Below are 57,090 nucleotides of genomic sequence, written 5' to 3' on the forward strand. Positions count from 1 at the left end.
AATAAAAAGGGGAGCCATCGAGGCTCCCCTTCAGGGCGTGTTGCTTTGTTCTTCTTCTGCTGACGGGCTTGTTGTTATTGTTCGTAACCCGGCCGGACCAACGTCCGTATAGCTGTCCACCAGGGACATAAAGAACAAACGGATTATTTTGGTCGCTGATGTTGCCACTGCCCTCGCGGGCTCAACCGGTTCTGGAGCTGCCTCAAGGCAGTTTTGTTGTTCTCGGTCCGGTCGACAGGAAACCTGTCGGGCAATTCCTCTCCAAAAGAATCAGTTTGCTACGCCTCCACATGCTTGTTTTTATTGTGTCGGAGCCGCTACGTGTTGTTCTTGTTATGGGATGTGCTTTCTTGTTTTTGTTATACGAACAACATAAGCATTAGCCATGCCAACTCATGAGTTTCGTTATTTTTCAATCGGTTAGCGATCTCAACTACGCCTCCACAGGAATGCTCGACGGCAGATTCGTTACCGTGCTCCCCAGTGAACGTTACGCTATACGAAAGGAGTAACACCTTTGGGTAGCTGTCTCTGCTTGCCCGGCCCAACGCCCCTGGCAGCGGTCACTGTCAGGGGATCGGTCGCTCGATGGACATAGCAGGTTCGTCGGCTGGTTAGCGCCTGGGGCGTATCAGGCGTCTGCTGTCAGTACAGCAGTTTCCTTGCGTCTGGCCAGATAGTCGCAGACCGCGATAGCCAGCAGTGGAACGACACCAACGTTGAGGGCAGCGTGCCAGGTTCCCAAAAGACCCACAAAAAGCATCCCCACGACTACGATCGCGGCGAGGCAATGAGCAAGGAAACGGCACAGTTCAAGTGCAACTACTTGTTGCTCGGCATTGTTATTCATGACGTTTGACTCCCCGTTTTTGTTGTAATAAGCAGCCTCCGATTTCATATTAGCCAGCTGCTGATGCAGCGCAACTTCAACCGACGTGCGGCACGTCTACGACGCGCATTCCAGCCTATAAAAAGCGTCCGAACGAAATCGAATCATTACCTTCGAGCGATAGCTCGGCATTAGCGTTATATATACAGAAGTCGCTTTCCTGACCGGCTGTCCAATATGCGGTCGCCAACCGACATCAAACGAAACGGCAGTTCAACAAGGAAAGTTTTTTTCAAAAGCCTGAAGAACAGCCGCTGCCGAGCGGCTTGGCACGTGTCCGAGCGCCGGCGGCTCGACCATGGCACTCAATCCCAGTCTGCGCAGAGCGCACATTCAAGCGTCCGCCGAGCCTTGCCGGGCGTGCGCGAGAAACGCGGAGCTGGCGCGACCCGCATCGATGCCGTCGAATTCCTGATAAACGCCTCGCTGGCGCAGATGCGGATATCCAGCGTCAGTGTCTTGCGACCACGATCGATTACCGGATTCGGCCAGCCGTTGCCATCCTCGCGCTCGATACGCAGCACTTCGGCGCCCATGTCCGCCAGCAGCATCGCGCAATGCGGGCCTGGCCCGATCCCGGCAAATTCCAGCACGCGCAGGACTGGCGGGCACGTTGTAATCTTCATTGGGCAGCATGGGCGCCTCCTTAGGCTCTGTACGAAAAGTGCCTGCGCTCGGTGATGCTTCGTTAAAAACGGGTTCGGAATGCTCATTTACAGCACGTAAACTCCGCTTCCTCACCCGTTTTTGCCTCGCCTGACCTTCGCTCGACGACTTTTCGTACAGAACCTAGATCAGTTCGACAGCCATGGCCGTGGCTTCGCCGCCGCCGATGCAGATCGCTGCCACACCGCGGCGCAAACCACGCGCCCGCAATGCCGAAAGCAGGGTCACCAGAATCCGCGCGCCGGACGCACCCACCGGATGGCCGAGCGCGCAGGCACCGCCGTTGACGTTGACCTTGGCGTGGTCCAAACCCAGCTCGCGCATGGCGGCCATGGCGACCACGGCGAAGGCTTCGTTGATCTCGAACAGTTCCACGTCTTCAGTGGACCAGCCGGTGCGTTCCATCAGTTTGCGGATTGCCCCGATCGGCGCGGTGGTGAACAGATTCGGCGCATCGGCGTAGGCCGCGTGGCCGTGGATCACCGCCTGTGGCTGCAGGCCCCAACGCTCGGCTTCGGAGCGACGCATCAGCAGCAGCGCGGCGGCACCGTCGGAAATCGAGCTGGAATTGGCTGCGGTCACCGTACCACCCTCGCGGAACGCCGGCTTCAGGCCGGGAATCTTCTCCGGCATCGCCTTGGGCGGCTGCTCGTCGTCGCGGATCTGCCGCTGCTGTTTGCCCTGGGTGACCTCCAGCGTGACGATCTCTTCGGCGAAACGCCCCTCGCTGATGGCTGCCTGAGCGCGACGCAGGGACTCTAACGCATAGGAATCCTGGGCTTCACGGCTGAAGCCGAAGGCGTCGGCGCATTCCTCGGCGAAGGTGCCCATCAGTCGGCCCCTGTCGAACGAGTCCTCCAGGCCGTCAAGAAACATGTGGTCGAGTACCCGGCCATGACCCATGCGGTAGCCGCCGCGGGCGCGGTCGAGCAGGTAAGGCGCGTTGGACATGCTTTCCATGCCGCCGGCGACGACAATATCGGCGCTGCCGGCGAGCAGCTGGTCGTGGGCCATGATCACCGTCTGCATGCCCGAACCGCACATCTTGTTGACCGTGGTACAGGTGGTCGCGCGGGTCAGTCCGGCGCTCAACGCCGCCTGGCGTGCGGGCGCCTGGCCCTGGCCGGCCGGCAACACGCAGCCCATCAGCACGTCCTGCACGTTCTCGACCGGCAGGCCGCTGCGTTCCACGGTGGCGCGGATGGCGGCAGCACCGAGCTGCCAGGCGGTCATGCCCTGCAGGTCGCCCTGAAAGCCGCCCATGGGCGTGCGCGCGCTGCTGACGATTACGATCGGATCATCTTTCATCTTCTGCTTCCTTCACTTGGCGGCCATGCGCAAGGCACCGTCGAGACGGATCACCTCGCCGTTGAGCATGCTGTTCTCGAAGATGTGCCGCACCAGCGCGGCGTACTCGGCCGGCTGGCCCAGGCGTGGCGGGAATGGCACGCCGGCGGCCAGCGAGTCGCGGATTTCCTGGCTCATGCCGGCCATCATCGGCGTCTCGAATACGCCGGGGGCGATGGTCATCACGCGGATGCCGAAGCGCGCCAGCTCCCTGGCAGCCGGCAATGTCATGCTGACCACTCCGCCCTTGGACGCGGCATAGGCGGTCTGGCCGATCTGCCCGTCGAAGGCGGCGATGGAGGCGGTATTGATGATCGCGCCGCGCTCGCCGCTCTCGTCCGGCGGGTTCTCGGCCATCGCCTCGGCGGCCAGCCGCAGCATGTTGAAGCTGCCGATCAGGTTGATGCCAACGATGCGACTGAAGCGGTCCAGGCTGTGCGGGCCGTTGCGCCCCAGTACCTTTTCGCCGCCGGCGACGCCGGCACAATTCACCAGTCCGTGCAGCGCGCCGAAGCGCTCCCGCGCGGCGCTGACGGCGCGGCGGGCGGCCTGTTCGTCACGGATGTCGGCGACCGCACTGAACGCATTGGCACCCAGCGCCTGGGCAGTGGCCTGCGCCGCCGTTTCGTCGAGATCGACCAGAAGCACCTTGCCACCTGACTCCACCAGCGCCTGCGCCGCCGCAGCCCCGAGGCCGGACGCGCCGCCAGTGACGAGGAATACCTTGTCGAGAATCTGCATGGCGCTCTCCCGTGTTTGTTGTTATTCGGTGCGATGCCGAGGCCATCTTTGGACAGCGACACGGGTGCGGCAATGGTCGATCTGCTCAACCTGCCTGACCGTTTTGGCCAATGGCAAAAGGCGACTACGTCGATGGGCGAAGGATGTACGGGCAGTTGCTGGGCTGAAGCCCACCCTACAGGTGAGGGGGCGATACTCCGTAGGGTGGGCTTTAGCCCAGCAACGCGCGATCAGTCGCGAGCCGGAGCGACCATCAGATTGCGGTAGTGCCCGGGATTGATACCAGACCACTTGCGGAACGCCTTGTAGAACGAACTGACATCGGCAAAACCCAGCTGCCCGGCGATCTCGCCGTAGCTGATGGCGGCATCGGCGAGCCATTCGGTGGCCATCTCCTGACGCAATCCGTCCTTGATAGCCTGGTAGGGCTGCCCCGCTTCCGCCAGGCGACGGCGCAGGGTCGACGCCGACATGCAGAGCTCCTGCGCCAGCGTCTCGCTGTCCGGCCAGCGTTCGGCGGGCAGGCTGCGCAGGCGCTGCTTGATGCGGCTGGCCAGGCTGGAGTGGTCGCGATAGCGCACCAGGATGTTGGCCGGCGCCCCGGCGAGAAAGCTGCGCAGCTCCGCTTCGCTGCGGCGGATCGGCAGGCCGAGCACTTCGGCGGCGAAAATGATCCGGGTCGAGGGCCGGTCGAAACGCAGGTTGTCGGAAAACATGACGCGGTAATCGTCGGTGTAGTCCGGCTCGGCACAGCGCAGTTCGACCGCCAGCAAGGGGATGCGTCGCCCCACCAGCCAACAGGCCAGGCCGTGCAGGAGCATCCAGAAGGTGAAGTAGCAGAACGCTCGCGCCGGCTCGGCATTGCGCTCGCGCAGCACGACCTCGGCCAGGCTCTGGCTGCGGATCAGCTTGCCGCGCAGGTTCTCCAGCCCCAGCCCGAGAAAGCTCAATGCATGAGTCAGCGCCTTTTCCAGCGTTGGCTGCTGGACGCAGCTACGGCTGAGAAAGACGAAGCTGCCCGAGCGTAGCCGCCGCGGGTCCATGCCGAAGAACTCGTCGTCGAAGCGTCGCGCCAGGCGCAGCCAGAGTTGCGAGTACTCGCACACGTCCATGCGCCCGTCGGGATCTCGCAGGCAGGTCGGGTCGAGTCCTATTTCGTCCAGTAACTGCTCGGCCGACAGCCCGGACTGCACGAAGCCGAGCAGCGCCTCGGCCACCAACCGGGCGCTGATGCTGTCCCGGCTGGCACTGGCCGGGACGATGGTGTCTTCCGGTTTCGTTTGCCATTCGATGGCCATGCGTCCTGGATCCTGCCCGGTCTCGATGCCGGTCATGATCGGCCAGCCACGCCGTGCTGTCAGCACTTGCGTCACATCCAGCCGAGCGTGAGTCCCATCACCATCAGGTAACGTCCGGTCTTGGCCAGGATGACGATCGGCAGGAAGCTCCACAGGGGTTCGCGCATCACGCCAGCTACCAGAGTCAGCGGGTCACCGATGATCGGCACCCAGCTGAGTAGCAAGGTCCAGCGACCGTAACGGTGATAGCAGTGTTGCGCCCGGGCCAGTTGCCGCTCGTTGACCGGAAACCAGCGCCTGTGACGGAGCTGCTCGACGTAACGGCCCAACAGCCAGTTCACCAGCGAGCCCAGTACATTGCCCAGGCTGGCCACGGCCACCAGTCCCCAGACCCCGTAGCGCTCCGAAAGCAGAAGGCCGGCGAGCACCGTTTCGGACTGCAGGGGCAACAGCGTGGCAGCCCCAAAGGCTGCGAGAAAAAGACCGAGATAGCCGGAAAACGCGAACATCGACCGCCCCGCGAGCAGCATCCTCAATGGTGCGGCAGTATGCTTGAAACGGTCGGATCGCGTCTTCGCTTACATCTCGTGAATGCGCCCCACCTGCCGGGCCAGACGCATCGTCTCGTGCTCCTCGAGGCGTAGCAGGTCTTCAGCCAGGCTACGCGCGCCGTCGATCTCGGCACGACGTGCCAGGGAGCGGTAAAGGTCGATGACCTGGTTGTGGATGGTGAAGATATCCAGCGAAATATCCTCCACCGTCATGGTGTCGTAGGCCTTGCACGCCTGATTGCGCAGCACGGGGTTGCGCGTCAGATAGTCGTAGATCCAGGTGTGCAGCGCCTTGGGATCGGCATGTTTCTCGATCTTGTCGATGGTTTCGGCCAACGCGCGCTCATGATCCGCGAGGTACACCAGCAGCCATTTGGCGCGTGTTTCCTCGTGCTTGTTGGAACAGCGTGCCATGCAACGAGCCAGCATGGCGTGGGTGTCGCGTGTCCAGTCGATCAGGTCTTCGAATCGCTCGATCTTCATCGCCAAATCTCCCTCATGTCAGTGCAAAAGCAGCGTGTTGCCTGCCGCCAGCGACACGAGCCTGCATGCTCGTTACACAATCCGCCATGACCGTGATTAGGGTCTGCCCCAGTTTCATCACACGCCGTACGAGGCGGGAACGGACCCAACAAAGACTAGCTCAGCGAATCACCCCGCGATTCATTAGCGACGATAACCTTGCGACAGATCATTACCGATGATGACCGAACAGGGTATCGCCCTGGAGGCATGCCCTACCGGTCGGCGCGCTCCAGATGGAGTTCGGCGGGTTGAGCCCGATGATTACCCGGTCATGGCCGATCACGAAGAAATGCCAACGGCCCGCTGGGCCGCCACTAGAGCTACGGCCTATCGAACCATTCCGCGGTGATGGACTCGCCGACACTCAAGGACAACGCGTTCGCCGTCAGCTCCGAGGCCGTCGGCACGATCAGCATCGACAATCCCATTGAAGGCAGATTTCGCACGGCAAGATACCGCCACCGGGCCCTCGCACTCTCGGCGCATCCTCGTGCGCCCAGCCATGGCGCTCGCCAGCGGCTTCTGCGATAGTTGCCCGGACCTGCCGCTCGCCCACAAGGCGTGCGGCTACCGTGACGCCTTGCCAGTTTCGCTGCATTTACCCTTCCGCAGCCAGCCGCGTCCCTTCGCGCCATCCGCGCGTTCCCGATGGCCTCATCCCGCCATCGCTTTTGCCGACGCTGTCCAGCAGTGCGGCATTCGCCGACGCAAATCATAAAAGACCGATCCGAACAAGGACGCCCCATGAAACTGACCCGCTGCCTCACCGCGCTGGCCGCCGCTGCCGCCCTGTCTGCCACTTTCACCGCCTCCGCCCGCGAATATTCGGTATCCACCGTGCTCTCCGACGCCTTCCCCTGGGGCCAGGCCGCACAGAAGTGGGCCGACCTGGTGGAGGAGCGCTCCAAGGGTGAGATCACCCTGCGCATCTACCCCAACTCGCAGCTGGTCGCAGGCGACCAGACCAAGGAGTTCTCCGCCATGCGCTCCGGCCTGATCGACATGGCCGTGGGCTCGACCATCAACTGGTCGCCGCAGGTACCGGAGCTGAACCTGTTCTCGCTGCCGTTCCTGATGCAGGACAGCCAGGACCTGGACGCCATCACCGGCGGCGAGGCAGGCAAGATGGCCTTCGCCGCCATCGAGAAGCGCGGCATCGTGCCGCTGGCCTGGGGCGAGAACGGCTTCCGTGAACTGTCCAACTCGGTCAAGCCGGTGACGACGCCACAGGACCTGGCCGGCCTGAAGATCCGCGTGGTCGGCTCGCCGCTGTTCCAGGACACTTTCACCGCCCTCGGCGCCAACCCAACCCAGATGAGCTGGGCCGACGCCAAGCCGGCGCTGACCACCGGCGCGGTGGACGGCCAGGAGAACCCACTGTCGGTATTCGACGTGGCGCGCATCGACCAGGTCGGGCAGAAGCACCTGACCCTCTGGCACTACATGGCCGACCCGCTGGTCTTCGCGGTCAACCAGCGCGTCTGGAAGCAGCTGCCCGAGGCCGACCGCGAACTGCTGCGCCAGGCCGCCATCGACGCTGGCAAGTGGGAGATCGAGCTGTCACGTAGCAGCGAAGCCAAGCGCCTGGATGACATCCGCGCCCGTGGCGTGGATGTCATCGAGCTGACGCCCGAGCAGCGCCAGGCCTTCGTCGAGGTCACCCGCAGCGTGCATGAGAAGTGGGCGCCGAAGATCGGCACCGAACTGATGGAAGCCGCCCGCGCGGCCACCGCCAAGTAAAACCGTTCTGCCCGGCAGCGCGATGCCGCCGGGATTCGAGGAAACCCATGAACAATCGACAGGACGCGCGCTTCGAGCGCGTGCTGGCCACCCTGGCCCTGGGGATCATCAGCCTGATCAGCCTGGCCAACGTGGTGGTGCGCTATTTCACCGATGCCTCCTTCGCCTTCACCGAGGAGTTTTCAGTCTTTCTGCTGGTCATCCTGACATTCGCCGGCGCCTCGGTGGCCATGCGCAGCAACCGGCACATCCGCATCGGCTTCGTCGAGCGCCTGTTCCCGCGCCTGCGGGTGCCGTTGATCCTGCTGCAGTGGCTGGCCAGCGTGCTGGTGCTGGGGCTGGTGGTTTGGTTCGGCGGCCAGTTCGCCCTGGAGGAATACCAGTGGGAATCGCAGTCCCCCGGCCTCGGCCTGCCCAACTGGTGGTACGTGGTCTGGCTGCCGCTGCTGGCGCTGTGCATGCTGCTGCGACTGACCCAGATGACCCTCGACCGTCTGCGCGGGAGACTCGGCGATGAGCCCTGATATCTGGATGATCGCCAGCTTCCTGCTGCTGTTGCTGCTCGGCGTGCCGGTGGCCTTCTCCCTGGCGCTGTCCGGGGCGGTCGGCATTCTCTCCGGGCTGTCGCCGGACATGCTCGCGACCCTGGGCACCAATACCTACAACGGCGTGGCCAAGTACCCGCTGATCGCCATTCCGCTGTTCATCCTCACCGGTCTCGTATTCGAGAAGTCCGGCGTGGCGCTGCGCCTGGTGCGCTTCGCCCAGGCACTGATCGGCCCGCGCCACGGCGGCCTGGCGATGGTCGCCATCCTGGTCTGCCTGATCATGGGCGGGATGAGCGGCTCGGGTCCGGCGGATGCTGCGGCAGTGGCCATGGTGATGCTGCCGAGTATGACCCGCGCCGGTTACCCGAAGCCGTTCTCGGCGACCCTGATCGCCGCCTCGGCGTCCACCGCGATCCTGATCCCGCCATCCATCGCGCTGATCCTCTACTCCATCGTGGTGCCCGGCGTCGACCTGCGCGCGCTGTTCGCCGCCGGGCTGTTCCCGGGGATCATCGCCGGCTTGGTGCTGCTGCTGCCGGCCTGGCTGCTGGCCAAGCGCTATGGCTGGGAGAACCCCGAAGGCGCCGAGCGCCCGCCGCTGGGCGAGAGCTTCCGCCAGGCCCTGCCGGCACTGTTCGCCCCGGTGTTGATTCTCGGCGGCCTGCGCAGCGGCCTGTTCACCCCCACCGAAGCGGCAGTGGCCGGCGTCGCCTATGGCGTGCTGGTCGGCCTGTTCGTCACCCGCGAACTGGACTGGCGCAACCTGTGGAAGCTGCTCGGCGAGGCGGCGGTGATGTCCGGGGTGGTCATGCTGATCATCGCCCTGGCAGGCATCTTCGCCTGGGCCGGCACCATGCTCGGCACCTTCCGCCACCTGGCCGAATGGCTGATCTCGCTGTCGGACAACGGCGCGGTACTGCTGGTACTGGTGATGATCGCCGTGCTCCTGGCCGGCATGCTGCTGGATGCCATCTCGATCTACCTGATCCTGATGCCAATCCTGATCCCGCTGATGCAGCACTTCGGCTGGAACCCGGTGTGGTTCGGCATCCTGCTGGCGATGAACATCGCCATCGGCCAGTTCACTCCGCCAGTGGCGATCAACCTCATGGTCACCGCGGAAGTTGCGAAGATTCGCCTGGAGCAGACGGTGGGCTGGGCGTTGTTGTTCGTCCTGGTCATGGGCAGCGCCCTGTTGCTGGTGGCGATCTTTCCCGAGATCGCGCTGTGGCTACCAAGGGTGCTCGGTTACGCGGTGTAACCGCTAACCAGCGGCTGGTGCGAACGCTCTGTCGTTCACACCAGCCAAACCTTCGCCAGAGCCCTAGCCGAACACCGTCACCGTCTGCCGGCTCAGCGCAACCAGCTCGCCGGAGGGCGTCCATAAAGCGGCAGCGCAATGTCCGTAGCCGTCGCGGGCATGCTCGATCACGGCGCGGTACATGCACCAGTCATGGGTATCCAGGCTGGGCAACGGCTGGATGAATTCGATGGTCCAGGTCAGCGAGCTGCCGGGGGCGAAGCTCTTCAGGTGCGGCAACACGGCAGGCGGCCAGGCATCGACCAGCGCCAGCAGGTGAGCCTCACTCATTGGCTCGCGGGGCACATCACCGCGCTGGCGCACCCAGCCGCCCATTTCGCGCGACGCATTGCCGGTGAACGGCAGCCCGCCAATGCCCCAGCGCATGGCCAGGTAGCGGGTGAACTCCGGCGTTACGCCTGCTACGTAAGGCAGTTCCTGGCAGGCTTCGACCGGTGGCATGGCCGGAGCCGGCTCGGCCGCGACGTCCACGACGGAACTGCGCGGTGCGCCGAAGCTGCCCTGGACGATGGTGACCACTTGCCCGTCCTGCATCACCCGGCCGAGCATCTGACTCACCGCCTTGCCTTCGCGCAGCACCTCGGCCTCGAAGCTTGCCGGGGTGTCGAGCGCCAGCGGCCCGACGAAGGTGATCGCCAGCGAGCGCAACGGCCTGCCATCGGGCACCTTGGCCCGCATGCTCTCGTAGGCCAACGCCGCGACCAGGCCACCGAAACCCGCCCGCCCCTGGCCCCAGCTGGCCGGCACCACCACATCGCCGGGATTGTCACGCACCGCTTGCAGCAGCTCGCAAAGCTCCATATCCACCTCGTTATCGTTCGTTATGCGAGCGATGTTAATAGCGCCTTGACCAGCGTGCGACCCTGTTCAACAGGACCGGCCGGATGAAATGCCCGATCATCCATACCGGCAATGAAGCGCTCAGCAACGCTCCGTCGGTGCAGGACGCCAGGGCAACGCGCGACGAAGCCGATACAAGGCACGCGACAATTCATCCACCGTCCCGGGCTGCTGCGCATAGCGCTGCGCCTCATAGAGCCTGGCGAATGCGAGGATGGCCGGCGCTTGCCCGGGCAGCAGCGCCGCAGCGCGCCCGGCGAAACTGCGTACCCCCTCGCCGGTGTGACGCCGGACACCATGACGCGCCAGCAGCCGTTCGAAGCGTCCGAACAGGCGCTGGCGAGCATCCGTTTCACGGCGCCAGGGCTTGAACAACAGCAGCGCCAGCAAAGCGGTCAACAGCCCCAGCGCCGCCACCAGCCCCAGGCCGAGCGCCTGGGCATCGAGCTTACCGAACCAGCGCTGCAGCATTTGCGATTGCTGTTCGTCCCGATAATTGAGCACCCAGCGCTGCCAGCCATAGTTGAGGCTGTCCCAGCGCAAACGCAGCGTGTTCATCCAGCCGATATCGCGGTAGCGCAGCAGCGACATCGGCTCATCGGCAAGAAAGCTCTGCTCGCGGGCCAGCGCCTGCTCCAGTCCCTGCTGGACCCGCTCGGGCGCAACCTGGAATGTCGGATCGACACTGACCCAGCCGCGTTCGGCGACCCAGTACTCCACCCAGGCATGGGCATCGAACTGATGCACCGAGAGGTAGTTGCCCGCCGGGTTGACCTCACCGCCCTGATACCCCGCCACTACCCGGGCCGGAATACCCGCTGCGCGCAGCACGAATGCCATGGCGCCGGCGTAGTGCGCGCAGAAACCGCTGCGCGTCTCGAACAGGAAGTCATCGACGATATCGCTCCCCACCGGCGGCGGCTCCAGGGTGTAGTGATAGGGCTGGCGGTTGAAGTGCTTCAACAGCGCATCCACCATCGCCTGCGGTTCCTGCGCAGAGCGCCGCAGCTCGGTCGCCCAGGCGCGGCTGCGCGGATTGCCCTGCTCCGGTAGCTGCAATGCACGGCCCAGACTCGCCGGTGCGCTGGTCGCTTCACGCCGCGCGTCCAGCCAGGAGGTCACTTGATACATCAGCGGCTGGTTCACCGGCTGTACGCGCTGCAGATGGAAATCCGCCATCAGTTGCGCCTCGCCGGGCTCGACCTGCGGCACATCCAGCGCGAACAGCCAGGGCTGGCCGCTGGGCTGCATGACGATGCTGTAGCTGAGCGGCTCACCCACCGCCTGCCACTCCGGCGCCTGGGGCAGCTGCGAGGCGTAGGACTGCGACCAGCGGCGACCGTCGAAGCGCTCGAAGGTCACCGCGCGCCAGTAAAGCTGGTCGCGAGGCGGAATGTCGCCATCGAAGGTGACGCGAAAGGCCAGCTCCGCCGATCGGCCCAGGCGGGCGATGTCGCCGGGCGCCATGTGATCGGCCAGGCCAATCGTGCCCCGGTCGCCGGCCTGCGGCAACGACCACAGCGGCGGCAGGCGGGGGAAGAACAGGAACAGCACCAACATCAGCGGAATCGCCTGCAGCAGCAGCGAACCGGCCAGGCGTACCGTAGGCCATGGTCGGGTGACCAGGCTGCTCTGCTGCAGGCCGATCATCGCTGCCAGCAAGGCCGTGACGGGCAGCAGGCTGTACAGCCCGGCCACCAGGCTGTCCTCGAACAGGTAGCTGGTCACCACCGCGAAGAAGCCGAGGAAGATCAGCACCAGCGCATCGCGACGGGTACTCATCTCCACGAGTTTGAGAATGAACGCAGCGATCAGCAGCACCACGCCGGCTTCCAGGCCGACCAGGCTGCCTCGCGAGAAATACACGCCGAAGCCGGCGCCGATCATCAGCAGCGCCTTGAGCCAGCTGCGCGGATAGCGCGCGCGCATGCGGAAGATCTGGATTCGCCAGCTGGCACAGCCCAGCCACAGGCCGATAATCCATAGCGGCAGATGGGTGAGGTGCGGCAGGATCACCAGTATCTGAGCCACCAGCAGCCAGATCAGACTGTTGCGCGGGATGCCCGGCTTCGCGCTCACTTCGCGCCCTCCTCGCTCAGGCCATGCAGCGCCAGTGCACGCAGGCAGGCATCCCGATGAGCCTGGCCACCATCGGGGCCGACCAGCTCGCCAGACAGGCTCAGTGCGAACGGTTGCTGCTTGTCGCTGAGGTCGAGGACCCAGTGGCAGAGTATCGACAGGCGCTGCTCGGTATCGCCCTCCAGCGTATCGAAGTCCAGTAATGGATCGTTACCGAGCAGGCTGGCGAAGTCCTTCACCAGCAGGCCCTGGCCGCGGGAATACGCCTTCCAGTGCAGGCGTCGGCGCGGATCGCCCGGTTGCCAGGTCCGCAGCCCCTGGTAGTCGTCGACGCCGGAGCCGCGCACCAGCATGCCTTCATCCTCGGCTTCCGGCGCGCTGCAGCCCGGCGGGCGTTCGGCGCTCGAAGGCTGCGGATAGACCAGTGCCGCCAGCTCCAGATCGATCCAGCTCCAGGCCACCAGCAACCCTAGCGGGAAACGACTCTCGACCCTGACGCGGCCAGGCCGTAGCCAGCCACGGCGTTGCGTCGGCAGGCTCAATTCGACTTCGACGGCGCCGCCCGCAGGCACATCGACCAGCCGCAAGCCACTGGCTGGCCAGCCGAGCGCCACCGCCTGATAGGCGCGACCGGGACTTTCCAGACGTACCCGCAGCAGCGCCTGCTCGCCGACGAATGCAGCGGTGGTTCCGCCCGCTTGCAAGACCAAGCCGGCGAGATTGCGCCACGTATGCAGGATGGTGACGAGATACAGCGACCCGAGCAGGAAAGTCAGCCCGTAGGCCAGACTGTTCTGGTAGTTGATCGCGGTAAGCAGCATCAGAAACAGCGCCACCAGAAACGCCAGCCCGACCGCGGTGGGCATGATGAAGATGCGCCGCTGGTTCAGGCGCACGCTGGATGCGGGAGGGATGCGCCGCAGCAGCCAGCGATCGCGAAAGCGCGGCAGCAACCTCACGGCAGGCGCCCGCTGCAGTGGGCGGACAGCTGCCTCACAGCGCAGGCACTTCGCGCAGCAACCACTGCACCAGCGCGCCACCACCGTGACCGGTGGCGTCCGCACGCTCGCGCAGGCGATGACCAACCACGGTTGGCAACACGGCTTGCACGTCTTCCGGAATCACATAGTCGCGACCGTCGAGAAAGGCCCAGGCACGGGCGGCTGCAAGCAGGGCCAGGCTACCGCGCGGCGACAGCCCCCAGGCGAACTGCGGCTGGGTGCGCGTGGCTTCCACCAGGCGCAGGACGTAGTCGACCAGCGCATCGCTGACCCGCACGTGGCCAACGGCGTCCTGAATGGCACGTAGCTCGTCGTGCTCAAGCAGCGGTTCGAGCCGGGTCAGCAGATCACGTCGCGACTCGCCCAACAGCAGCGACTTTTCCGCCGCCCTGGCCGGGTAGCCAAGGGAAACACGCATCAGGAAGCGGTCGAGCTGCGATTCCGGCAGAGCGAAGGTACCGCCCGAACTTACCGGATTCTGCGTGGCGATGACGAAGAATGGGATGGGCAGCGGGCGCGTCGCGCCTTCGATGGTGACCTGCCCTTCTTCCATCGCTTCGAGCAGCGCGCTCTGGCTTTTCGGCGTGGCGCGGTTGATCTCATCGGCCAGCACCAGCTCAGCGAAGATCGGTCCCGGGTGGAACACGAACTGCCCGCTGTCCTTGTCGAATACCGAGGTGCCGAGAATGTCGCCAGGCAACAGGTCGGAGGTGAACTGGATGCGCTGGAACTCCAGTCCCAGCACCTTGGCCAGGGCATGGCTCAGGGTGGTCTTGCCCATGCCGGGCAGGTCCTCGATCAACAGGTGACCGCGGGCCAGCAGGCATGCCAGGGCCAGCCGGACCTGAGCTTCCTTGCCGAGCAGTACGTCGTTGACTGCTCGCAGGCAGGCGTCCAATCGGGTGCGCATAGGCTCTCCTTCGTTCGTCGTCCTGATGCTACTGGTCAGTTGCGGCCAGGCAAAGCGAAGGAAATGCCCGGTGACGAGTTTGTGATCCCGGCACTGTTGCAGCGCTCGCGCCGCTGCGCCTGTTTCCAGACGACGGAAGACAGCTGCAGACATTTTTCATGAGATGGCGGACCGCAGGAAAGCGGCCAGCGAGCCACGGGGCTCGAGGACAATTGCCGGCCTGGGCGATAGCGAACGGGCCGGCAACTGGAGACGCAGGCTCAGCGACCGGCGCGGGACTCACGAAGATAGAAGCGCGCCTTCTGCGCCTTCTGCGTACAGCCACGGAAGGCTTCGAACTGTTGCTGGGTCTTGGCGCCGGTCAGCAAGGCCATGGCCTTGGAATAGCTCACGGTACCGGCAAAGCCTTCGGCTTCCGCCAGGCTCTGCTCCTTCCACGCCGCATCGAGTTCCGCAGCGCAGCTGTCACGGTAAGCGGTCTTGCCCGCACAGCCGGCCAGCAGCAGAACCAGCAGAGGCAGAGTTAGCCAGGTTTTCATCGCATCATCCCTCGTGTGCCATTAGGAGTTGCAGCGCGGTTAGCGCCTACGGTTACGCAGATACTCGACCACAGACGACTGGTCGCCAGCGAACTCGATCCGGGCAGCCTTGCTCTCGCGCTGATAGGCGTACATCGGATCGTAATACTCGCCCAGCAATGCTTCGATCCAGGCGCGATGCAGGTCCACCGAACCGCTACGCGCCTGCTCTGCCAGCGCTTGATCCATCAGCAGGGCCAGGCGCTGGTAGCGCTCGCCACCGAGCCGCTTGTTGATATTGACCAGACTTTGCTGCAGACGCTCGGCGAATGCAGCGAAACCGTTCTCACCCTGCTCGGAAATGAATTCGGCACACAGGTCGATCACATAATCCTTGAGAATTCGCTCGACGCGCCCTTCGAGGCTGTCTTCCAGCCAGATCAGCGGAAACTCCTGCATTCCGTGGAACAGGGGCAAGGGAATCGAACAGCGACCCACGAGACGCGCCTCGTCCTCGACGACGAAGGTTTCGACCCCGCCTGCACGCATCTTCAGCAGGCGAATCGCCAGTGCATTCTCGAAATCGATCTGCGAGGGTTGCGGCGTTGCGCGCTTGCCGAAGCTGGAACCACGGTGATTCGCCAAGCCTTCCAGGTCCAGGCTGTTGTCCAGCTGCGCCAGTACCTCGGTCTTGCCGGTACCGGTCATGCCGCCCACCAGGATGAACCCGCACTGCTCGACGGCCTGGTCGATGGTGTCCAGCAGGAAGTGGCGCATCGCCTTGTAGCCACCGACGACTCGCGGGTAGTCGATGCCCATTTCGTCCTTCAGCCACTGCTGGACGATGTTCGAGCGCAAGCCACCACGAAAGCAGTACAGATAGCCGTCCGGATGGGCTCGGGCGAAGTCGGCCCAGGCCTGCAAGCGCTCGCCCTTTACCTTGCCGGAAACCAGCCGGTGGCCCAGTTCGATGGCGGATTGCTGGCCGTGCTGCTTGTAGCAGGTACCCACCTTCTGCCGCTCGACATCGTTCATCAGCGGCAGATTGACCACGCCGGGGAAGGCGCCCTTGCCGAATTCAACCGGTGCGCGAGCATCCATCATCGGGACATCGTTGAGAAACAGCTCGCGATAGTTCTCGGTATCGCCACGCATCAACGCACCTCGACCGCATGGCGGCGCGCGTCGACCAACTGGCCGATCGGCTGCAGCTCCAGGCCGAGCTCGGCACAGAGCGCAAGGAATTCCGTCTCGCCTTCGGGCGCCACAGCCACCAGCAAGCCGCCACTGGTCTGCGGATCGCACAGCAGCTGCTTGTGCGCCTCGTCGAGTGCACCAATACGTTCGCCATAACTGTCGAAGTTGCGCTGGGTGCCGCCCGGCACGCAGCCCTGCTCCAGATAGTATTCGACGCCTGGCAGGCGCGGCACGCGTGCGTAGTCGATCTCGGCGGTCAGGCCGCTGCCGTCGGCCATCTCCACCAGATGGCCAAGCAGACCGAAGCCGGTGACGTCGGTCATGGCGCGCACGCCTTCGAGCTTGCCGAAGCGACTGCCGGGCGTATTCAGGGTGCACATCCAGTCGCGGGCCAGGCCGACATCTTCGGCGCGCAGCTTGGCTTTTTTCTCGGCGGTGGTGAGGATGCCGATGCCCAGCGGCTTGGTCAGGTACAGCCGGCAGCCGGCGGTTGCCGTGTCGTTGCGTTTCATCTGGCGCTTGTTCACCAGGCCGGTGACGGCGAGGCCGAAGATCGGCTCGGGAGCATCGATAGAATGACCACCAGCCAAGGGAATGCCCGCGGCGTCGCATACCGCACGGCCACCGGCGATCACTTCGCGGGCAACTTCCGGCGGCAGCACGTTGACCGGCCAGCCGAGAATCGCGATGGCCATGAGCGGATCCCCGCCCATGGCATATATGTCGCTGATCGCATTGGTCGCGGCGATTCGACCGAAATCGAAGGGATCATCGACGATGGGCATGAAGAAATCGGTGGTCGACACCACACCGCGCTCCTCATCGATGCCATACACCGCTGCGTCGTCGCGCGAGGCGTTGCCCACCCACAGGCGCGGATCGAGATTCTGTGCACCACTGCCGGCAAGAATCACGTCCAGCACCTTGGGCGATATCTTGCAGCCGCAGCCGGCGCCGTGACTGTACTGGGTGAGGCGGATCGGTTCGCTCATCGGGCTCTCTCGTGGCACATGCAAACGGGCGGCGATTGTAGCAAAGGCGACGCTGGATTAGCCGGAAGCGGCGTCCCGATTGACTACACGCGGCGAGCATCGCTGCAAGCGCTTGCAGCCACGCCTGCCAGGCATGAAGCTATAGCAGTAGCACAGGGAGAACTGCATGAGTAAGACAGTTGCACTGGTACTGGGATCCGGCGGTGCACGGGGTTACGCCCACATTGGCGTGATCGAGGAATTGGAAGCGCGTGGCTATGAGATCGCCTGCATTGCCGGCTGCTCCATGGGGGCAGTGGTCGGTGGCATCTACGCAGCAGGCAAGCTTGACGAATACCGCAACTGGATCGAGAGCCTGGATTATCTGGACTTGCTGCGTCTGGTCGACCCGAGCTTCAGCCTCGGCGCGATTCGAGGCGAGAAGGTCTTTGGCCGCATCCGCGAGATGGTCGGCGATATCCGTATCGAGGACTTGCCCATCCCCTACACCGCCGTCGCCACCGACCTGACCAACCAGCAGGAAATCTGGTTCCAGGAAGGCAACCTGGAGCTCGCCATGCGCGCCTCTGCCGCCATCCCCAGCCTGTTCACCCCGGTCATGCAGGGCAACCGCATGCTGGTCGACGGTGGCCTGCTCAATCCTCTGCCGATCGTTCCGGTGGTGTCGGCGCACTGCGACCTGATCATTGCGGTCAACCTCAACGCCAACAACCACAAGCAGTATCCGCTACCGGAGATCGAACGCCCCGGTCGCTTCGACACCCTCATGAGTTCGATAAGCTCGCACATCCCCTTCTGGCGCAAGGAGGGTGAGCTGACCGAGCAGATCGAAGAGATCCGTGACGGCGAGCTGACTCGCGGCGATCAGCCGCCAGCAGCGCCAACCGGCCAGAGCGCGCCGAAATCGGCGGAAGGCTCGAAAGTGATCGACGTCGCCGGCCCCGCATCGCTGCTGGAACTGATCAACCAGAGCTTCGACGTCATGCAGTCGTCACTGGCGCAATACAAGATCGCCGGCTACCCGCCGAACGTGCTGGTCGACATTCCCAAGCGTGCCTGTCGCTTCTACGAGTTCTACAAGGCACCGGAACTGATCGAACTGGGCCGCATCGTCGCCCACGACGCGCTGGTGCGCCACGAGCAGGAGCAATGAAACGCCGACACTGCGCTACGGCTTGACCGACTCCTGCTTGTCGCTCAGAGGTATGGCGGGCTTGTGCGGGATATCCGGCACTTCCTTGATCAACCAGTCGCCCAGCAGGCTGTAGGCCACGGCAAGCAGGGTCGGTCCTAGGAACAGGCCCATGAAGCCGAAGGCAAGGATGCCGCCGAATACGCCCAGCAGCACCACCACCAGCGGCAGGTTGCCTCCTCGGCTGATCAGGTAGGGCTTGAGCACGTTGTCCACACCACTGATGACGAACATGCCCCAGATGCCGAGGAAAACCGCCATGCCATAGTCGCCCTGCCAGGCCAGCCAGGCCACGGCAGGTCCCCAGATCAGCGGCGGAACCATGATGAAGCTGCAGGCGAAGGTCAGCAGACCGAGCACCAGCGCACCCGGTATTCCAGCGATGAGGAAGCCGACGTAAGCCAGGATCGCCTGCGCTGCGGCAGTACCGATGACCCCGTTGACCACCCGTTGCACCGTGCCGGCGACCAGCTCCAGGTAGTGGTCGGCGCGGTGACCGATCAGTCGGTGCAGCAGGCTGTGAACGAAGGCGGCCAGATGAGGGCCGTCACGATAGAAGAAGAACACCAGCACCAGGCTCAGCGCCAGCTCGAGCATGCCGCCGCCGATGCGCGCACTGCGCACGAGCAGCCAGTTGGCGACCTGACCGATGTAGGGTCGGATGCTGGCGATCAGGGCCGTGCCCTGCTCGTCCACCGTGCTCCAGAAGTTCAGCAGTGTGTCGCCTATCAGCGGCACCTCACCCAACCAGCCGGGTGCGGGCGGCAGCCCTTCGACCTGCAGGTTGTGCAACAGGGCATTGGCATCGCGGATCTGGTCGGCAATGTTGAACCCCAGCCATACCAGCGGCACGGCCACCAGTACCATCCAGCTGAAGGTCAGCAGACCTGCCGCCAGAGTCGCGTTGCCGCCCAGCCAGCGCGTCAGGAAGCGCATCACCGGCCAACTGGCGAATGCCAGCACGGCGGCCCAGAACAATGCGGAAGCGAACGGTGCCAGCACCCACAGGCAGGCGGCCAGCAGGCCAAGGAGCAGAATCTGCACCAACAGGCGGTCATTGTTGAGCATGCACGAGTCCTACTGAGAAGGGCCTGCGCATCCTGTCACCAGAGTGCGCGCAGAAGTCGCCTATTGCAGCCGCAATGCAGGATCAGCGCAATAGCCTGATGAGCAGGCCAGGTTCCTGCGACTCATCCACTTCAAGGCGTCCGCCACGAATGCGTTCGGCAACCAGCGCCTCGCGCCAGGCTACCGCACCGCGCCCGGCGAGGCTGACCCGGGCGGTACTGTCCAGGCGCAGTACATTGGCCAGAACACCGCCCCACTCCGCCGTAGGCTCGTCGGCCAGACGAGGCAGCCGCAGCTCACCGGTACTGCGCAATTGGCGCAGCAGGGTCGCCGCCGTCGGCAGCACCTCGGTCAGCGGCTGGTCCGGCTGGAGCTGCTCGACATGCAGATAGGGCCGACCACTGCCGCGCGTTATCCCGTACAGCGCCATCAGGCTGCCATCGACCCCAGGCAAACGCGCCAGCAGGTAGGCCTGCTGGCCCTCAGGGCCGTAGAGCTTCGACTGGCCGAAGATCGAGTTGGCCCAGAGGCTGCTGGAGCCGCACTCTCGCCCCTCGCACCAGTACAACAGCTCGGCGCCCTGGCGCAGCAAGTCGGTACGGGCTTGGGAAAACGCTTCAATGCCGGTGTGCGAAGCCGGCAACTGATAGGTGATTGTGGTCAATTGGCCGGAGGCGGTCACTTGAGCGGCCATGCGCAACTTGCCGCTGATCCGCCGGACGGAATCCTGCGGGTAGACGCGCTCGTGCACCCGGCTTTGCCGGTAGTCGATGATCTGAGCCTGAGCAAAACGGGGAAGCGTAACCAGATCGGCGCTGCCGGGAAGGTCGGCGGCCGTCGCGGCACCGGCCAGAAGAACCGATGCTGCTATCCATGCACTTCGCATAACACTCCTCAATGGATCACCAGCAACCGTAGCCAAAGATTGGCACACCAATGGATTGTCCAGTTCCGGGAGCATCAGTACGGATGCAGACCTGACTCGGGCTCGTACCCTGCAGCGGTCGATGGCTGCCATGGCTCTCCGGAAATACCGCCTGCCAGCCTCACCAGTTGCCAAACGCAAGTCAAGCAAGGCTTTGCCAGAGAGTATTGCAGAGCCGGCAGGTCTATTCTCGAAAGAAGGCGTTGAATACCGCGGCGACCGCTTCGGCACCCGCCTCGTCATCCAGATGCAGGTGATGTCCACCGGGCAGGCGCTGCACCTTGAACGGCAGCCCTTCGGCAAGTTCACGTAGCGCCGGCTGGGTCATCAGTCCCTGTTCCGCCAGTACCAGGCTGGTCGGGCAAGCGACCCGCTCGACGAATGCCAGTGCATGGGCCCGCGTCAGCCGCATCGCCGAAGGCAGCATCAGGCGAGCATCGGTGCGCCAGGTATAACCGCCTGGCACGGGCATCAGGCCGCGTTGTGCCAACCGCTCGGCTGCCTCGTGACTGACCGCGCCAACGCCTTTCATGCGTGCCGCGACAGCCTGATCGAAGGTGGCGTAGACCGGCTTGCGCTTGTCGTCGACCGCCAGCAGCGCCTCGAGCGCAGCGCCCAGCTTCTGTGGTGCGTTGTCCGCTTCGCCGGTGTAGGGAATCACGCCATCGATCAGCGCCAGCCGCTCGATACGCGCGGGCAGCGCACCGGCAAGCAGCACCGCGACGATCGCGCCCATGGAATGCCCGAGAAGTGAAAAACGTTGCCAGCCGAACTGCTCGGCGACCTGCAGCACGTCGTGGGCATAATCCCAGATGTTGTAGGCAGCCCCTACCGGGCGATGGTCGGAATGGCCGTGGCCAGGCAGGTCCAGCGCGACGATGCGCAGCCCCTGCAGGCGCGGTGCAAGCAGGCTGAAGGTCGCGGCGTTGTCCAGCCAGCCATGCAGCGCGATCACCGGCGTGCCGTCTTCAGGACCATAGAGATGGGCCGCCACCTCGAGGTGCGGCAGGCGCAGCCGAACCTCTTCGAACCAGGCGCTCATGCGGCCCCCTTGGAAAGCTCGGCATGGCCACTCCAGCGCCCGAGCAGCTCGCTGAGCAACTTCGCCGTCTGCTGTGGCCGCTCGAACGGAAACATGTGGCCGCCGGGGAGCGTGTGCGCCTCACCGCGCGCCATCAAGCGCAGCAGGTAGCCGTGATGAGGCAGCACCACCCGACTATCGCGCCCGCGCACCATCGCCAGCGGGATCTTCAGCGCGGGCGGCCAGCCCGGCGTGAGATGCGGCACGCTGCGATAGATGCGGATTTCGGTCTGCGGGTCGAAGCGCAGGCGCATGCCCTGCCCTGCTGGCTCCAGACCATGCTCGATGTAGGCTTCCAGGCACTCCGGATCGAAGCTGCTGAAAAGCGCCTTGCCAGCAAAATAGGCGCGCGCTTCCTCGGCACTGGAAAATTGCTCGCGGCGACCGAGCGTGCGGCCGGCCGGGGTCAGCCTGTCGATGAAGCCCAGGCGCTTGGCCGCCCAGATGACGGTCTGGTCGAACCAGGTCGGAATCGGCGAATCCAGCATGACGACCCCGTGATACAGCTCGGGTCGCAGTAGCGCGGCTCGATAATGCAGCATGCCGCCGAAGGAATGTCCCACGCCCCAGACCGGCTCGCGCAGGCGATCGAGCTGCTCGAACAGCTCATCGAGCAGGTTGCTCCAGTTGTCGTCCACCGGGAAACGAGGGTCGTGCCCATGGCGATCCATGTGCGTGACCTGATATTCGGGCGCGAGGGCATCGAACAGCTTGCGGTAGGTCGCCGCGGGGAAGCCGTTGGCGTGAGCGAAGAAGATACGTTGCGACATGAGGGCGTTGCCGGACAGACTGGACGCCCATTGTCTGGCAGGCCTCGGCAGGCGGCAATCGCCATAGCCCTGCCGAATGGATGGCATTCAGGCCAATCAGCAGGCCGCAATGTCGGCCTGCATCGACATCAGCCCGCCGAAGCACCCTTGTCCAGCGGTACGATCGCGACCGTAAGCCGGGAGATGCAGCTGGGTTTGCCGTCCTCGCCGCTCAGGCGAATATCCCAGACGTGGGTCGAGCGCCCGAGATGCACCGGCCGGCAGACAGCGGTCACTCGCCCGGAGCGCAAGCCGCGCAGGTGGTTGGCATTCACTTCGAGACCGACGCAGTAGAACCTGCTGGTGTCGATGCAGTGATAGCTGGCTATTGATCCAAGGGTTTCAGCCAGTACCACAGAGGCGCCACCATGCAGCAACCCGTAGGGCTGATGAGTGCGTGCATCGACCGGCATGCTGGCGGTAATCGAGGATTCATCGAAGGTTTCGAAGCGGATATCCAGCAGTTCGCTGATGGTGTTCCTGCGCGTGCTGTGAAGTTCTTCCAGGTCGGGCTGACGGTGCCAGATGCTCAAGGCGCATGCTCCATTCGGTTATTGTTGTTCAGCTCGCCGCAACCCGGAACGGTCGGGCGAGCCATGCCAACCCTAACCAACGTGGCGCAAGGACACCAGCCGCATCAGCCCCCCGGCAATCGCTTCGCCTTCGAGCTCGGCCAGCGATGCCGTCGCCATTGGCAGCGGGTCACCATGATGGCCATTGAGCAGCCAGCCGGCCAGATTGCCGACGAATGGTTGGTGGGTGACCAGTAGCAAATCGCTCTCGCTGCGCTGATCCAGCCCACGCAACGCCTCGTTCAGGTCCGCTTCCGGGGTGAGCCAGGAAACGGTTTCACAGGGACCGGTAAAGCCCAGGGCCTTGCGCACCTCGTCGGCCGTCTGCTGCGCACGATGGAATGGACTTACCAGGATCGCCTGCAGCGGCTGGCCACGCAGGAAGGTCGAGCTGCGCCGGACATCGCGCCGACCACCCTCCGTCAAGTTGCGCTCCGCATCGGTGCGCGCCCGTGGCTCGGCATGGCCATGACGCAACAGCCACAACTTCATGGCGTTGACCCCTCTTGTGGCGCCTTCGGCTCCTTCGGTGCGGATGCCTGGGCCGGAACGCTCAGTTCCACGTCAGCTGCCCGCGGACTCGGCCAGTCGGACAATGGCCAGGGCTTCTGCTCGGTATTGAAAGTGGCGAAGCGACCGATCTGAGCCAGATACTGGCTGAGGCTGTCGCCGAAGCCCTGCAAGCCGGGATCCGGGCGCCCTCTGAACAGGCGCAGCAGCAACTGCAATACCACGACGACCAGCAGGACCAGTTCGGCCAACTGCCAGACGAAAAAGAAAATCAGCATCCAGACTGCTCGCAGGATCAGTGATTCCCGCTCCGTGGTCTGCTTGGATTGATTCATGGAGCCTCCCTGAGCCTAGGCTCAGAATCCGTCGGTTGAAATGAAATCCACGTCGGTCTTGGGCTCGCCGCGCATCAGCATGTCGATGATCTGATCGAGCGTACGCCCCTCGAACAGAATGGCATGCAGCCCGGCGACCAGTGGCATGTAGACCTGCAGTTCCTCGGCCTTGCACTTGAGCACCTTGATGGTGTTGACCCCTTCGGCGACCTCGCCCAGGCGCGAAACCGCCTGATCCAGGCTGAGGCCCTCGCCCAGCGCATAACCCACCTGGAAATTGCGACTCTTGGGCGACGTACAGGTCACTATCAGGTCACCGACACCCGCCAGGCCGAGAAAGGTCATGGGGTTGGCCCCCAGCTTCACGGCAAAACGCGTCATTTCCGCCAGTGCCCGGGTGATCAGCATGCTGCGGGTGTTCTCGCCCATGCCCAAGGCTGCGGCCATCCCCGCCATGATGGCATAGACATTCTTCAGCGCCCCGCCCAGCTCGACGCCGAAACGGTCGGAACTGGCATATACCCGAAAGGTGCGACCATGCAGCACCTGCTGCACGGCGCGGCACAGCGCCTCGTCCTGGCTCGCCACGACCGTCGCAGTCAACGCGTGCTCGGCCACCTCCCGCGCCAGATTGGGCCCGGACAGCACACCGATACGCGCTTGCGGTGCAATCTGCTCGAGAATCTGACTCATCAGCATGAATCCGTCGGCCTCGATGCCCTTGGTTGTGCTGACCAACATCTTGCCGCTCAGCTGCGCGGCAAACGGCTGCAGCACCTGGCGCAGCGCGCTGGACGGCAAGGCGACGAAAACCAGCTCGCTGGAAGCCAGCGTCCGCACCAGGTCAGTTGTCGGCTCCACCTGCGCAAGAATATCGATACCCTTCAGATAGCGCGGATTCTGCCGCAGAGTACGGATGCTCTCGGCCTGCTCGGCATCACGCATCCAGAGCAGGACGTGATGACCGTTCTCGGCCAGCAGATTGGCTATCGCGGTACCGAAACTACCGCCGCCAAGAACGGCGATGGGTTGCTGTCGTGTCATGTGGATTCCGTTATGAGCCATATGAAATGGCATTGCCGGGCATTATACGTTTCATGTTCACAGCGACCAGCGCAAAGCAACTCCCGGTGAAATCATCCAGTTACAGTTGGCTGACAGGTCCTCGCAGCATGCTGAAACTGCAGGCTGCGCAACGCATGCAACCGTCACTGCAACGATTGTCTATAGAAGACAAGCTGTCGCAAGGTCCTCGTTCATCGTTCAGGAGTGTTAAAGTAGCCGCCCGATTCTGTCTTTGCGTGCTTCAGCCGCAGGTACGGGTTGAATGGCGTCGCCGTTGACAGGCTGTGACTTTAGCCACAACGCGACAGTCTATGACTAGTCTTGATGATCAGGCCTCGAATTCAGGGCCCGGTATGTAAGCAGCAAAGCCCTTGCACGGGGCCCATTGAGGAATACGCATGACCAAACAACACGCCTTTACTCGGGAAGACCTGCTTCGTTGCAGCCGCGGCGAACTCTTCGGTCCCGGTAATGCGCAACTGCCCGCACCGAACATGCTGATGGTCGACCGCATCGTTCACATCAGCGAAGTGGGCGGCAAGTATGGCAAGGGCGAGCTGGTAGCCGAACTGGATATCAACCCTGACCTCTGGTTCTTCGCCTGCCATTTCGAAGGCGATCCGGTCATGCCCGGCTGCCTGGGCCTCGATGCCATGTGGCAGCTGGTCGGCTTCTATCTCGGCTGGCAGGGCAACCCTGGCCGCGGCCGCGCCCTCGGCTCGGGCGAAGTGAAGTTCTTCGGCCAGGTTCTGCCGACGGCCAAGAAGGTCACCTACAACATCCACATCAAGCGCACCATCAACCGCTCGCTGATTCTCGGCATCGCCGACGGCACCGTCAGTGTTGATGGCCGCGAGATCTACAGTGCCGAAGGCTTGCGCGTCGGCCTGTTCACCTCTACCGACAGCTTTTGAAGGACATCCGCATGCGTCGCGTCGTGATCACCGGCCTGGGTATCGTTTCCTGCCTGGGCAATGACAAAGAGACCGTCTCTGGCAACCTGCGCGCCGGTCGCCCCGGCATCCGCTTCAATCAGTCCTACGCGGAAATGGGGCTGCGCAGCCAGGTTTCCGGCTCCGTCAACCTGAACCTCGAAGAGCTGATCGACCGCAAGGTCCTGCGCTTCATGGGTGACGCTGCCGCCTATGCCTATCTGGCAATGGAGCAGGCTGTGAAGGATGCCGGCTTCAGCCTCGATGACATTTCCAACCCGCGCATCGGCCTGGTGGCCGGTTCCGGTGGCGCTTCGACCATCAATCAGATGGAAGCCATCGACATTCTGCGCGACAAGGGCGTCAAGCGCATCGGCCCATATCGTGTACCGCGCACCATGAGCAGCACCGTTTCGGCCTGCCTGGCGACGCCGTTCCGCATCAAGGGCATCAACTACTCCATCGCTTCGGCCTGCGCCACCAGCGCGCACTGCATCGGCCACGCCATGGAGCAGATCCAGATGGGCAAGCAGGATGTGGTGTTCGCCGGTGGCGGCGAGGAAGAGCATTACAGCCAGAGCTGCCTGTTCGACGCCATGGGTGCCCTGTCCAGCCAGTACAACGATACGCCGGAGAAAGCTTCGCGTGCCTACGACGCCAAGCGTGACGGTTTCGTCATCGCCGGTGGCGGCGGCATGGTCGTGGTCGAAGAGCTGGAGCACGCACTCAAGCGCGGCGCCAAGATCTACGCGGAAATCGTCGGCTACGGCGCCACTTCCGATGGCTATGACATGGTCGCACCGAGCGGCGAAGGCGCCCTGCGCTGCATGCAGCAGGCGATGTCTACAGTCGACACCACGATCGACTACCTCAACACCCACGGCACCTCGACGCCGGTCGGTGATGTGGCCGAGATCAAGGCCGTGCGCAACATGTTCGGCGACAAGGTTCCGACCATCAGCTCGACCAAGAGCCTGTCCGGTCACTCGCTGGGCGCTGCAGGTGTTCATGAAGCGATCTACTCGATGCTGATGATGGAAGGCAACTTCATCGCGGGCTCCGCCAACATCGACGAACTGGACCCGGAAGTCGCGGACATGCCGATCCTTCGCGAAACCCGCGAGAACGTGCAGCTCGACACCGTGATGAGCAACAGCTTCGGCTTCGGTGGCACCAACGCCACGCTGGTACTGCGCCGCTACAAGGCCTGAACCAGGCCAGGCGGCAAATGAGAACGGCGCCCTCGGGCGCCGTTCCTGTTTCTGCATCAGGCCATCAGACGCGCCGCTCGGCAGCCTCATCGATATCGCCATGGGCGATGCAGGAGGCCGCGGTGAAGAGCACGTCGGTCGAGGAATTGAGCGCGGTTTCGGCCGAATCCTGCACCACCCCGATGATGAAGCCCACCGCCACGACCTGCATTGCCAGATCATTGGAGATGCCGAACAGACTGCATGCCAGGGGAATCAGCAGCAGCGAGCCACCGGCCACACCCGAGGCTCCGCAGGCACAGACTGCGGCGAGCAGACTCAACAGTAGCGCCGTAGCGAGATCCACCTGAATGCCGAGGGTATGTACGGCAGCCAGGGTGAGTACGGTGATGGTGATCGCCGCACCACCCATATTGACCGTGGCGCCCAGCGGGATGGAAACCGAATAGGTGTCCTTGTGCAGCCCGAGTCGCTGGCACAGCTGCATATTGACCGGAATGTTGGCGGCAGAGCTGCGGGTAAAGAATGCCGTGATGCCGCTTTCGCGCAGGCAGGTGAACACCAGTGGATACGGATTGCGGCGGATCTGCCAGAACACGATCAGCGGATTCATCACCAACGCCATGAACAGCATGGCGCCGACCAGCACAAGCAGCAGTCGGACATAGCCCAGCAGCACACCGAATCCCGAATCGGCCAAGGTACCGGCGACCAGGCCGAAGATGCCGAGCGGTGCAAAACGGATCACCACCTTGACGATCAGCGTGACCCCATCGGAGAGATCCCCGATCAGGCGTCGAGTACTGTCCTGTGCATGGCGAAAGGCGAATCCGAGGCCGATCGCCCAGGCCAGGATGCCGATGAAGTTGCCATCGAGCAGCGCCCGCACCGGATTGTCGACGATGTTGAACAGCAGCGTCTGCAGCACGACACCGACACCGGACGGCGGCGTCACATCGGCAGCTTCGCTTACAAGCGTGAGCGAAGTGGGAAACACGAAGCTCGCCAGCACCGCGACCAGCGCAGCGCTCAACGTGCCCAGCGCATAGAGCAGGATGATCGGTCGAATGTGCGTGGGCTGGCCGCGCTTGTGGTTGGCCAGTGACGAGGTGACCAGCACGAACACAAGGATCGGTGCCACGGCCTTGAGCGCCTGCACGAACAGGTCGCCCAGCAGCGCCACCGATTTGGCTGCAGCAGGCAGAAACAGCGCCAGCAACGCTCCGGCCAGCAACCCGGCGACGATCTGGGCGACGAGGCTGGTGCGACTGATGAAGCGGACGAATCGAGGGATATAGGGCATTGGGGGCATCTCGCAGCAAAGGCGAAGCGACCCGATAAGGATCGCTGCCGCCCCTGGAAAAACGCGGGATGGTACGCCGCTCGCCCACCCATGCCCAGCGCTGTACTGCCTCGGAGGCAAAATATGCGCGTGTAGCGCGAGGTGCCATTGCGACACCCCGTGGGGCGTCAGACCTGGAAGCGCGCCACCAGGCTACTGAGATCGCCCGCCAGCCGCGCGAGCTCATGGCTGGCCGCGCTGGTCTGGTTGGCACCGGCCGATGACTGCAGGGACAGATCACGAATGTTCACCAGATTGCGATCCACTTCACGAGCGACCTGGGCCTGCTCTTCCGAGGCACTGGCGATCACCAGGTTGCGCTCGCTGATCTGGCTGATGGCACTGGCGATTCCGTCGAGCGCCTCGCCGGCATCGCGCGCCAGCTCCAGGGTGGTCCTGGCGCGCTCGTTGCTAGCCTGCATGGCCTGCACTGCCTTGTCGGTGCCCTGATGCACATCGCCAATCATCTGCTCGATCTCTTCGGTCGACTGCTGAGTACGGTGTGCCAGCGCACGCACTTCGTCTGCCACCACCGCGAAGCCACGTCCGGCATCACCCGCCCGCGCGGCCTCGATGGCAGCGTTGAGTGCTAGCAGGTTGGTCTGCTCGGCAATCGAGCGAATCACACCCAATACCTTGCTTATATCCCTCACCAGCCCCGCCAGGCGCTCGACTTCGGTTCCCGTCTGAGTCACGTCCTCAGTCAGCAGACTGATCGAATCCACCGTACGAATCACTTGCTGACGGCCGCGCTGCGCGATCTCATCGGATTCGCGTGAGGCTTCGGAGGTCCCCACGGCGTTGCGCGCCACCTCGTCCACCGCTGTTGTCATCTCGTTGACCGCCGTCGCCGCCTGCTCGATCTCATGATTCTGCTGGTGCAACCCGCGAGTCGAATCCTCGGTCACGGCGTTGAGTTCTTCGGCGGCCGAAGCGAGCTGATGGGACGATTCGGCTATGCCCCGAATGGTTTCGCGCAGATTGCCCTGCATGGACTTGAGCGAGGACAGCAGGCGGGCCGGTTCGTCCTTGCCCTGGACAGCGACGTTACCGGTCAGATCGCCACCGGCGATGCGTTCAGCAACGGCAACTGCCACACCCAGAGGCACGACGACACTACGCGTGAAGCCCCAGGCGAGCACGACTGTCACCGCGGTGGCCAATAGCAACGTTGCCACCACCCCTTCAAAGGCGGTTTCATACTGGTCGGCCGCACGAACCGCAGCCCGACCGGCCTCGACCCTATTGATGCGCTTCAGCTCTCTCAGCGAGCCGACCACATTGTCAGCGTGCTCATTGATCACGCCGTTGATGATTGCGACAGCCTGGGCATGCTCATCCTGCAAGAGGTGGTCCATGACGCGCTGCTGTAGTGGCAGATACAGCTCCAACCCCTGCTTGAAGCGCTGATAAGCCGCCTTTTCTTCCTCCGTGGTCAACAGCGCGGCGTACTGCTTGTCGAGCTCGACCACTTCGGCGCGCAACTCAGTGAGTCGCTGGGCCGTACTTTGGACCACCTGTGCGTCTTCAGCCAGCGCCATTCTGAAGGTAAGCGCACGAACGCGCATGACGACGACGTTGAGTTCGCTGATTGCCACGACGCTGGGCAACCAGTTCTCATCAACCTCCTTGCTTTCCTCGCGCATGTTGGAGATCTGGTTCAAAGCGAACAGGCCGAGAAACACGACGACCAGACCAATCAGACCGAAGCCTAGCAGCCTGTTGAAATTCACCGTTATCACAGCGATCACTGCTTTTGTCGGCAGTGGTCGCAGGTCGGGTAAGCCCTTTTCAGGGTACCGGACAGATGAAATAGCCCAATTGGGCCGTCTCCGGGCGCACCTCTCCTGTCAACGCGCTCATGCCGCTGTACCTGCAGCCATCAACTTCGGTAGGCGCACCAGGTTGCTTGCCGCCATGGCCAGCTGGAACAGCGCGTCGACACGCTCAAGCCCCCGCTGCTTCACCTGACGCAGGCCTGCCGCCGTCTTGAGCCAGCCGAAGTGGGTTTCGATCCAGGCGCGAATCTTCAGGCTCAGACCATAACCAGCGTGGCGCGTGGTGCGGCCGTCGATGGCGCTGCGCCGGCCATTGGTGTTCTGCGCCACATGGGGTGTGACGCCGAGGGCGCGGCAGGCGGCGACGAAGTCTGCTATGTCGTAGGCCTTGTCCGCAGCTAAGGTGCGCCGACGGCGGCCACCGAGTTTGCTCAGCATCAGCAGTGCGGCTTCGCGCTCGCCACGACCACCGGCCAGGCTGACGTGGGCGCTGCGTACCAGGCCGCTGCGGTGCTCCATCAGCACATGACCCATGTAGCTCAGCTGCGCGCCGGTGTTGTGGCTCTTGCGATATAGGCGGGCATCTGGATCGCTGGTTGAGGCGTGAGTGTCGTTGCTGCGCTTGTGCCCTTTGAAGTCAGGCTGGGCATTGCGCGGGCCGGGCCCCTGGTCATCCGGAGGGTCGTCCTTGGGGCGGAAACTCTTCTGTGAGGCCCAAGCCTGCAGCAGAGTGCCGTCGACCGAGAAGTGCTCATCCGACATCAGTCCCTGCTTCTCGGCCAGGCGCACTACTTCGCTCAGAAACTCGGCGGTCACGGCCTGGGCATTGAGGCGGTCACGGTTCTTCGAGAATACCGAGTGATCCCACACCGGGTCGTCGATAGCCAGGCCAACGAACCAGCGGAACAGCAGGTTGTAACCCAGTTGCTCCATGAGCATCCGTTCACTGCGCAGCGAGTAGAACAACTGCAGCAACTGCGCCCGCATCAACTTCTCCGGGGCAATCGAGGCGCGGCCGGTGTCGGCATACAAGGTGTCGAATAGGGCGCTCATCCGTTGCAGGGCAGTGTCTGCCAGCTTGCGGATGGCGCGCAGGGGGTGGTTCGCCGGCACGAAGTCATCGAGCTTGGCGACGGTGAACAGGGATTCCTGAGTGATATCGGCTCCACGCATGGAAATCGAGAGTCCAGACAGATTGGAGCCGATATCGTAAACCTCACCCAGCAAAAGCAGACAGGGCGCGGGCGAATTTCAACAGGCTGCTAGCGCAGAGCGTTTACCGATAGTGAGAGAACGAATGGACATGGGACTACCTTTTTCAGAGGCGAATCAGAGCCACCAGCCGTGACTAATTTGAGTATCGGCAGGACGCCGCGCTAACTTTAGGTGGACGGCAAGAAAGTGCCTCTACCGCGTGCGCGCCATGAAGCGCTGCTCTGCCTGCTAGTAATCACCCAGAAAGGCCAAGGCGCATTCGTCCCGCATCCACTCATCAGGCTTGTTAACCACGAACGTCCTGACATCGGCCAGTGTATAAGGCACCAACGCCGGATATTTTGCGGCCAGTTAGAACAGGCCACTTACTTGATCCGGCCTACCACCTCAATCTGCATGCGCGCCATGTTCAGCCCAATAGGCTCGCTACCAGCGCCAAACGAGCCAGCGACTTAGACCTGATCCCCCACGACTTGCGAGGCCGTCAGGTCATGCCGTGACGACGGCAGACTCTTGAGGGTCAGCGCAGCTGTTACTGGCGCTTGCGCGGCAGCAACGCGAGGAAGTTGTCGCGAGCCACACGGCGCGCCACGGGCTCGGGAAGGGCATCGAGAAAAGGCGCAAAGGCCCGCATGCCGGAAGCCAGGCTATCGAAGCTGCCCACCACATCCGAACCGATCACGAAACGATCAGGATGGCGCTTGACCAGCGCTACCCATTCAGGATCGGGATGTCCCTGCGGGTCCAGCAGATAGGGCTGCAACATCGTCCACGACAGATCGATGTACAGGTTCGGGTAATCGTCGAGCAGGCGGCTGACCGTGCCGTGCAGGAAATCCAGCTTTTCCTGGTGGCGATGCAGCTCCATGCTGGTGCCCGCGTGGGCCCAGATGAAGCGCGTGTGGGGATGGTTGCGAAGCGGCTCCTCCAGTTCGCTCAGGTAGAGCGGATTGCGCTCGCGCTTGGAGGTGACGTTGGAGTGCAGCATGACCGGCAAATCGAATTCCGCCGCCAGATGATAGACCCTCGCCAGCGCCTCATTGTTGGCCCGCGGCGTATCACCCTCGGTCAACGCGGTCACGTCATCATGCCGCGTGAATACCTCACCCAACCCCTGCCAGAGCCCGGGATTGAGTTCCAGCATGCGGCGGATATGGGCATCGGCGTTCTTGTCGTTGGGATTGAAGCCGGAGAGGAACGGATGGAAGCGCTTGCGCTGCTCCTCGTCCAGTTCCTGCAGGGCGGCCGCAACCAGCACATCGGTGGCGCTGTACCAGTACACAGGAGCATCGTCACCAGCGTAATAGCGCGGTCGCTTGGGCTCGTTCTCATGCCATTTCTTCGCCACCGGAATACCGCTGATCATCACGTGATCGATGCCGCCGGCATCCATTGCCTCGAGCAACTTTTGCATGCCATCGGTTTCCTGAAAGAAATCCACGTAGTGCAGATGCGCATCGCTATAGCGGTATTCCCGCTCTTCTGCCATCGCGAGCTGCGACAGCAGGCAGATGGAAACCAGGGACAAGATTCTGGATATGAACAACGCTGGGTCCTCCTGACAGCCTGCGAGTAGACCGCTGCAGCGCACGACCGTTCAGCTTTGCCAGCAACATACGGCGGCCACGCCCTGGTCTTCGATACCCCTGGCCGTATTTGACCGGAATCAGGGAGGGCGCATGCGCAGGCCAGTAGTATCACGGCAGATGGCGCAGCTTACCGGACCGCCCATATCGATTCAGATCAGAAAAAAGGAACAATCGCATGGCCATGAAAACCATCAGTGCGCATGGATGGATGAACGCCGGAATGGCGATCGAGGTGGAATGTGGCAATCATCGCCTGATCATGGATCAGCCGAAGAGTGCTGCCGGACAGGACCTTGGGCCGACTCCGCTGGAAGCCATCCTGGCGGCCGTGGCGGGCTGTTTTGGCACCATTGGACGCTTCATCGCACACCAGCAGAAAATCGAACTGCGCGGCATGCGCTTCGAGATCGAGGCCGACTACGATCCAGCTGGCCTGCTCGGCCGAAACCCCGATGTCCGCCCCGGCTTCCAGGAGCTTCGCGTCAGGGTCGAGATCGACGCCGACCTGGACCGCGAGGGTAAACAGGCGCTGCTGAAGCAGATCGAAAAACGCTGCCCGGTCGCCGACAATCTCACCCACGGCACTCGCCTGGTCAGCGTGCTGATCTGAGACGCCACGAAACGAAAACGGCCCGTCAGTGACGGGCCGTTCTCAGAGCGCTGCGGGGGTCAGGCCGAGAGCTCGACCAGCAGCTTGTTCAGCCGTTGAACGTATGCAGCCGGGTCCTTGAGACTATCGCCGGCAGCCAGTGCGGCCTGATCGAAGAGGATGTGCGAAAGGTCCGCAAAGCGATCCTCGTCCGGCTCGGCATCGAGCTTCTCGATCAGCGGATGCTGCGGGTTGATTTCGAAGATCGGCTTCGATTCAGGCACCTTCTGCCCGCTCGCCTCGAGGATCTGGCGCATCTGCAGACCCAGGTCCTGCTCGCCGATCGCAAGGATTGCCGGCGAATCGGTCAGACGATGGGACACACGCACTTCGGCCACTTCATCACCCAGTGCACCCTTGAGGCGTTCGATCAGCCCTTCCTTGGTCTTGGCGATTTCCTCCTGGGCCTTCTTGTCCTCTTCCGAGTCCAGCTTGCCGAGGTCCAGATCACCACGCGCCACGTCGACGAACTGCTTGCCATCGAACTCGGTGAGGTAGCTCATCAGCCACTCGTCGATGCGATCGGTGAGCAGCAGCACCTCGATACCCTTCTTGCGGAAGACTTCCAGGTGCGGGCTGTTCTTGACCTGCGCGTAGCTCTCGCCGGTGAGGTAGTAGATCTTGTCCTGGCCTTCCTTCACACGGCCCAGGTAGTCGGCCAGCGAAACCGACTGCTCGCCGGATGCATCGCTGGTGGATGCGAAGCGCAGCAGGCCGGCAATTTTCTCCTTGTTGGCGAAGTCTTCCGCCGGCCCCTCCTTGAGCACCTGACCGAACTGCGACCAGAACTTCGTGTAGTCCTCCGGCTTGTCCTTGGCCAGCTTCTCCAGCATGTCCAGTACGCGCTTGGTAAGCGCCGACTTCATCGAGTCGATCACCGGATCCTTCTGCAGGATCTCGCGCGAGACGTTGAGCGAGAGGTCGTTGGAGTCCACCACACCCTTGATGAAGCGCAGGTACAGCGGCAGGAACTCGTCCGCCTGGTCCATGATGAACACGCGCTGCACGTAGAGCTTCAGGCCCTTCGGCGCTTCGCGGTGGTACAGGTCGAACGGCGCACGGCCCGGAACATAGAGCAGCGAGGTGTATTCGAGCTTGCCCTCGACCTTGTTGTGGCTCCAGGACAGCGGGTTGTCGAAGTCGTGCGCGACGTGCTTGTAGAACTCCTGATACTCCTCGTCCTTGACCTCGGTGCGCGGACGTGTCCAGAGGGCGCTGGCGCGGTTGACCGTTTCCCACTCCTGCTCGGCCGGCTTTTCCGCTTCGTCACCGTGAAACTCTTTCGGCAATTCGATCGGCAGTGCGATGTGATCGGAGTACTTCTTGACGATGTTGCGCAGGCGCCAGCCGTCGGCAAATTCTTCTTCGTCCTTCTTCAGGTGCAGGACGATACGCGTGCCGCGCTCGGCCTTGTCGATGGTGGCGACTTCGAATTCGCCCTCTCCCTGCGACGACCAATGCACGCCTTCGCTGGCTGGCGTGCCGGCGCGACGGCTGTAGACATCGACCTTGTCGGCGACGATGAAGGCGGAATAGAAACCCACCCCGAACTGGCCGATCAGGTGCGAATCCTTCTTCTGGTCGCCAGAGAGGTTCTTCAGGAAGTCGGCAGTGCCGGACTTGGCGATGGTGCCCAGATGCGCGATCACGTCATCGCGGTTCATGCCGATGCCGTTGTCTTCCAGCGTGACGGTCTTGGCTTCCTTGTCGAAGCTGAGGCGAATCTTCAGGTCGGCCCCACCTTCGAGCAGCTCCGGCTTGGCCAGCGCTTCGAAGCGAAGCTTGTCGGCAGCATCGGAGGCGTTGGAAATCAGCTCGCGAAGGAAGATTTCCTTGTTGGAATACAGCGAATGGATCATCAGATGAAGCAGTTGCTTCACTTCGGTCTGGAAGCCCAGGGTTTCTTTTTGAGTCTCCACACTCATCGTCTACAAACTCCACATCAGCGTAATGGCACGGACCGCGGCTGCGGCGATGTCAGGCAGATGGGGGCACGACGATGAATTTCAAGGGCCGGCGGCGCTGAGGCTGTAGCACTGGCCGGTATATCAGGGCTCGACAAGCTCGAGCAGTACGATCTCGCCGGGCGCCAGATTGTAGGTCGCTTCGCCGGGTCCCTGGATGACCTGTCTGATGATCAGGTTGCCCTCGCCGTCCAGGCCGGCGAAGCGTCCTTCGGCTACGCCGCCACGTTCGGTACGCGCGCGCATCAGCAGGTGCTCATAGCGCGAAGGATTGCGCAGCAACCGCTCCATCGAGAACTCCGGCCGACGATCCGGACGGCTCGCTGGCACGTTCGCAACGGCAGGCCGGGTTTCTTCGCGCCCAGGCCCGGCGACCTCCTCGTCAGCGGCCAGCAAAGGCGGATAGTCGTCTCCCTGGACCTGCCAGCCCTGCTCCCCCTTGAACAAACGCAGGGTTAAGCTCTGCAGCTCGCCCCCGACCCGGGCAGGCACTTCGAGCTCCAGCTCATCGGCGGGCAGCGTTACCACGGGCATTGCTTGCAACGACACGTCACGGCTGGCATGACGGCGCTGCAGATAGTCCCCGATGACGAAGGCCAGGGTGTCTCGCGAATCGTGCCGCCGATCGACCTGACCGTTGCGGTAGCGCAGTCGATCGGTGAACAGCTCGACGACACCATTGAGGCTGGTTTCATACTGCGACGGCAACACCAGATGGAAATCGCCGACGAGCTTGTTCGGTGCCACCGGCTGCAAATCGAGATGCAGCGTGTAGCCGCGATCAAGCCGCCGTGTTTCCGGCAGCTCCTGGTCATTACTCAGCCAGGCGATTTCGACCTCGGGCAGCGCACCGATATCGTCGGGCAGCACGTCGACGCGCAGCGCCTCGTCGAACGGTTCGCGCAGACGAATGATCACTTCCTGCCGAGCGAAGAAACCCTGGCCTTCGCGCAGGGTAAGCACGCCATTGATAAGCTCGCCCTGTTGCGGCGCGAAGGCATGGCCATTGAGCTGCCCCCGTATCTTCAGGCTCAGCTCGGGCTCCACCTGCGCCGGCAACCAGCGCATGCTGAAAATGGCAGCCAGGCGGTCCGGGTCGCGGCTCGCCAACAGCGACAGGCCCACCACCAGTGGAATCACTCCCAGGCCGGCAAGAACCACTGCCTTGCGCGCCACGCGCCAATGGCCGAACACGAACGCCAGCGTCATCGGCGGCAGCAGGCTGCCCAGGCCCCACAGCAGACTTGTCGCAAACGCCTGGCTGATCAACCAGATGAAACCGGCAAGCATCAGCAACAGGCCGCCGAGTATCAGCAATGCTTCCATTCGATTCCTTCACGCAATTGCAGGAGCCTGCGCACCGCACACCGCTACCCTGAGCGATCAGGGTTCGTCGACCTTGAAGTGACAGCGGGCAGTGGCGATGGGCTCGGCCTGATGGGTCTGCCAGGCGGTGATCGCGACATTGGCGACACGGCGCCCCTGGCGCCAGACCTGGCAGGCGGCAAAGGTGTCACGATAGTGGCCGGCGCGCAGATAATCTATCGAGAAGTCGATGATTTTGGGCAAATGTGGCGCCCCCATGAACATCAGCAAATGCAGCATGGCCGCATGCTCCATGAACCCCGCGATGACACCGCCATGAATGGCCGGCATCGGGTTGCCGATGTTGTCCTCGCTCTGCGGCAGGCGAAATACCATCTCATCACCCAGACGCAGGCATTCAATGCCGATCAGCCGGGCATATGGCACCAGCCGGATCAGCGAGTTGTAGTCGTTCGTGGCGTGCGCTTTCTGCACCAGCTCGCTCAGATTGAGATCGCTCATGCCGGCGTCTCCGTGGCGAATACACCCTGGGTGCCCTTGCCCATGCGCATGAAGGTGCCAACCACATGGGCGATGGGCTCGTTGATGTCGCGCTGGTAGGCGATGCCGCGGGTGAAGATCACCGTCGGCGTAACCCGGTAGCATTCGGCGAAGCCGAAGATGTCGTGGCCGGGCTCGGCCGGATGCATGTAGTCGATCCGCAGGTCGAGCGTCGGACAGACCTCCAGTTCAGGCAATGCACAGGCCGTGGAAATCCCGCAAGTGGTATCCATCAGCGTGGTGATGGCGCCACCGTGCACGCCCCCCGTTTCCGGATTGCCGACGATCTTCTCGCTGTAGGGCAGACGCAACGTGAGCCCGCGACCGTCGGCATGCTCGACGCTCAGGCCGAGCACCTGACAGTGCCTCAGGAGGGACAGGAAGCGCTGGGTACGCTCGAGTATCTGGCTATCGCTCATTCGAAATTCCGAAGGGTTGATCAAGCCGCGAATCATACCGCCTGGTCTGCGCTGCGCCCTATTCCCTGGGCGTTTCGGCCGGTGAAGTTGGCGTGAATACCATGACTTCGAGTACGTCGGAATGAAATTCCCGGCGGTAGAGGATCACCACGACACCGGCAGTGACGAGCATGAAGAACCAGGGATGGATGAACCAGGCCAGTGTCGCCATGCCGAAATAGTAGGCACGCAAGCCGAAGTTGAACTGGTTGGCCGCCATGGAGATGACACGCGCGGCCCGGTCGGCGAAGGCACGACGCTCCTGGTCGCTGACGTTTCGCTCGCCGACCATCGGTGCCGAGGCAACCAGCACCGCAGAGAAGTTGTACTGCCGCATGCACCAGCTGAAGGTAAAGAACGCGTAGACGAAAACCACCGCCAGGCATAGCAGCTTGAGCTCCGAAAGTCCGCGGCTGACCGGCTGCACGAAGGGCAGATCGGCCAGCAGCGAAACCGCGCGATCCGATGCCCCCAATACGGTCAGGATACCGGCGAGGATGATCAACGTACTGGACGCGAAAAACGATGCGTTGCGCTCCAGATTGCCGATCACGTTGGCGTCGGCGATGCGGTTGTCGCGCATCAGTAGCCGCTGCATCCAGTCCTGCCGATACAGATGCAGCACACTTGCCAGACAGGCCGTATCGCGCCCTCGCCAGCTGGCGTAACGGGTATAGCCCGCCCAGCAGACGATGAACCACAGTACGGCGAACAGATGCGGCAGGTTTGGATCGGATAACGTCATGACGCGCCCTCGGAAACGTCGCGAGATTATAACCAGCACCACGTTCGACGACAGCGCCGCATCGCTGGCCGAACGAATGCCAGCAGCGATGCCGCGCGACAATCATTTCATGTCCGGTTCTGCACTCGTTCAGCACGCCCAAGCAGGCGATCCGTGACCACAGCCAGAATCAGCATCACCAGCACCGGGACCAGCCAGCCCATGCTCTGATCCGCCAATGGCAATTGGCTGAACAGCGCCGGAACCCAGTTACCCAGGCCCGCTGCGGCGAGACCATCGACGATGCCGAAAATCAGCGTGACGCCCATCACCGGAACGAGCACCCGTGACGGCGACAGCCAGAAACGATCCAGCAGACTCAGCGCAACCAGCACGATGGCCAGCGGGTACAGCCCCACCAGCACCGGCACCGACACACTGATCAGCTGGGTCAGCCCCTGATTGGCCACCAGCAGACTGGACAGCGCGAAGACGATCACGACGGTACGGTAGGAAACCGGTAGCAACGCGCTGAAGAACTCGCCACAGGCAGTCGTCAGGCCTACGGCAGTGGTCAGGCAGGCCAGGGTGATGACCACGGCGAGCAGAAGGCTGCCCGGTGTACCGAATGTATGCTGCACGTAGGTCGTCAGGATCTGCACACCGTTTTCCGCACCGGCAGCGATACCCTGGCTGGTGGCGCCGAGGTAGAACAGCGCCAGATACACCAGCGACAGACCGACGGCGGCTATTACGCCCGCGATCATGGAATAGCGGGTCACCAATGCCGGCTCGGTCACGCCGCGGTCACGGATGGCGGTGGCGATCACGATACCGAAGACCAATGCACCGAGGGTATCCATGGTCAGATAACCCTCGAGAAAGCCCTTGATCAGTGGCGCAGCACGATAGTTCTCGGTAGCCGCGCCGACCTCGCCTGCCGGTGCGAAAATCGCCGCGCCGCCGAGGACCAGCAGTGCAGCCAGCAGCACAGGCGTGATGAACTTGCCAATGCGATTGACCAGCTGTCCTGGGTTGATCACCAGAAACAGCATGGCTGCGAAGAACAGCAGCGTATAGATGAACAGCGGCGTCCCGGAGTTGCCGCTGAACGGCGCGATACCCATCTCGAATGAAACGACGGCCGTGCGCGGCGTGGCGAACAGCGGCCCGATCGCCAGGTAGACAGCCACTGCCAGCACAGTACCCGCGACCTTTCCAAGTGGCGCGGTCAATCGATCCATGCCGCCGCCGACCCGTGCCAGCGCAACGACCGTCAATAACGGCAGACCGACCCCGGTCAACAGAAAGCCAAGCGCCGCCTGCCAGACGAACTCGCCCGCTGCCATCCCGGCGCTAGGCGGAAAAATGATATTGCCAGCGCCGAGGAACAGCGCGAACGTCATGAAGCCAAGGGCCAGCAAGTCAAAACCTTTCAAACGATTCATGCAGGAAAAATTACCAAATGGACAACGGCATAAATGAACGCGACGCACAGCTCACGAGCGCGACGGGTCGACGTTTCATATGGGCCTGAATGATGGGAGTACGGGTTTCCTTCAGGGATAAGGGGAAACGTAATTCAGCCGTTTGGGCCGAATCCTTCTTGCACGTCGTCGCTCTTGTGGACCGAACAAACGTATGAATGGGGCGACAATGATGCCACCGATGCGGCGATGGATGCTGAGCGGAACGTCAGCATACGTCGCGAAAATATTGCGCCGCATGCAGCAAATACGATGAACGACGCGCAACTTATCGGATAGTCAATTGCATGCTGCGCGCCGCCAATCGGCGCCACAGCCGAGAAAATCTGGAACAGAAGCGCCCGGCGATTACCGGGCGCCTCAAGGCCGATCAGGCCTTCATGTCCCAGCCGGTCACTTCCGCCAGCGCCTTGCCGATATCGGCAAGGGAGCGCACGGTCTTGACGCCCGCATCCTGCAGTGCGGCGAATTTTTCTTCCGCCGTACCCTTGCCGCCAGAAATGATCGCACCGGCATGCCCCATACGCTTGCCGGCAGGAGCCGTGACGCCAGCGATGTAGGAAACTACCGGCTTGGTCACGTTGGCCTTGATGAAGGCGGCTGCCTCCTCCTCGGCAGAACCGCCGATCTCGCCGATCATCACGATGGCCTCGGTTTGCGGGTCCTCCTGGAACAGCCTGAGGATATCGATGAAAGTCGATCCCGGAATCGGGTCACCACCAATACCCACGCAGGTCGACTGGCCGAACCCGGCGTCGGTGGTCTGCTTCACGGCCTCATAGGTCAGGGTACCGGAACGCGAAACGATGCCGACCTTGCCCGGCAGGTGAATGTGGCCAGGCTGAATGCCGATCTTGCATTCGCCCGGAGTAATCACCCCTGGGCAGTTAGGCCCGATCAGGCGTACACCCAATTCATCGCACTTGATCTTCACTTCGAGCATGTCCAGCGTCGGGATGCCCTCGGTGATGCAGACGATCAGCTTGATACCGCCGAACGCCGCTTCGAGGATGGAGTCCTTGCAGAACGGGGCCGGCACGTAGATCACCGAAGCATCGGCACCGGTGGCCTCGACGGCCTCCTTGACGGTATTGAATACCGGCAATCCCAGGTGCATCGTGCCGCCCTTGCCCGGCGTCACGCCGCCGACCATCCTGGTGCCATAGGCGATTGCCTGCTCGGAGTGGAAAGTACCCTGCGAGCCGGTGAAGCCCTGGCAGATGACCTTGGTGTCCTTGTTGATCAATACGCTCATTACTTGCCCTCCGCGGCTTTGACAACCTGAATGGCCGCATCGGTCAGGCTGCTCGCGCCGATGATGTTCAAACCGCTCTCGCTCAGCATCTTGGCACCCAGATCGGCATTGTTGCCCTCCAGCCGCACCACCACAGGCACCTTGACGCCGACCTCGCGAACCGCGCCGATGATGCCTTCGGCAATCATGTCGCAACGCACGATGCCGCCGAAGATGTTCACCAGAACGGCAGCGACATTACTGTCCGACAGAATGATCTTGAACGCCTCGGTCACCCGCTCCTCGGTGGCGCCACCACCTACGTCGAGGAAGTTCGCCGGCGCGCCGCCGTGCAGGTTGACGATGTCCATCGTACCCATGGCCAGACCGGCACCATTGACCATGCAGCCGATGTTGCCGTCGAGCGCCACGTAATTCAGTTCCCACTTGGCGGCATGCGCCTCGCGCGGATCGTCCTGGGACGGGTCGGCCATGTCACGCAGCTTGGGCTGCCGGTAGATGGCATTGCTGTCGATGTTGATCTTGGCGTCCAGGCAATGCAGGTTGCCGTCCTTCTTGATCACCAGCGGGTTCACTTCGAGCAGCGCCAGGTCGTAATCCTGGAACAGTTGGGCAAGGCCGACGAAGATATGCACGAACTGCTTGACCTGGTCGCCCTTGAGGCCCAGCTGAAATGCCAGCTCGCGCGCCTGGAACGGCTGTGCACCGACCAACGGATCGATGGTGGCCTTGAGGATTTTCTCCGGCGTGTCGTGAGCGACTTTCTCGATGTCCACACCGCCTTCGGTGGATGCCATGAAGACGATTCGGCGGCTGGCGCGATCGACCACGGCACCCAGATAGAGCTCCTTGTCGATATCGGTGCACGCCTCGACCAGGATCTTGCTCACAGGCTGACCATTGGCGTCGGTCTGATAGGTCACCAGGCGCTTGTCGAGCCACTGCTGGGCAAATGCCCGGGCCTCGTCCTTGCTGCGAACCAGCTTTACGCCACCTGCCTTGCCACGCCCACCGGCATGCACCTGGGCTTTGACCACCCACTGCGTGCCGCCAATCTTGTCGCAGGCTTCCGCTGCTTCCTTCGGGCTATCGACTGCGTAGCCCTTGGACACGGGCAGACCGTATTCAGCGAACAGTTGTTTACCTTGGTACTCGTGAAGATTCATGCTTTCTACCGTCTGGTTAGGTATTGGCGCATTTACGGCACGGCGAACCGCCGTGCCCCCTCACAAGTCGCTGAAAACTATCTGCGAATTCACGATACCTCTCAGCGACCTGCAATCCTTTTCGAATCTGCAGTTTGCAAAAGGCCCGGCGTATCGGTGGATACGTCGGGCCCGGGTACAGCACGAAACCGATTAGCGCTTCTTGCGATTGGCGATGTGGATGGCGTGGCCATTCACTGCCAGAGCCGCTTCATGCAGCGCTTCGGACATCGTCGGATGCGAGAACACCATCATGCCCAGGTCTTCGGCGCTGGTGCCGAACTCCATGCCGATGGCGCCCTGCTGAACCAGCTCGGCGGCGCTTGGCCCCATCACGTGCACGCCCAGTACGCGGTCGGTCTTGGCATCGGCGATGACCTTGACCAGACCGGCGGTGTCATTGGCGGCCATGGCGCGACCGCTGGCGGCGAACGGGAAGGTACCGACGTTGACTTCAACGCCTTCGGCCTTGAGCGCCTGCTCGGACTTGCCGACCCATGCGATTTCCGGGTGAGTGTAGATGACCGACGGAATCAGGTCGTAGTTCATCTGGGTCTTGTGACCGGCAATGCGCTCGGCAACCATCACGCCCTCTTCCGAGGCCTTGTGGGCGAGCATCGCACCACGGACCACGTCACCGATGGCGTATACGCCCGGAACGCTGGTGGCGCAGTAGTCGTCGACGAAGATAAAGCCGCGCTCGTCCATGTCGACGCCGGCATCGGCAGCCAGCAACTCGGCGGTGACCGGACGACGGCCGACCGCAACGATCAGCTTGTCGAAGGTCATCTGCTGCTCGCCTTCGGCACTGGTGAAGTTGACGGTCACTTGATCGCCCTTCACTTCCGAGCCAGTCAGACGAGCGCCCAGCAGAATCTTCAGACCCTGCTTGGACAGAACCTTGAAGGCTTCCTTGGCGATCTGCTCATCGGCTGCCGGGAGGAACTTCTCCATGGCCTCGATGACGGTGACTTCGGCGCCCAGGCGTGCCCAGACCGAGCCCAGTTCGAGACCGATGACACCGGCACCGATGACGCCGAGCTTGCCCGGAACGCTCTGGAAATCCAGCGCGCCGGTGGAATCGACGATGACCTTCTGGTCGACCGGCGCCGGCGGAATGTTCACCGGGGTGGAGCCGGAAGCCAGAATGACGTTCTCGGCAGCCAGCGTCTGCACGTTGCCGTCCAGGCCAGTCACTTCGACCTGCTTGCCGGCCAGCAGCTTGCCGTGGCCTTCGAATACGGTCACGCCGTTGGCCTTCAGCAGCGCCGCAACACCGCCGGTGAGGTTCTTAACGATCTGGTCCTTGCGCGCGACCATGGTCGGAACGTCCATGGCCACTTCGCCAGTGCTGATGCCATGCACCTTGAAGCTCTCATGGGCTTCATGAAACTTGTAGGAGCTGTCCAGCAGCGCCTTGGAAGGAATGCAACCTACGTTCAGGCAGGTGCCGCCCAGAGCGGTCTTGCCATCCTTGCCCTGGTATTTTTCGATACAAGCAGTCTTCAGGCCCAGCTGGGCTGCACGAATGGCGGCAACATAGCCGCCAGGGCCGGCACCGATGACGACGACGTCGAATTTCTGGCTCATTACGAATCCTCTTCAAAAGCAGCTAAAAGCCAAAGGCTGCAGGTAGCACGGCCGGCTCTCACCTGACCTGCCAGCTGCAGCCCGTGACGTTTCTATCAGATATCCAGCAGCAGACGGGCCGGGTCTTCCAGCAGGTCCTTCATGGTAACCAGGAAGGTCACCGCTTCCTTGCCGTCGATCAAGCGATGGTCATAGGACAGTGCCAGATACATCATCGGCAGGATCACCACTTGACCATTCACGGCCATCGGACGTTCCTGAATCTTGTGCATGCCGAGGATGGCGGTCTGCGGCGGGTTGACGATCGGCGTGGAGAGCAGCGAACCGAATACACCTCCATTGGAGATGGTGAAGGTACCGCCGGTCATTTCTTCGATGGTCAGCTTGCCGGCCTTGGCCTTCTTGCCGAACTCGTTGATGCCGCCCTCGATTTCCGCCAGGTTCATGTGCTCGGCGTTGCGCAGGACCGGAACCACCAGGCCGCGGTCGCTGGAAACAGCCACACCGATATCCTGATAACCGTGGTAGACGATATCGTTGCCATCGATGGAGGCGTTGACGCCCGGCTGACGCTTGAGTGCTTCCACCGCCGCCTTGACGAAGAACGACATGAAGCCCAGGCGTACGCCATTGTGGGTCTTCTCGAACAGGTCCTTGTACTTCGAACGCAGCTCCATGATCGGCTTCATGTTGACTTCGTTGAACGTAGTCAGCATGGCCATGGAGGACTGGGCCTCGACCAGACGCTCGGCCACCTTGGCACGCAGGCGGGTCATCGGCACGCGCTTCTCGACGCGATCGCCTTCGGCAACGACCGGGGCAGCGGTAGCCGGAGCGGCAGGCTTGGCAGCAGCCGGAGCGGATTTCTTCGCCTCGATTGCGGCAACCACATCTTCCTTGGTAACGCGACCGTCTTTGCCAGTGCCCGCAACGCTGTTCGGATCGATACCGTTTTCCTCGGCCAGCTTGCGAGCAGCCGGGGCCAGGATCGGCTCTTCCGCACCGGCAGCCGAAGCGGCCGGGGCAGCGGCCTGGGCCGGAGCAGCCGCAGCCTGAGCAGGAGCGGCGGCAGCAGCGCCGGCTTCCAGCTTGCCGAGCAGCTCGCCGCTCAGAACCGTATCGCCTTCGTTCTTGACGATCTCAGTCAGCACGCCGTCAGCTTCGGCGAGCACTTCCATGACCACCTTGTCGGTCTCGATGTCGACGATCAGCTCATCACGCTTGACCGCGTCGCCCGGCTGCTTGTGCCAGGTGGCAACGGTGCCGTCGGCGACCGATTCCGGGAATGTAGGGGCTTTGATCTCGATAGCCATTATTCAGGGGTCCTATTGATTCGGTTTTTACATCGAGGCCGCGAATATTCGCGGCCTCTCGCACAATGGGTCAAACGGTGAAGGCGTCCTGCAGCAGTTTTTCCTGCTGCTCAGCATGCATGGAGGCATAACCGACCGCCGGCGCCGCGGACGCATCACGACCGGCGTATTGAAGGAACAGCTCCTTCTTGTGCGCGGTCGCCACACGACGCATGTGATGCTGGCTGCAGTACCAGGCGCCCTGGTTCATCGGCTCTTCCTGACACCAGACGATGTGCTTGAGGTTCTGGTAAGGCGCGAGCGCTTCGGCCAGATCCTCTTCCGGGAACGGATAGAGCTGCTCGATACGCACGATGGCGATATCGTCACGGCCCTCGGCACGGCGCTTGTCCAGCAGGTCATAGTAGACCTTGCCGCTGCACATGATGACGCGCTCGACCTTGGCCGGATCGATCGGATCGATTTCCGGGATGACGGTCTGGAAGGAGCCCTGGGTCAGCTCTTCCAACGTCGAGGTCGCCAGCTTGTGGCGCAGCAGCGACTTGGGCGTCAGCGCGACCAGCGGCTTGCGCAGCGGGCGAATCGCCTGGCGACGCAGCATGTGGTAGACCTGAGCCGGAGTCGTCGGCACGCAGACCTGGATGTTGTGCTCGGCGCACAGCTGCAGGTAGCGCTCCAGACGCGCGGAGGAGTGTTCCGGGCCCTGCCCTTCATAACCGTGCGGCAGCAGCATGGTCAGGCCACACAGGCGGCCCCACTTGTGCTCGCCACTGGTGATGAACTGATCGATCACCACCTGGGCGCCGTTGGCGAAGTCGCCGAACTGCGCTTCCCATACCACGAGGGCGTTCGGGGTCGTGGTGGCGTAGCCGTATTCGAATGCCAGGACCGCTTCCTCGGAAAGGAAGGAGTCGTACAGGTCGAAGCGCGGCTGACCTTCGTAAAGGTGCTGCAGCGGGATGTAGGTGTTGCCGTCCTTCTGGTTGTGCAACGCTGCATGGCGATGCGAGAAGGTACCGCGACCCACGTCCTGACCGGAGATACGCACCGGGTGACCTTCGAACAGCAGCGTTGCGTAGGCCATGGTCTCGGCGTAGCCCCAGTTGATGGCCAGCGCGCCGGCGCCCATCTTCTGGCGGTCTTCGAGGATCTTGGAAACCTGACGCTGAACCACGAAGCCTTCCGGGGTCTGCAGCAGCTTGCTGGACAGATCCTGCAGCGTCTTCAGATCGAAGCTGGTGTCATGCCGCGCAGTCCAGGTATGGCCCAGGTAGGGACGCCAGTCGACGAAGAGTTCCTTGTTCGGCTCCTTGACCAGGCTCTTGACCACATGCAGGCCATTGTCCAGCGCCGTGCGGTACTCGTCGATCTTCGCCTGAACACGCTCGTCGTCCAGCACATTGGACTGAATCAGCGAGTCGGCATACAGCTCACGAGTTGTACGCTGCTTGGAGATCTTCTGGTACATCAGCGGCTGGGTGCCGCTCGGCTCGTCCGCTTCGTTGTGACCACGACGGCGGTAGCAGATCAGATCGATGACGATGTCACGCTTGAACTGCATCCGGTAATCGACGGCGAGCTGGGTGACGAACAGCACGGCTTCGGGATCGTCTGCGTTCACATGGAAGATCGGCGCCTGAATCATCTTCGCCACATCGGTCGCATACTCGGTGGAACGAGCATCTTCCTGCTTGTTGGTGGTGAAGCCGACCTGGTTGTTGACCACGATGCGGATAGTGCCACCGGTGTAGTAGGCACGGGTCTGCGACATCTGGAAGGTTTCCATCACCACACCCTGACCGGCGACAGCCGCGTCACCGTGGATGGTTACCGGAAGCACCTTGTCGCCAGCCGGATCGCAACGGCGGTCCTGACGGGCGCGCACTGAACCCTCGACCACCGGGGAAACGATCTCCAGGTGGGACGGGTTGAACGCCATGGCCAGGTGAATCTCGCCACCAGGAGTCATGACGTTGGACGAAAAGCCCTGGTGGTATTTGACGTCACCCGAGCTCAGGCCTTCGACCTTCTTGCCTTCGAACTCGTCGAACAGATCGCGCGGGTTCTTGCCGAAGGTGTTGACCAGCACGTTCAGGCGACCGCGGTGGGCCATACCGATGACGATTTCCTTGGTGCCGTAGGAACCGGAGCGCTGGATGATCTCGTCGAGAAGCGGAATCAGGCTCTCGCCGCCTTCCAGACCGAAGCGCTTGGTGCCCGGATACTTGGTACCCAGGTACTTCTCCAGGCCCTCGGCCGCGGTGAGGCGCTCGAGCAGATGACCCTTGACCTCCGGCGAGAACTCGGGGCGGCCACGCACACTCTCCAAGCGCTGGATGAACCAGCCGCGCTGCTCGGAATCGACGATGTGCATGTACTCGGCACCAACGGTGCGGCAATAGGTTTCTTGCAGAGCCCGGACGATTTCGCGCAGAGTGGCCTGGCCGTTGACCATGGCCAGGTCGCCGGTACGAAACACGGTGTCGAGATCGGCATCGGTCAGACTGTAACTGTTGATCGCCAGATCAGCGGGAGCGGTACGCTGCTGCAGGCCAAGCGGATCGAGCTGTGCTGCCTGATGGCCGCGCACTCGGTAGGCCTGGATCAGACGCAGGACTTCGATCTGCTTCTTCTCGTGCTCGCTGCTGACGCTGCCCGCGGAAACAGGCTGGGCACGACGCTGGTTCTTGGCCAGCAGGACGAAGTGGTCGCGGATCGTCGAATGCGATACATCGGCTGAAGCGCTGCCACCGGAGGGCAACTTCTGGAAGTAAGTGCGCCACTCTTCGGGCACAGCGTTGGGATCGTGCAGGTAGAGCTCATAAAGCTCTTCCACATAGGCAGCGTTACCACCGGATAGGTGGGCACTGTCCCACATGCGCTGCATTACGCTTTCTTGCATGTCTGGTCACCTTCGATAAGGAGACACCACCAGCGTGGAAACCGCAGCATGACTTCCCAAGTTCTGAAGCAGCGACTCAGGTAAAGCCACTACGGACCGCGCAGATAGTTCCCGGGCACAACCCGGATGCTCCTGCTGGTCATCAAATTTTCAGAGTGAAACCCCGGCTTTGTGAGCTGGGATTCCTACTAAAACTACGGCGCCGAGCTTCAACTTCGGCGCCGCAGGTGTAACGGGTAAAGCAATCCGGCCAGTCCAGGCTAGCGCATAACCTTTCGCGACCGGGGTGTCATCAGGTACCGCTCTGCAGCAGCATGTTGCGTATGTGGCCGATTGCCTTGGTCGGGTTCAGTCCCTTCGGGCAAACGTCAACGCAGTTCATGATACCGCGGCAGCGGAACACACTGAACGGATCGTCCAGGCCGGCCAGACGGTTCTCGGTCTCGGTATCGCGGCTGTCGGCCAGGAAACGATAGGCCTGCAGCGACGCGGCCGGACCGAGGAACTTGTCCGGGTTCCACCAGAACGACGGGCAGCTGGTCGAGCAACAAGCGCACAGGATGCACTCGTACAGACCGTCCAGCTTCTCGCGATCTTCCGGGCTTTGCAGTCGTTCGATAGCCGGTGGCGGCGTATCGTTCATCAGATACGGACGCACTTTCTCGTACTGCTTGTAGAAGATGCTCATATCGACGACCAAGTCACGAATGACCGGCAGACCAGGCAACGGACGAATGACCAGCTTGTTTCCCTTGACCACGGAAGACAGGGGAGTAATGCAGGCCAGACCGTTCTTGCCGTTGATGTTCATCCCGTCGGAGCCACACACGCCTTCGCGGCAGGAGCGACGATAGGAGAAACCCTGATCCTGTTCCTTGATCAGCGCCAAGACGTCCAGAACCATCAGATCCTTACCATCGGTATTGACCTGGAAATCCTGCATGAACGGCTTTTCGTCCTGATCGGGGTTGTAGCGATAAACACTCACTTGCAACATATCGGCGACCTCAATAAGTCCGAACCTTGGGCTCGAATGCCGGAACGGTCTTCGGAGCGAAGTTCACGGCACGCTTGGCAACGCGCTTGTCACCCGGGAAGTACAGGGTGTGGCACAGCCAATTTTCGTCATCACGCTCTTCGAAATCTTCGCGAGCGTGCGCACCACGGGATTCCTTGCGGTTCTCCGCAGCAATTGCAGTGGCCTCGGCGACTTCCAGCAGGTTCTGCAGCTCGAGCGCTTCGATGCGCGCGGTGTTGAACGCCTGGCTCTTGTCCGAGATCTTGACGTTGGCGATACGCTGACGCAGATCCACCAGTTGGGCAATGCCCTTCTGCATGTATTCGCCGGTACGGAATACACCGAAGTAGTTCTGCATGCAATTCTGCAGCTCTTTACGCAGCGGGGCGACGTCTTCACCCGTGGTGCGCTCGTTCAGCCCGGCAAGACGGCTTAGAGCAACGTCCAGATCGGTTTCGCTGGCGCCACGGTGCTCGATGCCTTCCTTGAGTGCCTTTTCCAGGTGTAGACCGGCAGCGCGACCGAACACGACCAGATCGAGCAGCGAGTTGCCACCCAGACGGTTGGCGCCGTGCACCGATACGCAAGCGACTTCGCCCACGGCGAACAGACCATCGATGATGGTGTCGTTACCGCTGGCATCCTGAGTGATGGCCTGACCATGAATGTTGGTGGCGATACCACCCATCATGTAGTGACAGGTCGGCACAACCGGAACCGGAGCAGTCACCGGATCGACGTGAGCGAAGGTCTTCGACAGCTCACAGATGCCCGGCAGACGGCTATGCAGCACTTCCTCGCCCAGGTGATCCAGTTTCAACATCACGTGATCACCGTCCGGACCACAACCATTGCCGGCCAGGATTTCCTTGACCATCGAACGCGCAACCACGTCACGACCAGCCAGATCCTTCGCGTTCGGAGCATAACGCTCCATGAAACGCTCGCCATGCTTGTTGATCAGGTAGCCACCCTCGCCACGGCAACCTTCGGTCACCAGCACGCCGGCGCCGGCAATACCGGTCGGGTGGAACTGCCACATTTCGATATCCTGAACCGGCACACCCGCACGCAGCGCCATGCCGACACCATCGCCGGTATTGATCAGGGCGTTGGTGGTCGATGCATAGATACGACCGGCACCACCGGTTGCGAGAACAGTAGCTTTGGAGCGAATGTAGACGGTTTCACCCGTCTCGATGCAGATGGCGATCACGCCAACGACAGCACCATCCTGATTTTTCACCAGATCGACCGCGTACCACTCGTTGAGGAATACGGTGTCGTTCTTCAGGTTGCCCTGATAAAGGGTGTGCAGCAGTGCGTGGCCGGTACGGTCGGCAGCGGCGCAAGTACGAGCGGCCTGACCGCCCTTGCCGAAGTCCTTGGACTGACCGCCGAACGGACGCTGGTAGATACGGCCCTGCTCGGTACGGGAGAACGGCAGCCCCATGTGCTCGAGCTCGAACACGGCCTCGGGACCGACGGAACACATGTACTCGATCGCGTCCTGGTCGCCGATGTAGTCGGAACCCTTGACGGTATCGTACATGTGCCAGCGCCAGTCATCGTTCGGGTCGGCCGAAGCGATAGCGCAGGTGATCCCGCCCTGGGCGGAAACGGTGTGCGAACGAGTCGGGAAAACCTTGGTGACCACAGCCGTCTTGTGACCGGACTGGGACAGTTGCAGCGCCGCGCGCATACCGGCGCCACCGCCACCAACGATGATGGCGTCGAAGGAAAGCGTACGAATATTAGCCATGAATCAGATACCCCAAAGAATCTGCACGCCCCAGACGAAGAAGATGAACATGGCAATGCCACACACCGCCTGGAACAGGAAACGAACGCCGGTAGCCCACTTACCGATCGCCATATTGGTCAGGTAGTCGGTGGAGATCGTCCACATACCGACCCATGCGTGCACACTCAGGGCAACCAGAGCCAGCAGGCTGAAGATGCGCATCCAGTTGGCCGAGAACAGCTCGTGCCACTGGGCGTACTCCAGCCCCGGATTCACAACCAGGTACCCAAGCAGGAACAGGAAATAAGCCGCAAGAACCACTGCAGAAACGCGCTGCGCCATCCAGTCATACAGACCCGAGCGCGAAAAGTTGGTGACATTGGTTACCATATCCACACTCCCGCCAGAACGATCAGCACCGCCGACAAGGCGATTACGATTTTCGAGCCCAGCTTGCCGCCTTCCAGCGTCTCGCCATGGCCAGAGTCCATGATCAGGTGACGCACACCCGCCACCAGGTGATACAGCAGTGCGGACAACAACGCCCAGCTCACCAGCTTGGCCAAGGGGCTACCCAGATACGCACGAACCTCCTCGAAGCCTTCTGGCGAAGACAGCGAGGTATCGAGCGCGAGCAGCAGCAGGGCGACACCGACGAACAGGATGACACCGGATACACGGTGGAGAATCGACGTGTAAGCAGTGATGGGGAGTTTTATTGTCCTAAGATCTAGGTTTACAGGTCGTTGGCTTTTCACGGCTTTTTTTCACACTTGAGAGCCCCAGAGCGCAGGGCAAAGTTGTTGGGAAGAGTACGCAGCAGTACCCGCTACCCACGAGTGACAACCTACAGAATACTGCCTGTAAGGCCCCTGCCGGTCGGTTTCCGAGTATAAACAGTTAGGTCACTAATGACAATGTGGTGAAGTGCCACTAAAGGCTGATAGCAGCCCCCATATAAATGCCGTAAACAGTGCACCCAAGCTGTACGCATCCCCCTGCAGAGCCCTCTACGGCATGGGTTCGCGCAAATTGACTTTGCGGTTTATCACACTATAGTGATGCGGGCCCTGCGTGGGGGGCCATGATGATTCCAAGCACAAAACAGGAGGCCATACATGGCTGACAAGAAAGCGCAGTTGATCATCGAGGGCGCTGCCCCCGTCGAACTGCCCGTTTTAACCGGTACCGTAGGGCCTGATGTAATAGACGTACGAAGCCTGACCTCCACGGGTCACTTCACCTTCGATCCCGGCTTCATGTCGACCGCCTCTTGCGAGTCCAAGATCACCTACATCGACGGCGACAAGGGCATCCTTCTGCATCGCGGCTACCCGATCGAGCAACTGGCGGAGAAATCCGACTACCTGGAAACCTGCTACCTGCTGCTGAACGGCGAACTGCCTACCGCCGAGCAGAAGGCACAGTTCGTCAGCACCGTGAAGAACCACACCATGGTTCACGAGCAGCTGAAGTCCTTCCTCAACGGCTTCCGTCGTGACGCGCATCCGATGGCCATAATGTGTGGCGTTGTCGGCGCTCTGTCGGCTTTCTACCACGACTCTCTGGACATCAACGACCCGCATCATCGCGAAATTTCCGCGGTACGCCTGGTCGCCAAGATGCCGACCATCGCCGCAATGGTCTACAAGTACTCGATCGGTCAGCCGCTGATGTATCCGCGCAACGACCTGAGCTACTCGGAAAACTTCCTGCACATGATGTTCAACACCCCGTGCGAGATCAAACCGATCAGCCCGGTATTGGCCAAGGCAATGGATCGCATCTTCATCCTGCATGCCGATCATGAGCAGAACGCCTCCACTTCCACCGTGCGCTTGGCTGGCTCCACCGGCGCCAACCCGTTCGCCTGTATCGCAGCCGGCATCGCCGCACTGTGGGGACCGGCACACGGCGGCGCGAACGAAGCCGTCCTCACCATGCTGGACGAGATCGGCGACGTGTCGAACGTCGAGAAGTTCCTGGCCAAGGCCAAGGACAAGAACGACCCGTTCAAGCTGATGGGCTTCGGCCATCGCGTCTACAAGAACTTCGATCCGCGCGCCAAGGTCATGAAGCAGACCTGCGACGAAGTCCTGGGCGAGCTGGGCATCAACGATCCGCAACTGGATCTGGCCATGAAGCTGGAGGAGATTGCCCTCAACGATCCGTACTTCGCCGAGCGCAACCTGTACCCGAACGTGGATTTCTACTCGGGCATCATCCTCAAGGCCATCGGCATTCCGACCAGCATGTTCACCGTCATCTTCGCCCTGGCGCGTACTGTCGGCTGGATTTCCCACTGGAAGGAAATGATCGCCTCCGGCCAGAAGATCGGTCGTCCGCGTCAGCTGTACACTGGTCACACCAAACGCGATCTGCCGCGTTAAGCCGTAACCGCAAAAAAAGAAAGGCTGCCCAGGGGCAGCCTTTCTTTTTGGTCCCGAACAAGCCCCCAGAAAGCAACGAGCAACAGCCCACAACCGTAGATGCCGCGCCCTCGCGGCGATGCAGGCCCGCCAGCAAAACCCAACGACTGCGCGGACGCCTGCGACAATCGTCAAGCCGTTGTCTGCTCCAGCCAACCCAGCAACCGAATCGCCTCACCCCTGCTTTCGCCACAAAAAGCAGGATCGGCCGAAAACGCGGAACAGACCGCTGGCCGCCGCGGGTCACCGAACAGCGAACACAGCAAATCAGCACTCAACTGAACACACCTCTCTCCGGCGCGCTTGCCATGCGGCATGCCTGGTATCGGAGAGCTGATGGAGGGCGCGATGCAGCAGGCACCGCAGCCAGGGCGACAATCCATGAACTGCCACTCCGTGAAAAAACGGGCGGCGATGATAATCCGCACAAAGCGAAGGCACCAGATGCACCGTTGCAAGGGGCAGTGCTTGGAAATACGCTAGCGCGTCGTCATCTCGAGCGCACATTCATGCCTGTCTGGTTGCAAACCGCCGTCCTACTCTGCTGCTCCAACCTCTTCATGACCTTCGCCTGGTACGGCCACCTGAAGAGCCTGAACGGTAAACCCTGGCTGATCGCCGCCCTGATCAGTTGGAGCATCGCCTTCTTCGAATACATGCTGATGGTGCCGGCAAACCGCATCGGCTATACCGAACTGTCGGTCGGCCAACTGAAGATCATGCAGGAGGTGATCACCCTGATGGTGTTCGTCCCTTTCAGCGTGCTGTACATGCAGCAGCCACTGAAGCTGGACTATCTATGGGCAGGGTTGTGTCTGCTCGGCGCCGTGTATTTCATATTCCGCAGCTAGCACTCATGCCAGGTGACGGCAGCCCGGACGCTTGGGCATACTGGCGACCCTTTTCCAACCCTGCAAAGGAATTCAAATGCTCAAGGTCAACGAGTACTTCGATGGCACCGTCAAATCTATCGCATTCGACATGACGGAAGGCCCCGCAACGATCGGCGTGATGGCGCCTGGCGAATACGAATTCGGAACCGCACAGCTCGAAGTCATGCATGTAGTTGCCGGCAGCCTGGATGTGAAACTGCCCGGCAGCGATAGCTGGGAAACATTCGCCAGCGCCAGCCAGTTCACCGTGCCGGCGAACAGCAAGTTCCAATTGAAGGTGGCTGTGGATACCGCCTATCTGTGCGAGTATCGCTGAAGCGTCACAGCTACTGGCGCTGCATGCCCCCCCCCCCGCAGCGCCTTCCACCCACCGCCACCTTCAAAGCACATCCCGCGACAGGCTTTGGTAAACCACACCCAACAGCGCCAGCCGATCCTGCTCGCTTAGCCCGATGAACTCGACGCCGGTAGCACAGACACCATCCTGCTCCCTGTGGAACGTACGCACGACGGCCACCACATTCAGATAGATCTCCATTCCGCCTGGATGAATGCGGAACGAAAGCCGCACCTCCTCCCCGCAACCGGCAAGGGCAGCGCTACTGACGATCCTGGCGCCCCCCAAGCTCAGGTCACTGATGCGTCCAGCAGCGTTTCCTTGTGGTCCACGGATCGCCACCACCACATCGACCTGGGTACGCACGGACTTGCGAATGCGCATGAGCTGCACATTCTCCGGGTAGGCTAGATGCAAATAGGGAAAGGGGCTTAGCTGGGTCTTGATTACCCGGGTGCGGCAGGCCAAGGCATCCTGACCGATGAAACCGCGAAGCAGCCAGACCTGCCCTTCGCGGACAAACAAAAGCCTACCATTGAGCTGCGGCGCAGTGACCAACAAACTCAGCGGCGCCAGATGCCCCACTACTTTTACCATGTAGCGCTCAGCGCTACCTTCCACCGGCTGCATCTGTAACGGGTCGCCTGGCGACAGCGCCAGACGAGCGGGGCGCTCATCCACAAGTTCGTCCGCACGAGCCGCGGGTGCATCCCGATAGAGACCGCGCTTCATCCACTCGGCAAGTTGTTCTAACGCCTCGATACGCTCGCCCGCACGCAACAATACCCGCCCATCTTCATCCAGCAGAGCAAAAGCCAGCGGCATGCCAGTCTTCAGCTCTTCCTCCTGAACCGCGATCAGCGCCACGATGAGATCTTCCTATAACGAGCAAGCGCCAGAACCAGCAGCCTATTGCACAGACTGCTAACCACATCAACCGCAAAATACTTGCCTCGCCTGGCTGTGCTTTAAATCACACCAGCCCCACAGTGCTCCAGACCATGCTTTTCGCGGCATTTTTATTCGCGATGGACGCGACCGGCTAGATGACACCTTGCAGCAGACTTCAGGCGAGCGATATCAGCACGACTGTCTGGCTAGCTGCGTTCACTCAACCTGCCCCAAGCATTCGAAATGAGTGAGCACTTACAGCAGGCTGCGCCCCTCCAAATCGGCGCACAGCGGCACATCATAATCAGGCGCTCACCAAACCGCACGAAACAACAGCCCCCTCAGACTGACACGCAGGAATGCCACATAGGGTATTTTTCCTGACAATTAGCATTCACGAAAAAGCTCACCGCGAAGAAACAACGGCGTGCTTTTAGTTAGAAACAATTGCTGCGTACCGCTGAATCAATGCTGCCGTCTAGAACTTTGGTGTGATGCCATCCCAACCTTCCTTGATTTCACCGAGCAGCTTGGCCACTTCGTCCAACTTGTTCATATCATTGTGACGACTCGCCTCGAACAGCCGCATGGTCATAAACTCATATAGCCGATCGAGGTTTTCTGCCAACTCCCCGCCTGCTTCCTTGTCCAGCACGTCGCGCAGACCATTAATGATGTTGATCACCTTGCCTATCAGCGCGCCCTTTTCGGCATGCGCTTCGCGCTGCATGGCACCTTTTGCCTGAGCGATACGATCTAGCCCGCCCTGCATCAGCATTTGAATCAAACGATGTGGATCGGCCTCGGTAACCTGAGCCTTTACACCAACCTGTTGGTATTGCCGCATTGCTGCCATAGCATTCATTGGATGAGCCTCTTGCTTCACCATTTGACATGCCAATGTATCGGGCAAAGGCCACGAAACTTTACCGATGAAAAGCGTTTTTTGAAAACAAAAGAGCCGCCCTGACGGCGGCTCATTTTGACTCAAGCTCGACCTACTCCTTGCTGTTATTAGCCGCCCAGGGCAGGTTTTCCAGCGAAGCCAGCAGGCTGCTCGACGTATTGGTCAGTTGCCCGACCAGCAAGTCCATCGCATTGAACTGCTTGTACAACCGCTCCTGCAACGCGGTGACACGGCGAGTAAGATCTTCTCGCTGATCGTCTATCTTCGAAATAGTCTCGGTCATCGCCTTGTTGCGCTGCTCAAGGATGCCGCCGGTCTCCGTATAGGGCTTGAGCTTATTATCCAGACGCATAGCGAGACCGCTCTCGCCGGTAAAGAGGCCAGACAGGTCGCCAAAATTACTCGCCATGGCCTTGTCCAGCTTGGTGCTGTCGATGGCGAGAGTGCCATCCTTTTGCGTAGTGACGCCGATATCGGACAGCACGCGCAGCGCGCCGCCCCCCTGCACGTTCACCAGCTCGTTGCGGATACTGTTGAGCAACGTGCGCGCCGAGGCATCGCCCACCAGAGCGCCAACGACCGGTGCCTTGTCATCGCCAACCGTGGTCACCTGGGTCTGCGAGTTGATGGCCCCGATCAGCTTGTTGTAACCGTCAACGAAGGTCTGAATC

Annotated in this window: 54 protein-coding genes and 1 pseudogene (1 of these 55 running past the window's edge); 10 read left to right on the plus strand and 45 right to left on the minus strand. The window is 62.0% G+C overall.

The genetic code is table 11. The features are described 5' to 3' along the window. Positions 1-631: 631 nt before the first annotated feature. From B597_RS39240 to B597_RS39270, 7 genes and pseudogenes are all read right to left on the minus strand, one after another. Positions 632-850 (minus strand): hypothetical protein, encoded by a 219-nt coding sequence (locus B597_RS39240; RefSeq protein ID WP_031323602.1) that lies wholly within the window; start codon positions 848-850, stop codon positions 632-634. A 467-nt stretch (positions 851-1,317) separates the two neighbouring features. Further along, positions 1,318-1,515, minus strand: a pseudogene (locus B597_RS47855) (CoA transferase); the annotation flags it as partial. Between the two features lie 163 nt (positions 1,516-1,678). Next, on the minus strand, positions 1,679-2,863 hold the full coding sequence (locus tag B597_RS39250) for an acetyl-CoA C-acyltransferase (RefSeq protein ID WP_024162322.1): 1,185 nt from the start codon (positions 2,861-2,863) through the stop codon (positions 1,679-1,681). 12 nt (positions 2,864-2,875) lie between these two features. Beyond that, positions 2,876-3,643 (minus strand): SDR family NAD(P)-dependent oxidoreductase, encoded by a 768-nt coding sequence (locus B597_RS39255; protein ID WP_003294739.1) that lies wholly within the window; start codon positions 3,641-3,643, stop codon positions 2,876-2,878. Between the two features lie 230 nt (positions 3,644-3,873). Next, the gene (locus B597_RS39260) at positions 3,874-4,941 is read right to left on the minus strand and encodes an AraC family transcriptional regulator (protein ID WP_024162323.1); all 1,068 of its coding nucleotides are present in this window, start codon (positions 4,939-4,941) and stop codon (positions 3,874-3,876) included. 71 nt (positions 4,942-5,012) lie between these two features. Then, positions 5,013-5,450 (minus strand): YqaA family protein, encoded by a 438-nt coding sequence (locus tag B597_RS39265; RefSeq protein WP_003294742.1) that lies wholly within the window; start codon positions 5,448-5,450, stop codon positions 5,013-5,015. 69 nt (positions 5,451-5,519) lie between these two features. Continuing rightward, positions 5,520-5,975: a hypothetical protein gene (locus B597_RS39270; RefSeq protein ID WP_003294743.1), complete on the minus strand. Its 456-nt coding sequence runs from the start codon at positions 5,973-5,975 to the stop codon at positions 5,520-5,522. 786 nt (positions 5,976-6,761) lie between these two features. Here B597_RS39270 and B597_RS39275 point away from each other — a divergent pair. The 3 genes from B597_RS39275 to B597_RS39285 are packed head-to-tail and all read left to right on the plus strand — an operon-like array spanning position 6,762 to position 9,566. Next, positions 6,762-7,757, plus strand: a complete 996-nt coding sequence (locus B597_RS39275; protein ID WP_024162325.1) for a DctP family TRAP transporter solute-binding subunit — start codon at positions 6,762-6,764, stop codon at positions 7,755-7,757. A gap of 47 nt (positions 7,758-7,804) precedes the next feature. Beyond that, complete coding sequence (locus B597_RS39280; RefSeq protein WP_003294745.1) at positions 7,805-8,281, plus strand: TRAP transporter small permease; 477 nt, start codon at positions 7,805-7,807, stop codon at positions 8,279-8,281. Further along, entirely contained in the window at positions 8,271-9,566 is a 1,296-nt protein-coding gene (locus B597_RS39285; RefSeq protein WP_003294746.1) for a TRAP transporter large permease, read from the plus strand. Before B597_RS39280 ends, B597_RS39285 begins: the two co-directional genes overlap by 11 nt. 63 nt (positions 9,567-9,629) lie before the next feature. On the opposite strand, the gene B597_RS39290 is transcribed toward B597_RS39285, so the two are convergent. The 7 genes from B597_RS39290 to selD form a co-directional block, all read right to left on the minus strand. After that, complete coding sequence (locus tag B597_RS39290; RefSeq protein ID WP_003294747.1) at positions 9,630-10,427, minus strand: acyl-CoA thioesterase; 798 nt, start codon at positions 10,425-10,427, stop codon at positions 9,630-9,632. Between the two features lie 120 nt (positions 10,428-10,547). Beyond that, the gene (locus B597_RS39295; RefSeq protein ID WP_024162326.1) at positions 10,548-12,545 is read right to left on the minus strand and encodes a transglutaminase TgpA family protein; all 1,998 of its coding nucleotides are present in this window, start codon (positions 12,543-12,545) and stop codon (positions 10,548-10,550) included. Continuing rightward, entirely contained in the window at positions 12,542-13,504 is a 963-nt protein-coding gene (locus tag B597_RS39300; RefSeq protein ID WP_024162327.1) for a DUF58 domain-containing protein, read from the minus strand. The genes B597_RS39295 and B597_RS39300 overlap by 4 nt, the downstream gene beginning before the upstream one ends. A gap of 34 nt (positions 13,505-13,538) precedes the next feature. After that, positions 13,539-14,456, minus strand: coding sequence for an AAA family ATPase (locus B597_RS39305; RefSeq protein WP_003294750.1), 918 nt, complete (start codon positions 14,454-14,456; stop codon positions 13,539-13,541). 260 nt (positions 14,457-14,716) lie between these two features. Then, entirely contained in the window at positions 14,717-14,995 is a 279-nt protein-coding gene (locus B597_RS39310) for a hypothetical protein (protein ID WP_003294751.1), read from the minus strand. Positions 14,996-15,034: 39 nt separating this feature from the next. Beyond that, a complete protein-coding gene (gene mnmH / locus B597_RS0223615; protein WP_003294752.1) occupies positions 15,035-16,129 on the minus strand; it encodes a tRNA 2-selenouridine(34) synthase MnmH in 1,095 nt (364 codons plus the stop codon). Beyond that, complete coding sequence (selD, locus tag B597_RS39315; RefSeq protein WP_024162328.1) at positions 16,129-17,163, minus strand: selenide, water dikinase SelD; 1,035 nt, start codon at positions 17,161-17,163, stop codon at positions 16,129-16,131. Before selD ends, mnmH begins: the two co-directional genes overlap by 1 nt. Before the next feature lie 166 nt (positions 17,164-17,329). On the opposite strand from selD, the gene B597_RS39320 reads away from it, so the two are divergent. Beyond that, positions 17,330-18,316, plus strand: a complete 987-nt coding sequence (locus B597_RS39320; protein ID WP_003294755.1) for a patatin-like phospholipase family protein — start codon at positions 17,330-17,332, stop codon at positions 18,314-18,316. A gap of 15 nt (positions 18,317-18,331) precedes the next feature. Here the strand turns inward: B597_RS39320 and B597_RS39325 are convergent, their stop codons facing one another. From B597_RS39325 to B597_RS39360, 8 genes are all read right to left on the minus strand, one after another. Continuing rightward, on the minus strand, positions 18,332-19,423 hold the full coding sequence (locus B597_RS39325; protein ID WP_003294756.1) for an AI-2E family transporter: 1,092 nt from the start codon (positions 19,421-19,423) through the stop codon (positions 18,332-18,334). A gap of 82 nt (positions 19,424-19,505) precedes the next feature. Continuing rightward, positions 19,506-20,309 (minus strand): DUF4892 domain-containing protein, encoded by an 804-nt coding sequence (locus tag B597_RS39330; protein ID WP_003294757.1) that lies wholly within the window; start codon positions 20,307-20,309, stop codon positions 19,506-19,508. Positions 20,310-20,532: 223 nt separating this feature from the next. Next, positions 20,533-21,390: an alpha/beta hydrolase gene (locus B597_RS39335; RefSeq protein ID WP_024162329.1), complete on the minus strand. Its 858-nt coding sequence runs from the start codon at positions 21,388-21,390 to the stop codon at positions 20,533-20,535. Beyond that, the gene (locus tag B597_RS39340; RefSeq protein ID WP_003294759.1) at positions 21,387-22,199 is read right to left on the minus strand and encodes an alpha/beta fold hydrolase; all 813 of its coding nucleotides are present in this window, start codon (positions 22,197-22,199) and stop codon (positions 21,387-21,389) included. The genes B597_RS39335 and B597_RS39340 overlap by 4 nt, the downstream gene beginning before the upstream one ends. A 128-nt stretch (positions 22,200-22,327) precedes the next feature. Then, positions 22,328-22,771: a hotdog fold thioesterase gene (locus tag B597_RS39345; RefSeq protein ID WP_003294760.1), complete on the minus strand. Its 444-nt coding sequence runs from the start codon at positions 22,769-22,771 to the stop codon at positions 22,328-22,330. Positions 22,772-22,843: 72 nt separating this feature from the next. Continuing rightward, positions 22,844-23,302: a phosphohistidine phosphatase SixA gene (gene sixA / locus B597_RS39350; RefSeq protein WP_003294761.1), complete on the minus strand. Its 459-nt coding sequence runs from the start codon at positions 23,300-23,302 to the stop codon at positions 22,844-22,846. Continuing rightward, positions 23,299-23,655 (minus strand): DUF4389 domain-containing protein, encoded by a 357-nt coding sequence (locus B597_RS39355; protein WP_003294762.1) that lies wholly within the window; start codon positions 23,653-23,655, stop codon positions 23,299-23,301. The genes sixA and B597_RS39355 overlap by 4 nt, the downstream gene beginning before the upstream one ends. 21 nt (positions 23,656-23,676) lie before the next feature. Beyond that, positions 23,677-24,699: an NAD(P)H-dependent glycerol-3-phosphate dehydrogenase gene (locus tag B597_RS39360; protein WP_003294763.1), complete on the minus strand. Its 1,023-nt coding sequence runs from the start codon at positions 24,697-24,699 to the stop codon at positions 23,677-23,679. Positions 24,700-25,118: 419 nt separating this feature from the next. On the opposite strand from B597_RS39360, the gene fabA reads away from it, so the two are divergent. Together fabA and fabB are read left to right on the plus strand one after the other, a co-directional pair. Next, entirely contained in the window at positions 25,119-25,634 is a 516-nt protein-coding gene (fabA, locus tag B597_RS39365; protein ID WP_003285418.1) for a 3-hydroxyacyl-[acyl-carrier-protein] dehydratase FabA, read from the plus strand. Positions 25,635-25,645: 11 nt separating this feature from the next. Continuing rightward, the gene (gene fabB / locus B597_RS39370) at positions 25,646-26,863 is read left to right on the plus strand and encodes a beta-ketoacyl-ACP synthase I (protein WP_003294764.1); all 1,218 of its coding nucleotides are present in this window, start codon (positions 25,646-25,648) and stop codon (positions 26,861-26,863) included. 64 nt (positions 26,864-26,927) lie between these two features. Here the strand turns inward: fabB and sstT are convergent, their stop codons facing one another. The 4 genes from sstT to B597_RS0223620 all read right to left on the minus strand — a co-directional run bounded on the left by sstT (position 26,928) and on the right by B597_RS0223620 (position 32,687). Beyond that, positions 26,928-28,166: a serine/threonine transporter SstT gene (gene sstT, locus B597_RS39375; protein ID WP_003294766.1), complete on the minus strand. Its 1,239-nt coding sequence runs from the start codon at positions 28,164-28,166 to the stop codon at positions 26,928-26,930. A 167-nt stretch (positions 28,167-28,333) separates the two neighbouring features. Next, positions 28,334-29,947, minus strand: coding sequence for a methyl-accepting chemotaxis protein (locus B597_RS39380; RefSeq protein ID WP_003294767.1), 1,614 nt, complete (start codon positions 29,945-29,947; stop codon positions 28,334-28,336). A 117-nt stretch (positions 29,948-30,064) separates the two neighbouring features. Continuing rightward, positions 30,065-31,156: an IS5 family transposase gene (locus B597_RS39385; protein ID WP_024162331.1), complete on the minus strand. Its 1,092-nt coding sequence runs from the start codon at positions 31,154-31,156 to the stop codon at positions 30,065-30,067. Between the two features lie 574 nt (positions 31,157-31,730). After that, positions 31,731-32,687, minus strand: coding sequence for an amidohydrolase family protein (locus B597_RS0223620; protein WP_226924995.1), 957 nt, complete (start codon positions 32,685-32,687; stop codon positions 31,731-31,733). Positions 32,688-32,962: 275 nt separating this feature from the next. Here B597_RS0223620 and B597_RS39390 point away from each other — a divergent pair, with 275 nt between their 5' ends. Beyond that, positions 32,963-33,397, plus strand: coding sequence for an OsmC family protein (locus B597_RS39390; protein WP_003294772.1), 435 nt, complete (start codon positions 32,963-32,965; stop codon positions 33,395-33,397). Between the two features lie 59 nt (positions 33,398-33,456). Here B597_RS39390 and htpG read toward each other — a convergent pair whose 3' ends face one another. From htpG to sdhC, 15 genes are all read right to left on the minus strand, one after another. Further along, entirely contained in the window at positions 33,457-35,361 is a 1,905-nt protein-coding gene (gene htpG / locus B597_RS39395) for a molecular chaperone HtpG (RefSeq protein WP_003294774.1), read from the minus strand. Between the two features lie 123 nt (positions 35,362-35,484). Beyond that, complete coding sequence (locus tag B597_RS39400; protein ID WP_024162332.1) at positions 35,485-36,726, minus strand: hypothetical protein; 1,242 nt, start codon at positions 36,724-36,726, stop codon at positions 35,485-35,487. 57 nt (positions 36,727-36,783) lie between these two features. Next, positions 36,784-37,227 (minus strand): PaaI family thioesterase, encoded by a 444-nt coding sequence (locus tag B597_RS39405; protein ID WP_003294775.1) that lies wholly within the window; start codon positions 37,225-37,227, stop codon positions 36,784-36,786. Beyond that, a complete protein-coding gene (locus tag B597_RS39410) occupies positions 37,224-37,685 on the minus strand; it encodes a PaaI family thioesterase (RefSeq protein ID WP_024162333.1) in 462 nt (153 codons plus the stop codon). The genes B597_RS39405 and B597_RS39410 overlap by 4 nt, the downstream gene beginning before the upstream one ends. Before the next feature lie 58 nt (positions 37,686-37,743). After that, a complete protein-coding gene (locus B597_RS39415; protein ID WP_024162334.1) occupies positions 37,744-38,469 on the minus strand; it encodes a DUF599 domain-containing protein in 726 nt (241 codons plus the stop codon). A gap of 107 nt (positions 38,470-38,576) precedes the next feature. Further along, the gene (gene brnQ, locus B597_RS39420; protein ID WP_003294777.1) at positions 38,577-39,896 is read right to left on the minus strand and encodes a branched-chain amino acid transport system II carrier protein; all 1,320 of its coding nucleotides are present in this window, start codon (positions 39,894-39,896) and stop codon (positions 38,577-38,579) included. A 409-nt stretch (positions 39,897-40,305) separates the two neighbouring features. After that, positions 40,306-41,190, minus strand: a complete 885-nt coding sequence (gene sucD, locus B597_RS39425; RefSeq protein ID WP_003294780.1) for a succinate--CoA ligase subunit alpha — start codon at positions 41,188-41,190, stop codon at positions 40,306-40,308. Beyond that, positions 41,190-42,356: an ADP-forming succinate--CoA ligase subunit beta gene (gene sucC / locus B597_RS39430; protein ID WP_003294782.1), complete on the minus strand. Its 1,167-nt coding sequence runs from the start codon at positions 42,354-42,356 to the stop codon at positions 41,190-41,192. Before sucC ends, sucD begins: the two co-directional genes overlap by 1 nt. Positions 42,357-42,548: 192 nt before the next feature. Further along, complete coding sequence (gene lpdA, locus B597_RS39435; protein ID WP_003294783.1) at positions 42,549-43,985, minus strand: dihydrolipoyl dehydrogenase; 1,437 nt, start codon at positions 43,983-43,985, stop codon at positions 42,549-42,551. A gap of 95 nt (positions 43,986-44,080) precedes the next feature. Then, a complete protein-coding gene (gene odhB / locus B597_RS39440; protein WP_003294785.1) occupies positions 44,081-45,298 on the minus strand; it encodes a 2-oxoglutarate dehydrogenase complex dihydrolipoyllysine-residue succinyltransferase in 1,218 nt (405 codons plus the stop codon). Positions 45,299-45,368: 70 nt separating this feature from the next. Further along, on the minus strand, positions 45,369-48,200 hold the full coding sequence (locus B597_RS39445; RefSeq protein ID WP_003294787.1) for a 2-oxoglutarate dehydrogenase E1 component: 2,832 nt from the start codon (positions 48,198-48,200) through the stop codon (positions 45,369-45,371). 292 nt (positions 48,201-48,492) lie between these two features. Then, complete coding sequence (locus B597_RS39450; RefSeq protein WP_003294789.1) at positions 48,493-49,197, minus strand: succinate dehydrogenase iron-sulfur subunit; 705 nt, start codon at positions 49,195-49,197, stop codon at positions 48,493-48,495. A 10-nt stretch (positions 49,198-49,207) separates the two neighbouring features. Then, entirely contained in the window at positions 49,208-50,980 is a 1,773-nt protein-coding gene (sdhA, locus tag B597_RS39455) for a succinate dehydrogenase flavoprotein subunit (protein WP_003294791.1), read from the minus strand. A 3-nt stretch (positions 50,981-50,983) separates the two neighbouring features. After that, positions 50,984-51,352 carry a succinate dehydrogenase, hydrophobic membrane anchor protein gene (gene sdhD, locus B597_RS39460; protein ID WP_003294792.1) on the minus strand — a complete coding sequence of 123 codons (369 nt, stop codon included), beginning with the start codon at positions 51,350-51,352 and terminating at the stop codon, positions 50,984-50,986. Then, positions 51,346-51,720: a succinate dehydrogenase, cytochrome b556 subunit gene (sdhC, locus tag B597_RS0223625; RefSeq protein WP_003294793.1), complete on the minus strand. Its 375-nt coding sequence runs from the start codon at positions 51,718-51,720 to the stop codon at positions 51,346-51,348. The genes sdhD and sdhC overlap by 7 nt, the downstream gene beginning before the upstream one ends. Before the next feature lie 360 nt (positions 51,721-52,080). On the opposite strand from sdhC, the gene gltA reads away from it, so the two are divergent. Next, positions 52,081-53,352, plus strand: a complete 1,272-nt coding sequence (gltA, locus tag B597_RS39465) for a citrate synthase (RefSeq protein ID WP_003294794.1) — start codon at positions 52,081-52,083, stop codon at positions 53,350-53,352. Between the two features lie 170 nt (positions 53,353-53,522). Here the strand turns inward: gltA and B597_RS47700 are convergent, their stop codons facing one another. Then, the gene (locus B597_RS47700; RefSeq protein WP_003294796.1) at positions 53,523-53,774 is read right to left on the minus strand and encodes a YkgJ family cysteine cluster protein; all 252 of its coding nucleotides are present in this window, start codon (positions 53,772-53,774) and stop codon (positions 53,523-53,525) included. Between the two features lie 126 nt (positions 53,775-53,900). Here B597_RS47700 and B597_RS39470 point away from each other — a divergent pair, with 126 nt between their 5' ends. Both B597_RS39470 and B597_RS39475 read left to right on the plus strand, forming a co-directional pair. Beyond that, positions 53,901-54,242 carry a DMT family protein gene (locus tag B597_RS39470; protein WP_003294798.1) on the plus strand — a complete coding sequence of 114 codons (342 nt, stop codon included), beginning with the start codon at positions 53,901-53,903 and terminating at the stop codon, positions 54,240-54,242. Positions 54,243-54,318: 76 nt separating this feature from the next. Beyond that, on the plus strand, positions 54,319-54,600 hold the full coding sequence (locus B597_RS39475) for a pyrimidine/purine nucleoside phosphorylase (protein WP_003294799.1): 282 nt from the start codon (positions 54,319-54,321) through the stop codon (positions 54,598-54,600). Between the two features lie 63 nt (positions 54,601-54,663). Here the strand turns inward: B597_RS39475 and B597_RS39480 are convergent, their stop codons facing one another. From B597_RS39480 to fliD, 3 genes are all read right to left on the minus strand, one after another. Further along, complete coding sequence (locus tag B597_RS39480) at positions 54,664-55,488, minus strand: flagellar brake protein (RefSeq protein ID WP_003294800.1); 825 nt, start codon at positions 55,486-55,488, stop codon at positions 54,664-54,666. Between the two features lie 502 nt (positions 55,489-55,990). Continuing rightward, positions 55,991-56,377: a flagellar export chaperone FliS gene (fliS, locus tag B597_RS39485; RefSeq protein ID WP_024162335.1), complete on the minus strand. Its 387-nt coding sequence runs from the start codon at positions 56,375-56,377 to the stop codon at positions 55,991-55,993. Positions 56,378-56,510: 133 nt separating this feature from the next. Then, positions 56,511-57,090, minus strand: the 3' portion of a protein-coding gene (gene fliD / locus B597_RS39490) for a flagellar filament capping protein FliD (RefSeq protein ID WP_024162336.1). Its footprint extends 908 nt past the window's final position; 580 of the gene's 1,488 nt are visible here — the last part of the coding sequence; its start codon lies beyond the right edge, outside the window; the stop codon is at positions 56,511-56,513.

The organism is Stutzerimonas stutzeri KOS6, assembly GCF_000307775.2.
Taxonomy (GTDB): domain Bacteria; phylum Pseudomonadota; class Gammaproteobacteria; order Pseudomonadales; family Pseudomonadaceae; genus Stutzerimonas; species Stutzerimonas stutzeri_B.

What these genes read in the sequence shown, in the direction of transcription:
- selD (WP_024162328.1), bottom strand. Translation starts at nt 17,163, where the DNA reads ATGAGCGAACCGATCCGCCTCACCCAGTACAGTCACGGCGCCGGCTGC.
- fliS (WP_024162335.1), bottom strand. Translation starts at nt 56,377, where the DNA reads ATGAATGCTATGGCAGCAATGCGGCAATACCAACAGGTTGGTGTAAAG.
- brnQ (WP_003294777.1), bottom strand. Translation starts at nt 39,896, where the DNA reads ATGAATCGTTTGAAAGGTTTTGACTTGCTGGCCCTTGGCTTCATGACG.
- B597_RS39360 (WP_003294763.1), bottom strand. Translation starts at nt 24,699, where the DNA reads ATGACACGACAGCAACCCATCGCCGTTCTTGGCGGCGGTAGTTTCGGT.
- B597_RS39260 (WP_024162323.1), bottom strand. Translation starts at nt 4,941, where the DNA reads ATGGCCATCGAATGGCAAACGAAACCGGAAGACACCATCGTCCCGGCC.
- sdhD (WP_003294792.1), bottom strand. Translation starts at nt 51,352, where the DNA reads ATGGTAACCAATGTCACCAACTTTTCGCGCTCGGGTCTGTATGACTGG.
- B597_RS39250 (WP_024162322.1), bottom strand. Translation starts at nt 2,863, where the DNA reads ATGAAAGATGATCCGATCGTAATCGTCAGCAGCGCGCGCACGCCCATG.
- B597_RS39475 (WP_003294799.1), top strand. Translation starts at nt 54,319, where the DNA reads ATGCTCAAGGTCAACGAGTACTTCGATGGCACCGTCAAATCTATCGCA.
- B597_RS39270 (WP_003294743.1), bottom strand. Translation starts at nt 5,975, where the DNA reads ATGAAGATCGAGCGATTCGAAGACCTGATCGACTGGACACGCGACACC.
- htpG (WP_003294774.1), bottom strand. Translation starts at nt 35,361, where the DNA reads ATGAGTGTGGAGACTCAAAAAGAAACCCTGGGCTTCCAGACCGAAGTG.
- B597_RS39405 (WP_003294775.1), bottom strand. Translation starts at nt 37,227, where the DNA reads ATGAGCGATCTCAATCTGAGCGAGCTGGTGCAGAAAGCGCACGCCACG.
- B597_RS39325 (WP_003294756.1), bottom strand. Translation starts at nt 19,423, where the DNA reads ATGCTCAACAATGACCGCCTGTTGGTGCAGATTCTGCTCCTTGGCCTG.
- B597_RS39320 (WP_003294755.1), top strand. Translation starts at nt 17,330, where the DNA reads ATGAGTAAGACAGTTGCACTGGTACTGGGATCCGGCGGTGCACGGGGT.
- sixA (WP_003294761.1), bottom strand. Translation starts at nt 23,302, where the DNA reads ATGAAGTTGTGGCTGTTGCGTCATGGCCATGCCGAGCCACGGGCGCGC.
- B597_RS0223620 (WP_226924995.1), bottom strand. Translation starts at nt 32,687, where the DNA reads ATGGCAGAAGAGCGGGAATACCGCTATAGCGATGCGCATCTGCACTAC.
- gltA (WP_003294794.1), top strand. Translation starts at nt 52,081, where the DNA reads ATGGCTGACAAGAAAGCGCAGTTGATCATCGAGGGCGCTGCCCCCGTC.
- fabB (WP_003294764.1), top strand. Translation starts at nt 25,646, where the DNA reads ATGCGTCGCGTCGTGATCACCGGCCTGGGTATCGTTTCCTGCCTGGGC.
- B597_RS39470 (WP_003294798.1), top strand. Translation starts at nt 53,901, where the DNA reads ATGCCTGTCTGGTTGCAAACCGCCGTCCTACTCTGCTGCTCCAACCTC.
- B597_RS39265 (WP_003294742.1), bottom strand. Translation starts at nt 5,450, where the DNA reads ATGTTCGCGTTTTCCGGCTATCTCGGTCTTTTTCTCGCAGCCTTTGGG.
- B597_RS39450 (WP_003294789.1), bottom strand. Translation starts at nt 49,197, where the DNA reads ATGTTGCAAGTGAGTGTTTATCGCTACAACCCCGATCAGGACGAAAAG.
- B597_RS39400 (WP_024162332.1), bottom strand. Translation starts at nt 36,726, where the DNA reads ATGGAAGCATTGCTGATACTCGGCGGCCTGTTGCTGATGCTTGCCGGT.
- sucC (WP_003294782.1), bottom strand. Translation starts at nt 42,356, where the DNA reads ATGAATCTTCACGAGTACCAAGGTAAACAACTGTTCGCTGAATACGGT.
- B597_RS39280 (WP_003294745.1), top strand. Translation starts at nt 7,805, where the DNA reads ATGAACAATCGACAGGACGCGCGCTTCGAGCGCGTGCTGGCCACCCTG.
- B597_RS39285 (WP_003294746.1), top strand. Translation starts at nt 8,271, where the DNA reads ATGAGCCCTGATATCTGGATGATCGCCAGCTTCCTGCTGCTGTTGCTG.
- B597_RS39340 (WP_003294759.1), bottom strand. Translation starts at nt 22,199, where the DNA reads ATGTCGCAACGTATCTTCTTCGCTCACGCCAACGGCTTCCCCGCGGCG.
- mnmH (WP_003294752.1), bottom strand. Translation starts at nt 16,129, where the DNA reads ATGCGTGGCGATACCGAGAACTATCGCGAGCTGTTTCTCAACGATGTC.
- odhB (WP_003294785.1), bottom strand. Translation starts at nt 45,298, where the DNA reads ATGGCTATCGAGATCAAAGCCCCTACATTCCCGGAATCGGTCGCCGAC.
- B597_RS39415 (WP_024162334.1), bottom strand. Translation starts at nt 38,469, where the DNA reads ATGACGTTATCCGATCCAAACCTGCCGCATCTGTTCGCCGTACTGTGG.
- B597_RS39330 (WP_003294757.1), bottom strand. Translation starts at nt 20,309, where the DNA reads ATGCGAAGTGCATGGATAGCAGCATCGGTTCTTCTGGCCGGTGCCGCG.
- B597_RS39335 (WP_024162329.1), bottom strand. Translation starts at nt 21,390, where the DNA reads ATGAGCGCCTGGTTCGAAGAGGTTCGGCTGCGCCTGCCGCACCTCGAG.
- sucD (WP_003294780.1), bottom strand. Translation starts at nt 41,190, where the DNA reads ATGAGCGTATTGATCAACAAGGACACCAAGGTCATCTGCCAGGGCTTC.
- fabA (WP_003285418.1), top strand. Translation starts at nt 25,119, where the DNA reads ATGACCAAACAACACGCCTTTACTCGGGAAGACCTGCTTCGTTGCAGC.
- B597_RS39385 (WP_024162331.1), bottom strand. Translation starts at nt 31,156, where the DNA reads ATGCGTGGAGCCGATATCACTCAGGAATCCCTGTTCACCGTCGCCAAG.
- B597_RS39305 (WP_003294750.1), bottom strand. Translation starts at nt 14,456, where the DNA reads ATGCGCACCCGATTGGACGCCTGCCTGCGAGCAGTCAACGACGTACTG.
- B597_RS39390 (WP_003294772.1), top strand. Translation starts at nt 32,963, where the DNA reads ATGGCCATGAAAACCATCAGTGCGCATGGATGGATGAACGCCGGAATG.
- B597_RS47700 (WP_003294796.1), bottom strand. Translation starts at nt 53,774, where the DNA reads ATGGATTGTCGCCCTGGCTGCGGTGCCTGCTGCATCGCGCCCTCCATC.
- sstT (WP_003294766.1), bottom strand. Translation starts at nt 28,166, where the DNA reads ATGCCCTATATCCCTCGATTCGTCCGCTTCATCAGTCGCACCAGCCTC.
- B597_RS39310 (WP_003294751.1), bottom strand. Translation starts at nt 14,995, where the DNA reads ATGAAAACCTGGCTAACTCTGCCTCTGCTGGTTCTGCTGCTGGCCGGC.
- B597_RS39410 (WP_024162333.1), bottom strand. Translation starts at nt 37,685, where the DNA reads ATGAGCGATAGCCAGATACTCGAGCGTACCCAGCGCTTCCTGTCCCTC.
- B597_RS39275 (WP_024162325.1), top strand. Translation starts at nt 6,762, where the DNA reads ATGAAACTGACCCGCTGCCTCACCGCGCTGGCCGCCGCTGCCGCCCTG.
- B597_RS39255 (WP_003294739.1), bottom strand. Translation starts at nt 3,643, where the DNA reads ATGCAGATTCTCGACAAGGTATTCCTCGTCACTGGCGGCGCGTCCGGC.
- B597_RS39240 (WP_031323602.1), bottom strand. Translation starts at nt 850, where the DNA reads ATGAATAACAATGCCGAGCAACAAGTAGTTGCACTTGAACTGTGCCGT.
- B597_RS39290 (WP_003294747.1), bottom strand. Translation starts at nt 10,427, where the DNA reads ATGGAGCTTTGCGAGCTGCTGCAAGCGGTGCGTGACAATCCCGGCGAT.
- B597_RS39355 (WP_003294762.1), bottom strand. Translation starts at nt 23,655, where the DNA reads ATGAATCAATCCAAGCAGACCACGGAGCGGGAATCACTGATCCTGCGA.
- lpdA (WP_003294783.1), bottom strand. Translation starts at nt 43,985, where the DNA reads ATGAGCCAGAAATTCGACGTCGTCGTCATCGGTGCCGGCCCTGGCGGC.
- B597_RS39445 (WP_003294787.1), bottom strand. Translation starts at nt 48,200, where the DNA reads ATGCAAGAAAGCGTAATGCAGCGCATGTGGGACAGTGCCCACCTATCC.
- sdhA (WP_003294791.1), bottom strand. Translation starts at nt 50,980, where the DNA reads ATGGCTAATATTCGTACGCTTTCCTTCGACGCCATCATCGTTGGTGGC.